The sequence below is a fragment of the Comamonas guangdongensis genome, assembly GCF_041079535.1.
GTDB lineage: Bacteria > Pseudomonadota > Gammaproteobacteria > Burkholderiales > Burkholderiaceae_C > Comamonas > Comamonas guangdongensis.
This window is the reverse complement of the sequence record NZ_JBFYGN010000029.1, coordinates 1-53,679: the sequence shown is the minus strand read 5'-3', so window position 1 is coordinate 53,679 and position 53,679 is coordinate 1. Positions and strand designations below refer to the sequence as shown.

At 63.7% G+C, this 53,679-nt stretch carries 51 protein-coding genes; 31 read left to right on the top strand and 20 right to left on the bottom strand.

Annotation, left to right across the window (positions count from 1 at the left end; genetic code table 11):
* Positions 1–309: 309 nt before the first annotated feature.
* Positions 310–2,058, bottom strand: coding sequence for a methyl-accepting chemotaxis protein (locus AB6724_RS19235; protein WP_369340146.1), 1,749 nt, complete (start codon positions 2,056–2,058; stop codon positions 310–312).
* 363 nt (positions 2,059–2,421) lie between these two features.
* Between AB6724_RS19235 and bfr the strand changes: the two genes are divergently transcribed.
* Positions 2,422–2,886 carry a bacterioferritin gene (gene bfr, locus AB6724_RS19230; protein ID WP_369340145.1) on the top strand — a complete coding sequence of 155 codons (465 nt, stop codon included), beginning with the start codon at positions 2,422–2,424 and terminating at the stop codon, positions 2,884–2,886.
* A gap of 77 nt (positions 2,887–2,963) precedes the next feature.
* On the opposite strand, the gene AB6724_RS19225 is transcribed toward bfr, so the two are convergent.
* On the bottom strand, positions 2,964–3,647 hold the full coding sequence (locus AB6724_RS19225; RefSeq protein ID WP_369340144.1) for a 7-cyano-7-deazaguanine/7-aminomethyl-7-deazaguanine transporter: 684 nt from the start codon (positions 3,645–3,647) through the stop codon (positions 2,964–2,966).
* Positions 3,648–3,894: 247 nt separating this feature from the next.
* A complete protein-coding gene (locus AB6724_RS19220; RefSeq protein ID WP_369340143.1) occupies positions 3,895–4,317 on the bottom strand; it encodes a hypothetical protein in 423 nt (140 codons plus the stop codon).
* Positions 4,318–4,456: 139 nt separating this feature from the next.
* Here AB6724_RS19220 and AB6724_RS19215 point away from each other — a divergent pair, with 139 nt between their 5' ends.
* Positions 4,457–5,308 carry a helix-turn-helix domain-containing protein gene (locus tag AB6724_RS19215; protein WP_369340142.1) on the top strand — a complete coding sequence of 284 codons (852 nt, stop codon included), beginning with the start codon at positions 4,457–4,459 and terminating at the stop codon, positions 5,306–5,308.
* Between the two features lie 74 nt (positions 5,309–5,382).
* Here the strand turns inward: AB6724_RS19215 and acnB are convergent, their stop codons facing one another.
* From acnB to AB6724_RS19190, 5 genes are all read right to left on the bottom strand, one after another.
* A complete protein-coding gene (gene acnB, locus AB6724_RS19210) occupies positions 5,383–7,968 on the bottom strand; it encodes a bifunctional aconitate hydratase 2/2-methylisocitrate dehydratase (RefSeq protein ID WP_369340141.1) in 2,586 nt (861 codons plus the stop codon).
* Positions 7,969–8,065: 97 nt separating this feature from the next.
* Positions 8,066–8,620 carry a hypothetical protein gene (locus tag AB6724_RS19205; protein ID WP_369340140.1) on the bottom strand — a complete coding sequence of 185 codons (555 nt, stop codon included), beginning with the start codon at positions 8,618–8,620 and terminating at the stop codon, positions 8,066–8,068.
* Positions 8,621–8,651: 31 nt separating this feature from the next.
* Positions 8,652–9,656 carry an HpcH/HpaI aldolase/citrate lyase family protein gene (locus tag AB6724_RS19200; protein ID WP_369340139.1) on the bottom strand — a complete coding sequence of 335 codons (1,005 nt, stop codon included), beginning with the start codon at positions 9,654–9,656 and terminating at the stop codon, positions 8,652–8,654.
* Positions 9,653–10,471, bottom strand: coding sequence for a trans-aconitate 2-methyltransferase (gene tam / locus AB6724_RS19195; protein ID WP_369340138.1), 819 nt, complete (start codon positions 10,469–10,471; stop codon positions 9,653–9,655). The genes AB6724_RS19200 and tam overlap by 4 nt, the downstream gene beginning before the upstream one ends.
* A 10-nt stretch (positions 10,472–10,481) precedes the next feature.
* The gene (locus AB6724_RS19190) at positions 10,482–11,468 is read right to left on the bottom strand and encodes a malate dehydrogenase (protein ID WP_369340137.1); all 987 of its coding nucleotides are present in this window, start codon (positions 11,466–11,468) and stop codon (positions 10,482–10,484) included.
* Between the two features lie 231 nt (positions 11,469–11,699).
* Here AB6724_RS19190 and AB6724_RS19185 point away from each other — a divergent pair, with 231 nt between their 5' ends.
* The 13 genes from AB6724_RS19185 to AB6724_RS19125 all read left to right on the top strand — a co-directional run bounded on the left by AB6724_RS19185 (position 11,700) and on the right by AB6724_RS19125 (position 28,893).
* The gene (locus AB6724_RS19185) at positions 11,700–12,491 is read left to right on the top strand and encodes a GntR family transcriptional regulator (RefSeq protein WP_369340136.1); all 792 of its coding nucleotides are present in this window, start codon (positions 11,700–11,702) and stop codon (positions 12,489–12,491) included.
* Between the two features lie 146 nt (positions 12,492–12,637).
* Positions 12,638–13,063 (top strand): succinate dehydrogenase, cytochrome b556 subunit, encoded by a 426-nt coding sequence (gene sdhC / locus AB6724_RS19180; protein WP_369340135.1) that lies wholly within the window; start codon positions 12,638–12,640, stop codon positions 13,061–13,063.
* A 41-nt stretch (positions 13,064–13,104) separates the two neighbouring features.
* Positions 13,105–13,467, top strand: a complete 363-nt coding sequence (sdhD, locus tag AB6724_RS19175) for a succinate dehydrogenase, hydrophobic membrane anchor protein (RefSeq protein WP_369340134.1) — start codon at positions 13,105–13,107, stop codon at positions 13,465–13,467.
* Between the two features lie 33 nt (positions 13,468–13,500).
* Positions 13,501–15,306, top strand: a complete 1,806-nt coding sequence (sdhA, locus tag AB6724_RS19170) for a succinate dehydrogenase flavoprotein subunit (RefSeq protein WP_369340133.1) — start codon at positions 13,501–13,503, stop codon at positions 15,304–15,306.
* A 27-nt stretch (positions 15,307–15,333) separates the two neighbouring features.
* Positions 15,334–16,038, top strand: a complete 705-nt coding sequence (locus AB6724_RS19165) for a succinate dehydrogenase iron-sulfur subunit (protein WP_369340132.1) — start codon at positions 15,334–15,336, stop codon at positions 16,036–16,038.
* Entirely contained in the window at positions 16,038–16,331 is a 294-nt protein-coding gene (locus AB6724_RS19160) for an FAD assembly factor SdhE (RefSeq protein WP_369340131.1), read from the top strand. The genes AB6724_RS19165 and AB6724_RS19160 overlap by 1 nt, the downstream gene beginning before the upstream one ends.
* A gap of 30 nt (positions 16,332–16,361) precedes the next feature.
* Positions 16,362–17,672 carry a citrate synthase gene (locus AB6724_RS19155; RefSeq protein ID WP_369340130.1) on the top strand — a complete coding sequence of 437 codons (1,311 nt, stop codon included), beginning with the start codon at positions 16,362–16,364 and terminating at the stop codon, positions 17,670–17,672.
* A 211-nt stretch (positions 17,673–17,883) separates the two neighbouring features.
* Positions 17,884–19,098: an efflux RND transporter periplasmic adaptor subunit gene (locus AB6724_RS19150; RefSeq protein WP_369340129.1), complete on the top strand. Its 1,215-nt coding sequence runs from the start codon at positions 17,884–17,886 to the stop codon at positions 19,096–19,098.
* Between the two features lie 38 nt (positions 19,099–19,136).
* Positions 19,137–22,259, top strand: a complete 3,123-nt coding sequence (locus tag AB6724_RS19145) for an efflux RND transporter permease subunit (protein WP_369340148.1) — start codon at positions 19,137–19,139, stop codon at positions 22,257–22,259.
* Positions 22,256–25,561: an efflux RND transporter permease subunit gene (locus AB6724_RS19140; protein WP_369340128.1), complete on the top strand. Its 3,306-nt coding sequence runs from the start codon at positions 22,256–22,258 to the stop codon at positions 25,559–25,561. The genes AB6724_RS19145 and AB6724_RS19140 overlap by 4 nt, the downstream gene beginning before the upstream one ends.
* Positions 25,558–26,973 (top strand): efflux transporter outer membrane subunit, encoded by a 1,416-nt coding sequence (locus AB6724_RS19135; protein WP_369340127.1) that lies wholly within the window; start codon positions 25,558–25,560, stop codon positions 26,971–26,973. The genes AB6724_RS19140 and AB6724_RS19135 overlap by 4 nt, the downstream gene beginning before the upstream one ends.
* Before the next feature lie 88 nt (positions 26,974–27,061).
* A complete protein-coding gene (locus AB6724_RS19130) occupies positions 27,062–28,363 on the top strand; it encodes a DEAD/DEAH box helicase (protein WP_369340126.1) in 1,302 nt (433 codons plus the stop codon).
* 77 nt (positions 28,364–28,440) lie between these two features.
* Positions 28,441–28,893 carry a helix-turn-helix domain-containing protein gene (locus AB6724_RS19125; protein WP_369340125.1) on the top strand — a complete coding sequence of 151 codons (453 nt, stop codon included), beginning with the start codon at positions 28,441–28,443 and terminating at the stop codon, positions 28,891–28,893.
* Between the two features lie 19 nt (positions 28,894–28,912).
* Here the strand turns inward: AB6724_RS19125 and AB6724_RS19120 are convergent, their stop codons facing one another.
* Complete coding sequence (locus AB6724_RS19120; RefSeq protein ID WP_369340124.1) at positions 28,913–29,944, bottom strand: GlxA family transcriptional regulator; 1,032 nt, start codon at positions 29,942–29,944, stop codon at positions 28,913–28,915.
* A gap of 65 nt (positions 29,945–30,009) precedes the next feature.
* Here AB6724_RS19120 and AB6724_RS19115 point away from each other — a divergent pair, with 65 nt between their 5' ends.
* Genes AB6724_RS19115 through AB6724_RS19105 form a run of 3 tightly spaced genes read left to right on the top strand, consistent with a single transcriptional unit; the run spans position 30,010 to position 33,084 of the window.
* Positions 30,010–31,104, top strand: coding sequence for a LysR family transcriptional regulator (locus AB6724_RS19115; RefSeq protein ID WP_369340123.1), 1,095 nt, complete (start codon positions 30,010–30,012; stop codon positions 31,102–31,104).
* Positions 30,995–31,981 (top strand): PDR/VanB family oxidoreductase, encoded by a 987-nt coding sequence (locus tag AB6724_RS19110; RefSeq protein ID WP_369340122.1) that lies wholly within the window; start codon positions 30,995–30,997, stop codon positions 31,979–31,981. The genes AB6724_RS19115 and AB6724_RS19110 overlap by 110 nt, the downstream gene beginning before the upstream one ends.
* A gap of 32 nt (positions 31,982–32,013) precedes the next feature.
* Positions 32,014–33,084 carry an aromatic ring-hydroxylating dioxygenase subunit alpha gene (locus AB6724_RS19105; protein WP_369340121.1) on the top strand — a complete coding sequence of 357 codons (1,071 nt, stop codon included), beginning with the start codon at positions 32,014–32,016 and terminating at the stop codon, positions 33,082–33,084.
* On the opposite strand, the gene AB6724_RS19100 is transcribed toward AB6724_RS19105, so the two are convergent.
* The gene (locus AB6724_RS19100) at positions 33,066–33,350 is read right to left on the bottom strand and encodes a hypothetical protein (protein ID WP_369340120.1); all 285 of its coding nucleotides are present in this window, start codon (positions 33,348–33,350) and stop codon (positions 33,066–33,068) included. The two genes, AB6724_RS19105 and AB6724_RS19100, sit on opposite strands and share 19 nt — an antisense overlap.
* Between AB6724_RS19100 and AB6724_RS19095 the strand changes: the two genes are divergently transcribed.
* The 3 genes from AB6724_RS19095 to fghA all read left to right on the top strand — a co-directional run bounded on the left by AB6724_RS19095 (position 33,349) and on the right by fghA (position 36,546).
* On the top strand, positions 33,349–34,116 hold the full coding sequence (locus AB6724_RS19095) for a xylose isomerase (protein ID WP_369340119.1): 768 nt from the start codon (positions 33,349–33,351) through the stop codon (positions 34,114–34,116). The two genes, AB6724_RS19100 and AB6724_RS19095, sit on opposite strands and share 2 nt — an antisense overlap.
* A 165-nt stretch (positions 34,117–34,281) precedes the next feature.
* Entirely contained in the window at positions 34,282–35,403 is a 1,122-nt protein-coding gene (locus tag AB6724_RS19090; protein WP_369340118.1) for an S-(hydroxymethyl)glutathione dehydrogenase/class III alcohol dehydrogenase, read from the top strand.
* A 291-nt stretch (positions 35,404–35,694) separates the two neighbouring features.
* Positions 35,695–36,546, top strand: a complete 852-nt coding sequence (gene fghA, locus AB6724_RS19085; RefSeq protein ID WP_369340117.1) for an S-formylglutathione hydrolase — start codon at positions 35,695–35,697, stop codon at positions 36,544–36,546.
* An 86-nt stretch (positions 36,547–36,632) separates the two neighbouring features.
* On the opposite strand, the gene AB6724_RS19080 is transcribed toward fghA, so the two are convergent.
* Both AB6724_RS19080 and AB6724_RS19075 read right to left on the bottom strand, forming a co-directional pair.
* Positions 36,633–37,154, bottom strand: a complete 522-nt coding sequence (locus AB6724_RS19080; protein ID WP_369340116.1) for a hypothetical protein — start codon at positions 37,152–37,154, stop codon at positions 36,633–36,635.
* 34 nt (positions 37,155–37,188) lie between these two features.
* The gene (locus AB6724_RS19075; RefSeq protein ID WP_369340115.1) at positions 37,189–37,662 is read right to left on the bottom strand and encodes a DUF6882 domain-containing protein; all 474 of its coding nucleotides are present in this window, start codon (positions 37,660–37,662) and stop codon (positions 37,189–37,191) included.
* A 247-nt stretch (positions 37,663–37,909) separates the two neighbouring features.
* Between AB6724_RS19075 and AB6724_RS19070 the strand changes: the two genes are divergently transcribed.
* Positions 37,910–38,395 carry a SixA phosphatase family protein gene (locus AB6724_RS19070; RefSeq protein ID WP_369340114.1) on the top strand — a complete coding sequence of 162 codons (486 nt, stop codon included), beginning with the start codon at positions 37,910–37,912 and terminating at the stop codon, positions 38,393–38,395.
* A gap of 97 nt (positions 38,396–38,492) precedes the next feature.
* A complete protein-coding gene (locus AB6724_RS19065) occupies positions 38,493–38,741 on the top strand; it encodes a DUF6868 family protein (RefSeq protein ID WP_369340113.1) in 249 nt (82 codons plus the stop codon).
* 60 nt (positions 38,742–38,801) lie between these two features.
* On the opposite strand, the gene AB6724_RS19060 is transcribed toward AB6724_RS19065, so the two are convergent.
* Both AB6724_RS19060 and AB6724_RS19055 read right to left on the bottom strand, forming a co-directional pair.
* Positions 38,802–39,101, bottom strand: a complete 300-nt coding sequence (locus tag AB6724_RS19060) for a putative quinol monooxygenase (RefSeq protein ID WP_369340112.1) — start codon at positions 39,099–39,101, stop codon at positions 38,802–38,804.
* Positions 39,092–40,768 (bottom strand): methyl-accepting chemotaxis protein, encoded by a 1,677-nt coding sequence (locus AB6724_RS19055; protein ID WP_369340111.1) that lies wholly within the window; start codon positions 40,766–40,768, stop codon positions 39,092–39,094. Before AB6724_RS19055 ends, AB6724_RS19060 begins: the two co-directional genes overlap by 10 nt.
* A 662-nt stretch (positions 40,769–41,430) precedes the next feature.
* On the opposite strand from AB6724_RS19055, the gene AB6724_RS19050 reads away from it, so the two are divergent.
* On the top strand, positions 41,431–42,798 hold the full coding sequence (locus AB6724_RS19050) for a chloride channel protein (RefSeq protein ID WP_369340110.1): 1,368 nt from the start codon (positions 41,431–41,433) through the stop codon (positions 42,796–42,798).
* A 22-nt stretch (positions 42,799–42,820) separates the two neighbouring features.
* Here the strand turns inward: AB6724_RS19050 and arsB are convergent, their stop codons facing one another.
* The 4 genes from arsB to AB6724_RS19030 are packed head-to-tail and all read right to left on the bottom strand — an operon-like array spanning position 42,821 to position 45,231.
* Positions 42,821–43,888: an ACR3 family arsenite efflux transporter gene (gene arsB, locus AB6724_RS19045; RefSeq protein WP_369340109.1), complete on the bottom strand. Its 1,068-nt coding sequence runs from the start codon at positions 43,886–43,888 to the stop codon at positions 42,821–42,823.
* A gap of 4 nt (positions 43,889–43,892) precedes the next feature.
* Positions 43,893–44,399, bottom strand: coding sequence for an arsenate reductase ArsC (locus AB6724_RS19040; protein WP_369340108.1), 507 nt, complete (start codon positions 44,397–44,399; stop codon positions 43,893–43,895).
* 6 nt (positions 44,400–44,405) lie between these two features.
* The gene (locus tag AB6724_RS19035; RefSeq protein WP_369340107.1) at positions 44,406–44,897 is read right to left on the bottom strand and encodes an ArsI/CadI family heavy metal resistance metalloenzyme; all 492 of its coding nucleotides are present in this window, start codon (positions 44,895–44,897) and stop codon (positions 44,406–44,408) included.
* 10 nt (positions 44,898–44,907) lie between these two features.
* Positions 44,908–45,231, bottom strand: coding sequence for an ArsR/SmtB family transcription factor (locus tag AB6724_RS19030; protein ID WP_369340106.1), 324 nt, complete (start codon positions 45,229–45,231; stop codon positions 44,908–44,910).
* Between the two features lie 486 nt (positions 45,232–45,717).
* On the opposite strand from AB6724_RS19030, the gene AB6724_RS19025 reads away from it, so the two are divergent.
* From AB6724_RS19025 to AB6724_RS19005, 5 genes are all read left to right on the top strand, one after another.
* Positions 45,718–46,476, top strand: a complete 759-nt coding sequence (locus AB6724_RS19025) for a COG4705 family protein (RefSeq protein ID WP_369340105.1) — start codon at positions 45,718–45,720, stop codon at positions 46,474–46,476.
* 224 nt (positions 46,477–46,700) lie between these two features.
* Positions 46,701–47,192, top strand: coding sequence for a peptide-methionine (R)-S-oxide reductase MsrB (gene msrB / locus AB6724_RS19020; protein WP_369340104.1), 492 nt, complete (start codon positions 46,701–46,703; stop codon positions 47,190–47,192).
* A 24-nt stretch (positions 47,193–47,216) separates the two neighbouring features.
* Positions 47,217–49,034: a cytochrome c biogenesis protein DipZ gene (locus AB6724_RS19015; RefSeq protein ID WP_369340103.1), complete on the top strand. Its 1,818-nt coding sequence runs from the start codon at positions 47,217–47,219 to the stop codon at positions 49,032–49,034.
* A gap of 5 nt (positions 49,035–49,039) precedes the next feature.
* Positions 49,040–49,780, top strand: a complete 741-nt coding sequence (gene msrA / locus AB6724_RS19010) for a peptide-methionine (S)-S-oxide reductase MsrA (RefSeq protein ID WP_369340102.1) — start codon at positions 49,040–49,042, stop codon at positions 49,778–49,780.
* Positions 49,781–50,206: 426 nt separating this feature from the next.
* Positions 50,207–50,542, top strand: coding sequence for a winged helix-turn-helix domain-containing protein (locus tag AB6724_RS19005; protein WP_369340147.1), 336 nt, complete (start codon positions 50,207–50,209; stop codon positions 50,540–50,542).
* A 64-nt stretch (positions 50,543–50,606) separates the two neighbouring features.
* Here the strand turns inward: AB6724_RS19005 and AB6724_RS19000 are convergent, their stop codons facing one another.
* Positions 50,607–51,923, bottom strand: coding sequence for a DUF2325 domain-containing protein (locus AB6724_RS19000; RefSeq protein ID WP_369340101.1), 1,317 nt, complete (start codon positions 51,921–51,923; stop codon positions 50,607–50,609).
* Positions 51,924–52,101: 178 nt separating this feature from the next.
* On the opposite strand from AB6724_RS19000, the gene AB6724_RS18995 reads away from it, so the two are divergent.
* Both AB6724_RS18995 and AB6724_RS18990 read left to right on the top strand, forming a co-directional pair.
* A complete protein-coding gene (locus AB6724_RS18995; protein WP_369340100.1) occupies positions 52,102–52,554 on the top strand; it encodes a TOBE domain-containing protein in 453 nt (150 codons plus the stop codon).
* A gap of 102 nt (positions 52,555–52,656) precedes the next feature.
* Positions 52,657–52,941: a hypothetical protein gene (locus AB6724_RS18990; RefSeq protein WP_369340099.1), complete on the top strand. Its 285-nt coding sequence runs from the start codon at positions 52,657–52,659 to the stop codon at positions 52,939–52,941.
* Between the two features lie 76 nt (positions 52,942–53,017).
* Here the strand turns inward: AB6724_RS18990 and AB6724_RS18985 are convergent.
* Positions 53,018–53,679: diguanylate cyclase (locus AB6724_RS18985; RefSeq protein ID WP_369340098.1), on the bottom strand; the 662-nt coding region annotated here is incomplete at its 5' end.

The following is a 53,679-nucleotide window of genomic DNA, read 5'->3' as shown; positions in this document are numbered from 1 at the left end:
CAAAACGGCAGCGGCATTCTTGGGAGGGATTCACCTTGCGGCCACTGTCGTCTGGCTCAATTGATGACGAGCCCTAGGTTAGATCAATTTGACCCCATTGTGCTCCCCAGGGCTTGTGCGGGGTGCTTGTCTCCAACGCTATACATGCTCAATGGATTAGCGGGCTTCGCCAAGGACCAGGGCTATCGAGTTCACACTGATAGTGCCTGAAGCACAAGCGAAAGACCGATCATTGCCCCCCCGCGTGTCAGAAAAGACTGTGCAAGCGCGGCTTTATGCGAGGAGGCAGGGGGACGCGATCACCAATCGTTAAAAAGCTTCCCAACCATCCTCGTGAGCCGTGGAGGCTACAGTCGTAGCTTTGGCAATGGGGGCGGGTGCGGCAGTCGCTGAAGACTTTTTCACCAATGCCGCTGTCTTTGCGATGGGGCGTGATGCAGCCGGTGCTTTCGACGTGCGGGGGTGAGCTATTACGGCAGTCGTAGAGGTGTTGAGCGCTTGTTGCTGAGCGGCGTGGGTACCCCCATCGCGTAGCTTAAATACGGCCACCACCTGCACCAAGTCCTGGGACTGAGATTTGAGGCTGCTGGCTGCAGCGGCCATCTGTTCCACGAGCGCCGCATTCTGCTGAGTGACCTGGTCCATCTGCATGACAGCTTCACCCACCTGCGAGACGCCTGCACTCTGCTCGCTGCTGGCGGCACTGATTTCGCGCATTATGTCTGTGACGCGGCGTATGGAGTTCACCACCTCAGTCATCGTCACTCCCGCCTTATCGACAAGGGCAGTGCCTTGATCTACCCACTCGATGCTGGCACCGATCAGTGTCTTGATCTCTTTGGCCGCTTCGGCCGATCGCCCAGCCAAAGAACGCACCTCGTTTGCCACCACGGCAAAACCGCGCCCCTGCTCGCCAGCCCGTGCGGCTTCCACGGCTGCATTAAGGGCCAAGATGTTAGTTTGAAATGCGATGCTGTCGATGATGCTGATGATGTCGCCGATCTTGCGGCTGGACTCGTTGATACCCCTCATGGTATCCACCACTTGCCCTACCACCTCACCAGCCTGAACCGCAACCTGGCTGGCGTTCATGGACAACTGGTTGGCCTGGTGGGCGGAATCGGCATTTTGCTTGACTGTGGAGTCAAGTTCTTCCATGGACGCCGCTGTTTCCTCCAGCGCACTTGCCTGGCTTTCGGTACGAGCCGAGAGATCCTGGTTGCCCTGGGCAATTTCTGAACTCGCCGTGGCAACGCCTTCTGCCCCCTGGCGTACGCTAGATACCACTTTGATGAGACTGTCACGCATGGCCACCAGGGTATGCAGCAAGCCCGCCACCTCATCCTTGCCAGTGACCGCCACTTGCACACTTAGGTCACCAGCTTCAATCGCACGGGAAAGGTCCCCGGCCTGTTTCAGAGAACGCGAAATCCCAGTAATGAGGAAATACCCGATGCTGGCGGCAAACAGCAATCCGAGGACGATCGATGCAGTGGAATACATGCGCACCGAACCGTAACGCTCCACCGCCCCATCGTATTCCGACTTGGCCACATCGAGCTGCAGTTGGATCAACGCCTCTATTTGCTCTTTAGCAGGAGCATATAACGCCGGCAGCACCTTGTTGGATATGCGCTGGCTCTCCTGCAGATTGGCCGAGCGCAACGCCGCTACTATGGGCTTCAGTCCTTCACTGACATACTTACCGCGGGCTTCTGCAAACTTCTTGGCAATCCTGGCCTCCTCCGCCGTGAGGTAGGTGGCCATGTACTCATCCCAATCCTTGGTGATCTTGCCAATATTGGCCTCGACCGAAGTGGTGAGCTGACCCACCACCTCTGGAGTCGCATCCAGCGTTGCCGCGCTGACCAAATAGGCATTGGTCATCATCAGGCTTTGGATCTGCCCCAGTTTCCCAAGGGCCACTGTGCGATCCTCGTACACAGTTTTTAGCCCGTCATTGCTGCCCCCCATTCCTCGCAGGCCGAGTAGACCGACACCCAAAAGCAGCATGGACATGACGCCCACCAACAAGATTAATCGCGTTGAAATTTTCATTCTTGAGCCCATCGCACAGAGAGTTATGTTTTCTAATTACGAGGCAAGGCCATGCCCCAGCACCTATATTTTTGCAAACTATGTTTACCAAACGAACAAACAGGTTGGACGGGACGTTGTGCAAGTTTGGCCAATACTTGAATGACTGCTCCAGGGCAGAGCACTGGAGGACCGCATCTGGCCGATCGCAGCCAGTCGCAACCAGCGGACTGGTCTGCCGGGACACGCATTTGAGCAATGCGAATGCATCTGCTTACGGCCCGCATCCAGAGCAGCAGCGCTCGGGAATTGATAGCTGTATTTGTTCCCTGAAGCCAGTCGCGGGATACTTCAGGCTTCGCAAACTCACCGAGAACAACAAATATGCAAGGCCATCCCGAAGTCGTCGACTACCTCAAGGACCTGCTGCGCGGCGAGCTCGCGGCGCGCGACCAGTATTCCGCGCACTCGCGCATCTATGAAGACCAGGGCTTTGCCAAGCTTTTCACGCGCCTGGACCACGAGATGCAGGAAGAGACCCAGCACGCCGACGCGCTGCTGCGCCGCATCCTGATGCTGGGCGGACGCCCCGACATGCGCCCCAAGGAGTTCACTCCCGGCGAGACCGTGCCCGAGATGCTGCGCAAGGACCTGGACACCGAGTACGAGGTGCGCGCCGGCCTGCAGCAGGGCGTGGCGCTGTGTGAGCAGCACCGCGACTATGTGAGCCGCGACATACTGCTGGCCCAGCTGCGCGACACCGAGGAAGACCATGCCTACTGGCTGGAAAAGCAGCTGGGGCTGATCGACAAGATCGGACTGCAGAACTATCTGCAAAGCCAGGCCTGAGCCCTGTGCCATGCAAAAGGCCGCCAGATTCTGGCGGCCTTTTTTATTGCCGGGGCGCGGCCGGCAGAGAACGGCGCTTAAGAAGCGGCCCCGGTCGCCGGCACGGCCGGCAGGCGCATGCCGCGCACGATGGTGGCCAGCACCACGCCGTAGGCGGGCACGAACAGCAGCAGGCTCACCGCCAGCTTGATGACATAGTCGACCATGGCAATTTCCATCCAGTTGGCGGCCATGAAGGCGTCGGTGCTGCGCCAGAAGGCGATAGAGAAGAAGGCCGCCGTGTCCAGCACCTGGCCGAACACCGAGGCGGCCGCCGGTGCCAGCCACCACACATGGCTTTGCTGGCGGATGCGGTCGAAGACCTGGATGTCCAGCAACTGGCCCAGCACATAGGCGGCAAAGCTGGCCAGAGCGATGCGGAACACAAAGCTGTTGAAGCTCAGCAGCGCCTCCCAGCCGTTGAAGCTGCCCTCATGGAACAGCACGCCCACCACATAGGACACCAACAGCGCGGGCAGCATGGCGCGTGTGATGACGCGCCGCGCCTCCACCTTGCCGATCAGGCGCACGGTCAGGTCGGTGGCCAGGAAGATGAACGGGAAGCTGAAGGCGCCCCAGGTGCTGTGAAAGCCCAGCAGGCTGATGGGCAGCTGCACCAGATAGTTGCTGGCGATGACGATGGCGATGTGGAACGCCACGAGAACGGAGAGGTAAAACGGCACGCGCGACGATGGCGTCTGCGCGGCATGAGCGGATGTCATGACAGTCCTTTTTGGTCGATGGGGGCGAGGGAACCCATGGTTGCGAAGAATGCGCCAGCGCGGCGCAGCCGTGAATTTTAAGCGGTACGAAATTATCTCCGTCGCCCCGGACCAAGTTATCCGTCGATGGACATGGCGGGTATAACGAAAAGCATAGCTTCCAGCGCCTGCCATTTCATGCTTTCGGAATAAAACTGTTCTCTTTCCGTTGAATGGCAGGCGTTGACAGCTCTTCTTTTTGAAGCGCTCAGGCAACTAACTGCGGCCCGGGGCGGGCCGCATGGCGCGTGGCACGCAACCCGGCCCATTGCAGATCGGCCAAGGCCAGCACCACGAGCGCCTGCGCCGCCACCCAGGCCACGCCCCAGGCACTCAGCGCCAGGCCGGAGCCGAAGATCAAGGCCGCGCAGCCCAGGGCCCAGCCCAGATTGCCCACGGCCACCAAGCCGATCAGCGTGCGCGGCTGGGGCTGACGGTGCGCCATCCAGCCGGCAGCCAGTGCATAGGCCAGCAAAAACATGCCCGTGCCCGTCAGCAAGAGGGCCGGCAGACCCGTCAGGTGCGCCAGCGGCTGCGTGGCGGCCAGCTGCAGCGCACCCGTGGCCGCACAGGAGGCCGCGTCGGCCCACATCACACGGGACAGAAACCGGGGAGAAGCAAAGATGGACATGGAAAACTCCTGTTGCATGAAGAAGGTCTGCGGCCGGCCCTGTGCCGGCTGCTGGGGTCCATGATTGCCATCCGCCTGCACAGCGTCGATAACCTCGCAGGTCATGGCCTGCCGTCCGGCCTGCCACTACGATGCAGGCATGAACCCCAGCACCGCGCCCTCCCCCCATGCCTCAGCTCATAGATCGCCCGGCGCACGCGCGCCGTTCGGCGAACACCTGCGCCACTGGCGCCAGCACCGGCGCCTGAGCCAGCAAGGCCTGGCGCTGGAGGCCGAGATCTCGACGCGTCACCTGAGCTATGTGGAAACCGGCCGCGCGCAGCCCAGCCGCGAGATGGTGCTGCGTCTGGCCGAGCGCCTGTCGGTGCCGCTGCGCGAGCGCAACGCGCTGCTGGTGGCCGCGGGTTTTGCGCCCATGTACCAGGCACGGCCGCTGGACCATCCCGATCTGGCGGCCGCACGCCAGGCCGTGGACTTGGTGCTCAAGGGCCACGAACCCAACCCCGCGCTGGCCGTGGACCGGCACTGGAACCTGGTGGCCGCCAACGCCGTCGTGCCGCTGCTGCTGGACGGCGTGGCGCCGCAGCTGCTGCAGCCACCCGTGAACGTGCTGCGCCTGAGCCTGCACCCCGAAGGCCTGGGCCCGCGTCTGGCCAATGCCGCGCAATGGCGCGCCCATTTGCTGCACCGCTTGCAGCAGCAGATCGCGGCCACCGCGGATGACGAGCTGCAGGCGCTGCACGACGAGATCGCCGCCTATCCGTTCAAGGGCGATGAAGACGCCGCCCATGGCGCCCCCCCCGCCAGCCACATCGCCGTGCCCTTCGAGCTGCACACCGGCCTAGGCAAGCTGAGCTTCATCAGCACCATCACCATCTTCGGCACGCCCGTGGACGTGACGCTGCAGGAGCTGGCCGTCGAGTCCTTTTTCCCGGCCAACGCCGAAACGCAGGCAGCGCTGCAGCGGCTGCGCGCAAGCCTGCCGGCCTGAGAAAGCAAAAGCCCGCAGGACTCGCATCCAGCGGGCTTCCGGCGCAAGGCCTGCAAAGGCCTTGGCTCGGGCGGTTACACCTTTTCGGCCACTTCGGCGTACTCGGCGATCTCGTTGAAGTTCATGTAGCGGTAGACGGAGGCCTTGTCGGCATCGATCACACCCATTTCCTTCAGGTACTCTTCCTTGGAAGGCAGATAGCCCAGACGCGAAGCGATGGCTGCCAGTTCGGCCGAGCCCAGATACACATTGGTGTTCTTGCCCAGACGGTTGGGGAAGTTGCGGGTCGAGGTGGAGATCACGGTCGCGCCTTCACGCACCTGGGCTTGGTTGCCCATGCACAGCGAGCAGCCGGGCATTTCGGTACGCGCACCGGCAGTGCCGAAAGCCGCGTAGTGACCTTCCTTGATCAGCTCGGTCTGGTCCATCTTGGTGGGAGGTGCCACCCACAGCTTGACGGGGATATCGCGCTGGCCGCCCAGCAGCTTGGCTGCGGCGCGGAAGTGACCGATGTTGGTCATGCAGGAGCCGATGAAGGCTTCGTCGATCTTGGCACCGGCCACGTCAGACAGGGTCTTGGCGTCATCGGGGTCGTTGGGGCAGCAGACGATGGGTTCCTTGATATCGGCCAGATCGATTTCGATGATGTGGGCGTACTCGGCGTTCTTGTCGGCTTCCAGCAGATCGGGCTTGGCCAGCCAGGCTTCGACCTTCTCGATACGGCGCTGCAGGGTCTTGGCGTCAGCATAACCGTCGGCGATCATGTTCTTCATCAGAACGATGTTCGAGGTCAGGTATTCCTTGATCGGCTCGGGGTTCAGCTTGATCGTGCAACCGGCGGCGGAGCGCTCAGCAGATGCATCGGAGAGTTCGAACGCTTGCTCGACCTTCAGGTTGGGCAGGCCTTCGATTTCCAGGATGCGACCCGAGAACTCGTTGATCTTGCCGGCCTTGGCCACGGTCAGCAGACCTTGCTTGATGGCGTACAGAGGAATCGCATGCACCAGATCGCGCAGGGTCACGCCGGGCTGCATTTCGCCCTTGAAGCGCACCAGCACCGATTCGGGCATGTCCAGAGGCATCACGCCGGTAGCGGCGCCGAAGGCCACCAGACCGGAGCCTGCGGGGAAGGAGATGCCGATGGGGAAGCGGGTGTGCGAGTCGCCGCCGGTACCGACGGTGTCGGGCAGCAGCAGGCGGTTCAGCCAGCTATGGATCACGCCGTCACCAGGACGCAGGGCCACGCCGCCGCGGTTGCTGATGAAGTTGGGCAGTTCGCGGTGGGTCTTCACGTCCACGGGCTTGGGGTAAGCGGCTGTGTGGCAGAAGGACTGCATCACCATATCGGCGGAGAAGCCCAGGCAAGCCAGGTCCTTGAGCTCGTCACGGGTCATGGGGCCGGTGGTATCTTGCGAACCCACGGTGGTCATGCGAGGCTCGCAGTAGGTACCGGGGCGCACGCCCTGACCTTCGGGCAGACCGCAGGCGCGGCCGACCATCTTCTGGGCCAGTGTGAAGCCAGCCGAGGAAGCGGCAGGCGCCTGGGGCAGACGGAACTCGGTGGATGCAGGCAGACCCAGGGCTTCGCGAGCCTTGGCCGTCAGCGAGCGGCCGATGATCAGGTTGATACGGCCACCGGCCTGCACTTCGTCCAGCAGCACGTCGGACTTGAGCTGGAAGTCAGCCACGGTTTCGCCGTTCTTGACGATCTTGCCAGCGTAGGGCAGCACGTCGATCACGTCGCCCATTTCCAGCTTGGAAACATCGACTTCGATGGGTAGAGCGCCGGAGTCTTCCTGCGTGTTGAAGAAGATGGGCGCAATCTTGCCGCCCAGGGTCACGCCACCGAAGCGCTTGTTGGGAACAAAGGGAATGTCCACGCCCGTGCCCCAGATGATGGAGTTGGTGGCGGACTTGCGCGAAGAACCGGTACCGACCACGTCGCCCACATAGGCCACCAGGTGGCCCTTCTTCTTCAGGTCTTCGATGAACTGCATGGGGCCGCGCTTGCCGTCTTCTTCGGGCTTGAACGCCGCGTCGGGACGCGTGTTCTTGAGCATGGCCAGGTAGTGCAGAGGAATGTCGGGACGGCTCCAGGCATCGGGAGCGGGCGACAGATCGTCGGTATTGGTTTCGCCAGGCACCTTGAAGACGGTGACGGTGATCTTTTCCGCGACCTTGGGACGCGAAGTGAACCACTCGGCGTCGGCCCAGCTTTGCATCACTTCCTTGGCCTTGGCATTGCCGGCCTTGGCCTTGGTGGCCACGTCGTTGAAGAAGTCGAACATCAGCAGCGTCTTCTTCAGGGCTTCGGCAGCCACACCCGCGACTTCGGCGTTGTCGAGCAGCTCGATCAGAGGATGAACGTTGTAGCCACCCACCATGGTGCCCAGCAGCTCGGTGGCCTTGGCCTTGGAGATGAGACCCACCTTCAGGTCGCCGTGAGCCACGGCAGCCAGGAAGGAAGCCTTGACCTTGGCTGCATCATCCACGCCGGGCGGCACGCGGTGGGTCAGCAGATCCATCAGGAATGCGTCTTCACCAGCGGGTGGGTTCTTGATCAGCTCGATCAGCTCGGCGACCTGCTTGGCATCCAGAGGCAGCGGGGGGATGCCCAGTGCGGCGCGTTCTGCCACATGGTCACGGTAGGCTTTCAACATGGGTTCTCTCCAATGGTTTTTTGAAAAAGGCTGCGCGTGGAGCGCGAATTACAGGGCTGGCACATGTGCGATATGCCAGCCCTCAGCCTTGCCGGACTTACTTGCTGTCCAGCAGGCTGGGAGGCGGGTTCTTGCGGATGGCTTCGGCCACCTGCTGCTGCTCGGGGCTCATGCATTCGTCGGCCAGGCGCTGGCCGGCCTTCTGGTTCATGAGCATGGACTTGTTGGCGATCTGCAGCCACACGGCACCCGCGGCCTTGTCTTCCAGGCGGACCGTGCCGGTGGAAGTCTTGACGGGCGACATGTGGTACTTGAAGCCGCGGCCGTCGACGAGGAAGTAGCCGGGGTTGGCCGTGTCGGCGGCCACGTTCACGTAAGCACCCAGCTCGCAGGGAATGCGGCCCTTGAACACGCGTTCGGAAATAGCCAGCTCTTCCGTGCCCAGGGCCTCGGAGGCGGGGCCGGCTGCCACGGCGGCAGCGCCGGCACCTGCAGCGGCGGCGGTGGCTGCGGCCTTGCTCTTGCTGGCGGGCTTCTTGGCAGCGGCCTTCTTGGTCGCCGTGGCCTTGGTGGAGCTTGTCTGGGCCAGGGCGGAGTGGCTGACTGCCAGCAGGGGCGCTGCAATCATCAAGGTAGCAATAAGGGTCTTCATAGGAATCAGCTCCTGCAGACTTGTTATGGGGTCAATGGGTTGATGCCGGAGCAAACCAGGGTTGAACTTCAACCGGCAAGGCCTGCCCCGTCTGATGAGCGCGCTCCAGCAACTGCCAGAAATAGCGGTAGCTCGCGCGGTCGTGTAGTACACCACCAAAACTGATGGGGCCCCAATTCTGCACCTGCGCAGAGGTAAGAATTTGTGCCGCCTGTCTAACTTCGTCTTCCGCGGGCGCAAATGCCCGCAGGATGGGCCGGATCTGGTCGGGATGGATGCTCCACATGCGTATGTAGCCCAGCTCGCGCGCGGCCTTTTGCACGCAGGCCTCCAGAACCTGGGGGTTCTTGAACTCCGTGACCACGCAGTGCGACGGCACTTTGCCATGCGCATGGCAGGCGGCGGCGATCTCCAGCTTGGCACGCAGCACCAGAGGGTGCTCGAACTGGCCCTGGGCCGTCATCGCAGCAGCCGGAATCGCGCCGCCATGGGCCGAGACAAAGTCCATGAGGCCGAACGAGATACTCTGCACCGCGGGATGGGCTGCAATCTCGAATGCCTGGTGCACGGCCGCCGGCGACTCTATCAAAACATGTAGCGGCACGCGCTTGTCCGTGGCGCGCTGCAGGGCTTTTTCAGCCTTTAAAACATCATCCACCGATTCCACCTTGGGAATCATGATGTGGCAGAGCTTGCCCGCTGCGCCGCCCGCGATGATGTCCATATCGGCCTGAAAGTGGGCATGGTCCACGGCGTGCACACGGGCAGCCACGCGCGCACCGGCCGCAGCGCCGTTGGCCAGCTCGGTCACCAGCCTGGCGTGGGCAGCTTCCTGCCCCACGGGCGCACCGTCTTCGCAGTCCAGCGTGACGTCGAACACGCAGGTGCCGAACTCGGCCATCATTTCAGCCTGCAGCTGCAGACTTTTGCGCATGCGCACTTCCACGCCGCTGTAATGGTCGCAGACCGGCAGGCGCAAAGAGCCGCCTTGCGCATCCAGCAGCACCTCGGCGGGATGAACCAATTCTTTCGTCATGACTTGCGCTGAGCCACCATGAAAAGTCGGGGGAAAGCCAGCAGGCGCTTGCCGTCGGCTCGCTCGGGATAGGCCGCAGCGATGCGGCGCTCGTATTCGGCCAGGAACTCGGCCTGCAACTCGGCGGGCAGGCCTTCGACGAAAGGCTTGAGGCCCGTGCCGCGCAGCCACTGCACAATGGCCGCTGCCGACTCCATGGGGTGCTGGTAGATGGTGTGCCACACATCCACGCTCGCCGCCTCGCGCTCGGGCGCGGCCGGCAGAGGCGCGGCCAGCAGATCGTAATAAGCTCCTATGGGCAGGATATCGGTACGCACCTTGTCCGCATCGCCGATATAGGGAGCGAACCGGGACAGACGCGCGACTTCGCGCATGTTTCGGTGCGAGGGTTCCTGACGGTTGTCAGGCATCTGCACCGCCAGCACACCACCGGGCGCCAGCAGCGAAAACAGACGGGGAATCAGGGCCTCATGCTCGCCCACCCACTGGATGGAGGCATTGGCGTAAATCAAATCAGGTGCCGGCTCACCTTCGGCAGGTGCCCAGGAGGCAATATCGCCGGCCTCGAACCTGGCCTGCGGCAACTGCTTGCGTGCAGTCTCCAGCATGGCTTCCGAATTATCGACACCGAGAACATCGGCGCCGGGAAAACGCTCCACCAGAAGCTCGGTGGAGTTACCCGGCCCGCAGCCCAGGTCCACGATCTGGAGGCGGCGAGCCGGTTGCAATCCTGGCACCCGCGCCAGCAGCTCTGCAGCCGGGCGCGTGCGCTCATTGGCAAAGCGCAGATACAGCGCGGGGTTCCAGTCTTGCATGGGCACCTAATTACAGCAGGTGCTTGACGCCGTCTTGCTCGCCTTGCAGCTCGGCCAGGGTCTTGTCGATGCACTCTTGCGAGAAGGCGTCGATTTCCAGGCCTTCGACGATCTTGTATTCGCCGTTGGCAGTGGTGACGGGGAAGCCGAACACGATACCGGCAGGAATGCCGTATTCGCCGTTCGAAGGCACGCCCATGGTGACCCATTCGCCGTTGGAGCCCAGGGCCCAGTCACGCATGTGGTCGATGGCGGCGTTGGCGGCCGAGGCAGCCGACGACAGGCCGCGAGCAGCGATGATGGCGGCGCCGCGCTTGCCCACGGTGGGCAGGAACACGTCCTTGTTCCACACTTGGTCGTTGATCATGTCCTTGACCGACTTGCCGTCCACGGTGGCGAAGCGGTAGTCGGCGTACATGGTGGGCGAGTGGTTGCCCCACACGGTCAGGTGCTTGATGTCGCCCACGGCGAAGTTGGCCTTGGCCGCCAGCTGGGAAGCGGCGCGGTTGTGGTCCAGGCGCAGCATGGCGGTGAAGTTCTTGGCCGGCAGATCGGGAGCCGACTTCATGGCGATGTAGGCGTTGGTGTTGGCGGGGTTGCCGACCACCAGCACCTTCACGTTGCGCGAAGCCACGGCGTTCAGGGCCTTGCCCTGGGCGGTGAAGATCTGGGCGTTGGCGGCCAGCAGGTCGGCGCGTTCCATGCCGGGGCCGCGGGGACGGGCACCCACCAGCAGAGCGTAGTCGGTGTCCTTGAAGGCGGTCATGGGGTCGCTGTGGGCTTCGATGCCGGCCAGCAGGGGGAAGGCACAGTCTTCCAGCTCCATGATCACGCCCTTCAGAGCGTTTTGAGCCTTCTCGTCGGGAATTTCCAGCAGTTGCAGAATAACGGGCTGATCTTTACCCAGCATTTCGCCGGAGGCGATGCGGAACAACAGGGCGTAACCGATTTGGCCAGCTGCGCCGGTAACGGCGACACGGACGGGCTTCTTGCTCATGGTGAAACTCCAGTATTGGAAAAAAGTGGGATGTTAGGGGTGCCAGGTAGCACCAGCGTAACCACTAGTTGCCCAAGCTCCGCAAACATGGCGGCAAGTGTACTGCTGATTTCAGAGCCTGGTCAATTTGTCTTATGTCTTATATAAGATATGATCCGAACCTACGCCATGAGTCAAAGCTGCTTGTTTTTCGCTCATCGCATCGCGGAGGCGAAACCTTCAAAACCAACTATGTCCACCCTTCACAACACAGCTCCAGACACCCCTGCCGGCAATCATGGCAGCACTGGCGTATCCACTCCGGCGTTCAGCCCTTTGTACCAGCAGATCAAGGGTCTGATCCTGCAGAGTCTGGAAGCCGGCGAATGGCGCCCCGGAGAACTGATCCCCAGTGAAATGGAGCTGGCAGCCCGCTTCAAGGTCAGCCAGGGCACGGTACGCAAGGCCATCGACGAGCTGGCCGCCGAAAACCTGGTCATGCGCCGCCAGGGCAAGGGCACTTTTGTCGCCACCCACGCCGCCCAGCAGGTGCAATACCGCTTCCTGAAACTGCACCCCGACGCCGGCGATCTGCAGGGCGAAGGCCGCGCCGAGCGCCACATCCTGGACTGCCGCCGCCTGCGCGCCCCCGCCGAAGTGGCGCGTGCGCTGGCACTGCGCACCGGAGACGCGGTGATGCATGTGCGCCGCATCCTGTCTTTTGCAGGAATTCCCACCATTCTGGAAGACATCTGGCTGCCCGGCAACGCCTTCAAGGGCCTGACCGTCGAGCAGATGTCCAACTACCAGGGCCCGACCTACGCCATGTTCGAACTCGACTATGGCGTGCGCATGGTGCGGGCCGACGAAAAAATTCGCGCCGTTCTCCCGGACGCGGAGCAGGCCCAGCTGCTGGGCATCCCCAGCACCACCCCCCTGCTCAGCGTGGAGCGCACCGCATTCACCTACAACGATGTTCCAATGGAGTTACGCCGCGGTCTTTACCGCACCGATACACACCATTACCGCAATGCATTGAACTGAATCACCCCGGAAAAGCGTTGATTGCTACGTATGTCAATCATCTGCTATGCAATTTCGGCTAACGCATTCTGCTGCATTGCAATAGAATTTTGTGTCGCTTCGCACTAGCGATTACAACGCAGTTACATCCACGAAAGTACCCTGCCATGACAGAGCAAAAAGCCAAACAGCGGCCAGAGTTCCGCAATATCAATTTTTTCAGCGATCTACCGACCTATCGCCTGCCCCTGGCAGGCATTGTGTCCATCCTGCACCGCGTCAGCGGCCTGCTGATGGCGATCCTGCTGCCGTTCATCATCTGGATGTTCGACAAGTCGGTGTCGTCGGAGATTTCGTTTGACGCCTTCACCTCGGTGTTCGCGGGCCCGTTCGGCTGGTTTGCCAAGCTGGTCTGCCTGGCTCTGATCTGGGCCTACCTGCACCACTTCTGCGCCGGCGTGCGCCATCTGGTGATGGACGTGAACCACCACGCCGTGAACAAGCAGACCGGCAAGTCCACTGCTGCCACCGTGCTGTTCATCAGCGTTGCCCTGACCGTGGTGCTTGGCGCCAAGCTGTTTGGTCTGTACTGATCAGCGCCCAGTCAATAACACCTCACGATAAGGAAACAACCATGTCCGTGAATTACGGCTCCAAGCGCACCGTTGTCGGCGCGCACTATGGCACCCGCGACTTTCTGGCCCAACGCTCCACTGCCGTCCTGATGGCTCTGTTCACCGTGGTGCTGCTGGTGCGCTTTCTGCTCGGCGGCCCCGTGGGCTACGAAATGTGGGCCGGCATTTTTGCTCCCCAGTGGATGAAGTTCCTGACCCTGGCCCTGTTCGTGGCTCTGGGCTGGCACGCCTGGATCGGCGTGCGTGACATCTGGATGGACTATGTCAAGCCCGTGGGCCTGCGCCTCACGCTGCAAGTGGTCACCATTGTCTGGCTGGTCGGCTGCATCGGCTGGGGCATCCAGGTTCTGTGGCGTCTCTGATCGAGACACGGTCTCCACGATTGAAGGTTAAGAATGAGCTATACCAAAGCAAATATCACCAAGCGCAAGTTTGACGTCGTGATCGTCGGTGCCGGCGGCTCCGGCCTGCGCGCTGCGCTGGAACTGTCGCGTGCCGGCCTGTCGGTCGCCTCGCTGTCCAAGGTTTTCCCCACCCGCTCGCACACCGTGGCGGCTCAGGGCGGCGTGTCCGCCTCGCTGGGCAATATGAGCGAGGACAACTGGCACTATCACTTCTACGACACCATCAAGGGCTCGGACTGGCTGGGCGACCAGGACGCCATCGAGTTCATGTGCCGTGAAGCGCCGAACGTCGTGATCGAACTCGAACACTTCGGCATGCCTTTCGACCGCAACCCCGACGGCACGATCTACCAGCGCCCCTTCGGCGGCCACACCGCCAACTACGGCGAAAAGCCCGTGCAGCGCGCCTGCGCCGCGGCCGACCGTACCGGCCACGCCATGCTGCACACGCTGTACCAGCAGAACGTCAAGTCCAAGACCAACTTCTTCGTGGAGTGGATGGCTCTGGACCTGATCCGCAACACCCAGGGCGACGTGGTCGGCGTGACCGCCATCGAACTCGAAACCGGCGACCTGTACGAGCTGCACGCCAAGGCCGTGCTGCTGGCCACCGGCGGTGCGGGCCGCATCTTCCAGGCTTCGACCAATGCCTTCATCAACACCGGTGACGGCCTGGGCATGGCCGCTCGCGCCGGCATCCCGCTGCAGGACATGGAGTTCTGGCAGTTCCACCCCACCGGCGTGGCCGGCGCGGGCGTGCTGCTGACCGAAGGCTGCCGCGGCGAAGGCGCCATTTTGCTGAACAGCGAAGGCGAGCGCTTCATGGAGCGCTACGCTCCCACGCTGAAGGACCTGGCTCCGCGCGACTTCGTGTCCCGCTCCATGGACCAGGAAATCAAGGAAGGTCGCGGCTGCGGTCCCAACAAGGACTACATCCTGATGAAGCTGGACCACCTGGGTGCCGACACCATCCGCAAGCGCCTGCCTTCCGTGGAAGAAATCGGCCACAACTTCGCCAACGTGGACATCACCAAGGAACCGATTCCCGTGGTGCCCACCATCCACTACCAGATGGGTGGCATCCCCACCAACATCAACGGCCAGGTTGTGACCTGGGACGGCGAGAAGAACAATGTGGTCAACGGCCTCTACGCCGTGGGCGAATGCTCGTGCGTGTCGGTGCACGGCGCCAACCGCCTGGGCACGAACTCGCTGCTGGACCTGCTGGTCTTCGGCAAGTCCGCCGGCAAGCACATCGTTGAATTCGTCAACGGCTTTGGCGCTCACCACGCCGTGCCCGCCGACGGCGCCGACCGCACCCTGGCCCGCCTCAACCAGCTGCAGGACTCCAAGGAAGGCACTTACGCCCAGGACATCGCTGGCGACATCCGCGCTTCGATGCAGACGCACGCCGGTGTGTTCCGTACGCAAAAGAGCATGGACGAAGGCGTCGAGAAGATCAACGCCATCCGCGAGCGCGTGGGTTCGGTGACTCTGAAGGACAAGTCCATGGTGTGGAATACCGCCCGCATGGAAGCCCTGGAAGTGGACAACCTGATCGAAGTGGCGCAAGCCACCATGACCTCGGCCGCAGCCCGCAAGGAATGCCGTGGCGCACACACCGTGTACGACTACGAGCACCCTGCCGACCACGCCGAATTCCCGCTGGGCCGCAACGACAAGGAATGGCTCAAGCACACCCTGTGGGACAGCGCCACCAACAGCCTGACCTACAAGCCTGTGAACCTCAAGCCCCTGACCGTTGACAGCGTGCCGCCCAAGGTCCGCACGTTCTAATCCAGCAGCCCACGAGAGAAGATCAAAATGAAGCGCACTTTCAAAATCTACCGCTACGATCCGGACAAAGATGCCAAGCCCTACATGCAGACCGTGCAGGTGGAGCTCGACGGCCATGAGCGCATGCTGCTGGACGCGCTGGTCAAGCTCAAGGCCATGGACCCCTCCATCGCCTTCCGCCGCTCCTGCCGCGAAGGCGTGTGCGGCTCGGACGCCATGAACATCAACGGCAAGAACGGCCTGGCCTGCCTGACGAACATGAACACCCTCCAGGGCGACATCGTTCTCAAGCCCCTGCCCGGCCTGCCGGTCATCCGCGACCTGATCGTGGACATGACCCAGTTCTTCAAGCAGTACCACTCAATCAAGCCCTACCTGCAAAGCGATATCTATGCATCGCCCAGCAAGGAGCGCCTGCAGTCGCCCGAAGAGCGCGAAGAGCTCAACGGCCTGTACGAGTGCATTCTGTGCGCCAGCTGCTCCACCAGCTGCCCCTCGTTCTGGTGGAACCCCGACAAGTTCGTGGGCCCGGCCGGTCTGCTGCAGGCTTACCGCTTCATCGCGGACAGCCGCGACACCTCCACGGGCGAGCGCCTTGACAACCTGGAAGATCCGTACCGCCTCTTCCGCTGCCACACCATCATGAACTGCGTGGACGTGTGCCCCAAGCACCTGAACCCCACTGCAGCCATTGGCAAGATCAAGGAGCTGATGGTTCGCCGAACCGTCTGATGCTGATGACGAATACCCTGCTTGAAGAACGTGAGCGCGACCTGCTGCGGTGGCGCTGCCGCCGTGGCCTGGTTGAGAACGATCTGTTCATCGAGCAGTTCTTCGCCACCTACGGAAGCCAGCTGACGCAACAGCATGCAGCTGGCCTGTCTGCCTTGATGGATCTGGCAGACAACGACCTGATGGATCTTTTCCTGCGTCGAAAGGAACCAGAAGGACAACTCGATACCCAAGAAATCAGGGAAGTGCTGGAAATGGTGCGCAAGCGCCAGCCCGGCTCACAGCCCCGGTAGGTTAGGCAAACTAGAGAAGGAAGTTTGGAAATGAAACTCGCTGACAACAAAGCAACGCTGTCTTTCAGCAACGGCGCTCCCAGTGTGGAGATGCCCGTTTACCAGGGCAGCATCGGCCCGGATGTGATCGACATCCGTAAGCTCTACGCCCAGACGGGCATGTTCACCTACGATCCGGGCTTCCTCTCTACCGCTGCCTGCCAATCCGCCATCACCTACATCGATGGCGACAAGGGCGAGCTGCTGTACCGCGGCTACCCCATCGAACAACTGGCCAAGAACTGCAACTTCCTGGAAACCTGTTACCTGCTGCTGTACGGCGAGCTGCCCAACGAAAAGCAGAAGGCCGACTTCGAGCACACCGTGACCCAGCACACGATGGTCAACGAGCAGATGCAGTTCTTCCTGCGCGGCTTCCGTCGTGACGCACACCCCATGGCCGTGCTGACCGGTCTGGTGGGCGGCATGTCGGCCTTCTACCACGACAGCACCGACATCAACAACCCCGAGCACCGCAACATCGCCGCGATCCGCCTGATCGCCAAGATGCCCACGCTGGTTGCCATGGCATACAAGTACGGCATGGGCCAGCCCTACATGTATCCCAAGAACGACCTGTCGTACGCCGGCAACTTCATGCGCATGATGTTCGGCAACCCCTGCGAAGAGTACAAGGTCAACCCCGTGGTTGAACGCGCTCTGGACCGCATCTTCATTCTGCACGCCGACCACGAGCAGAACGCCTCCACCTCCACCGTGCGTCTGTGCGGCTCGTCGGGCACCAACCCCTTCGCCGCCATCTCCGCCGGCGTGGCCTGCCTGTGGGGCCCTGCCCACGGCGGCGCCAACGAAGCCTGCCTGAACATGCTGGAAGGCATCCAGGCCAACGGCGGCATCGAGAAGGTCGGCGAGTTCATGGAACAGGTCAAGGACAAGACCAGCGGCGTGAAGCTGATGGGCTTTGGCCACCGCGTCTACAAGAACTACGACCCCCGCGCCAAGTTGATGCAGGAAACCTGCAACGAAATCCTGGCCGAACTGGGCCTGGAAAACGACCCCCTGTTCGCCCTGGCCAAGAAGCTGGAAAAGATCGCCCTGGAAGACGACTACTTCGTGCAGCGCAAGCTCTACCCGAACGTGGACTTCTACTCCGGCATCGTGCAGCGCGCCATCGGCATTCCCGTGAACCTGTTCACCGGTATCTTCGCCCTGGCCCGTACCGTGGGCTGGATCGCCCAGCTCAACGAGCAGATGGCCGACCCCGAGTACAAGATCGGCCGTCCCCGCCAGCTGTTCACGGGCTCCGTGTCCCGCGACGTCAAGCCCATCGCCCAGCGTTGATCCCCAGACCGGGTCTGCGGACCCGGCCTTGGCTCCCCCAAAAAGCCCGCAAGCCTCGCGCCTGCGGGCTTTTTTGCGTCCGGCGGGCCGACATCTCGGTCGCTCCTGCGGCGCAATCCTCCGGGGTCGAACGCCAAAAAATGGCCTTGACCTACAAGAATGCGGCGGCAGCTGCGCTTTTATGTTGGGGTAAGGCTTTGCGCGAGGCTCTATGCAAGACACCCTGCCCCCCGGGGGTCATCCGGAGAAGCGCCGTTCCCGGCTCTGGATCATCCCGTTGATCGTCCTGATCGCCATAGGCATTGCGATCTGGATGCACTTGCGGCACGCACAAGCCCCCAGCCATGGCCCAGCACCGCAGGTCGTCGGTGTGGCCACGGCAGCGCGTGGCGACATGCCCGAGATCCTCAACGCACTGGGCACCGTGACGCCCGAAGCCACGGTCACGGTGCTGCCCCAGCTCAGCGGCTACCTCACCGAAGTCGGCTACCGCGAGGGTGAGATGGTCAAAAAAGGCCAGTTTCTCGCGCAGATCGATGCCCGCCAGTATGAAATCACGCGCCAGCAGGCCGAGGCACAGCTGGCCAAGGACCAGGCCGCGCTCGCCCAGGCCCAGGCCGATCTGCAGCGCTATGCACAGCTCAACGAGCGCAAATCCATAGCCCCCCAGACCTATGCCGACCAGCAATTCCTCGTGAAGCAGCAGCAGGCCGCCATCAAGGCCGACCAGGCCGCGATCGCCCAGGCCCAGCTCAACATCAGCCTGTGCCGCATCACGGCGCCCGTGGCCGGGCGCGTGGGCCTGCGCCTCGTGGACCCTGGCAACTACGTGACGGCCTCCAGCCAGCCCGGCATCGTGGTGATCACCAGCGTCAAGCCCACGACCGTGGAGTTCAACGTGCCGCAGGCCGCGCTGGCGCGCGTGCTGCAGCGCTTCCACTCGGGCGAGCCGCTGACCGTGGCGGCCTTCAGCAGCGACAACGGCAAGCAGGTGGCCAGCGGCACGCTCTATGCCATAGGCAACCAGATGGCGACGAGCACCGGCACGGTGACGCTGCGGGCCCGCTTCGCGAACGACGACGAGGCGCTGTTCCCCAACGATTTCGTGAACGTGCAGCTGCATGTGGACACTCTCAGGGATAGGGTGCTTGTGCCCACGGCCGCGATCCAGAGCGGAGCGCCGGGCAACTTCGTGTTTCTGGTGAACGCCGACAGGAGCGCGGTCTCGGTGCGCAAAGTCGCCATCGGACCTGCCGACGGCAAAAACACCGTGATCAGCCAGGGACTGTCCGTCGGCGACACCGTGGTGGTCGACGGCGTGGACCGCCTGAGCGAGGGCGCACGCGTCAAGCTCCAAAACACCAGCCGCCCCGCGGGAAATGCGGCCGCGGCGACTCCGGGCATGGCTGCTGGCGCGGCCCGCTGAAGCGCGCAGCATAGCTTCAGGGCAACGAGTCTTCCATGCTGAACATCTCCCGCCCCTTCATACTGCGTCCGGTCGCGACCACGCTGCTCATGCTGGCGCTGGTGATCGTGGGCCTGGTCGCCGTGCGCTTTCTGCCGGTCTCGTCGCTGCCCAGCGTGGACTATCCGACCATCCAGGTACAGACCTTCTACCCCGGTGCCAGCCCGGACGTCATGTCCACCACCGTCACGGCGCCGCTGGAAGTGCAGCTCGGCCAGATCCCGGGCCTGCAGCAGATGACCTCGTACAGCTCGGCCGGCGCTTCCGTGATCACGCTGCAGTTCGACCTGGCACAAAGCCTGGACGTGGCGCAGCAGAACGTGCAGCAGGCCATCAACGCCGCCAACAGCTTTCTGCCCTCGGGCCTGCCCGCACCTCCGACCTATGCCAAGGTCAACCCCGCGGACCAACCCATACTCACGCTGGCGGTGACCTCCAAATCCATGTCGCTGACCCAACTGCAGGATGTGGCCAACAACCGGCTGGCCGCGAAGATCTCCGAAGTCGCCGGCGTGGGCCTGGTGGTCACAGCGGGCGGCAACGTGCCCGCGATCCGCGTCGAGGCCGACCCGCAGAAGCTCGCGGCCCATGGCCTGAACCTCGACGATCTGCGCACGCTGCTGGCCAATGTCAACGTGAGCCAGCCCAAGGGCAATTTCGATGGCGAGGCACTGGACTACACCATCAACTCCAACGACCAGATCAACGACCCGCAGCAGTATCTGAACACCGTGGTGGCCTACCAGAACGGGGCGCCCGTGCATCTGCGCGACGTGGCGCACGTGAGCCAGGCCGCGCAGGATGTGGAGCGCGGCGCCTGGTACAACGGCACGCCGGCCATCGTGCTGAACGTGCAGCGCCAGCCCGGCGCCAATGTGATCAAGACGGTGGACCAGATCACGCACCTGCTGCCCAGCCTGCGCACCACGCTGCCCGCGGGCATGGAGATGACGGTGGTGCAGGACTCCACGGGCATGATCCGCGCCTCCGTCAACGATGCGGCTTTCGAGCTGGTGCTGGCCGTGGCGCTGGTCGTGGCCGTGATCTTCGTGTTCCTGCGCAATCTGCCCGCGACCATCATCCCCAGCATCTCGGTGCCGGTCTCGCTGATAGGCACCATGGCGCTGATGTATGAGCTGGGCTACTCCATAGACAATCTCTCGCTGATGGCCTTGATCATCGCCACGGGCTTTGTGGTCGATGACTCCATCGTGATGATAGAGAACGTGGTGCGCTATCTCGAAGAGGGCCTGGCGCCGCTCGATGCCGCACTCAAGGGAGCGGGCCAGATCGGCTTCACCATCCTCTCGCTCACCATCTCGCTGATCGCGGTGCTGATTCCGCTGCTGTTCATGGGCGGGGTCATAGGCCGGCTGTTCAGCGAGTTCGCGGTGACGCTGGCCGTGACCATCGTGCTTTCGGCCGTGGTCTCCCTGACCGTGGTACCCATGCTCTGCGCGCGCGTGCTGCGGGCCAGGCGCCAACGCAAGGCCAGCCGCTTCGAGAAGGCCAGCGAAAGCCTGTTCAACCGGACGCTGGCGGCCTACGAACGCAGCCTGGCCTGGGTACTCAACCACCAGACGCTGACCCTGATCGTGGCAGCCATCACCGTGGTCACCACGGTCATGCTCTACGTCATCATCCCCAAGGGGCTGTTTCCGGTGCAGGACGTGGGCGTGATCCAGGGCATCAGCGTGGCGGACAACTCGGTCTCCTACCTGGCCATGGAGCAGCGCCAGGCCGCGCTGGCCGAGCTCATCCTCAAGGACCCGGAAGTCCGCGATCTCACCTCCTATGTGGGCGTGGACGGCACCAACACCACGCTGAGCCAGGGGCGCTTTCTCATTTATCTGAGCGACCGCGACCAACGCAGCAGCAGCGCCGCCGAAGTGGCGCGCCGGCTGCAGCAATCGGTGGCCGGCGTGGCCGGCATCCAGCTGTATCTGCAGCCCGAGCAGGATCTGACGCTGGACACCACGGTATCGCCCAACCAGTACAGCTTCGTGCTGCGCGGGCCGAACCGGCAGCTGCTGCAGCAGTACGCGCCGCAGCTGGTGCAGCGGCTCAAGCAGCTGGCATCGGTCAGCGACGTGAGCAGCGATCTCGACAACCTGGGCCTGGCCGTGAACGTGGAGGTCAACCGCGAACTCGCGGCACGCTACGGCATCACGGCCGCGACCATAGACAATGCGCTGTATGACGCACTGGGCCAGCGCATCGTCTCCACCATCTTCCAGCAGGCGGGCCAGTACCGCGTGATCCTCGTGGCCAAGCCCGAGACCCTGCCCACCATACAGTCGCTGGGCAACCTCTACCTGCCCAGCCAGACCGGCAGCGGCGGCCAGGTGCCTCTCAGCGCCATCGCCAAGCTGCAGATCACGCGCGTGCCGCTGGCCATCTCGCATCTGGCGCAATTCCCGGCGGCCACGATCTCCTTCAACCTCCGACCCGAGGCCTCGCTGAGCACGGCGGTGCGCGAGGTCCGCGCGACCATCGCGGCCGCGCAGTTGCCCGGCTCCATCACCACCTCCTTCCAGGGGGCGGCCGCGGCCTTCGAGGACTCGCTGTCCAGCGAGGTCTATCTGCTCATCGCGGCGCTGGCCGCCGTCTATGTGGTGCTGGGCGTGCTCTACGAGAGCTACATCCATCCGGTCACCATTCTCTCGACCCTGCCCTCGGCAGGCATAGGCGCGCTGCTGGCGCTGATGCTGGCGGGCAAGGATCTCGACGTGATAGGCATCATCGGCATCGTGCTGCTCATAGGCATCGTCAAGAAGAACGCGATCATGATCGTGGACTTCGCGCTGGACGCCGAGCGCGAGCACGGCAAATCCCCGCGCGACGCCATCTTCGAAGCCTCGCTGCTGCGCTTTCGGCCCATACTCATGACCACCTTCGCGGCCATGCTGGGCGCGCTGCCCATGCTGCTGGGCACGGGCACGGGCTCGGAGCTGCGTCGGCCGCTGGGCCTGGCCATCGTCGGCGGCCTGGCCTTCAGCCAGTTGCTCACGCTGTTCACGACCCCCGTGATCTATCTGTTCTTCGACCGCCTGGCGTGCCGCGCCGGGCGCGGCGGGCGCGATGCGCATGGCGACAGACCCGAGCCACCGGAGGCTCCATGAACATCAGTGCGCCCTTCATCCAGAGGCCCGTCGCGACCAGCCTGCTGGCGCTGGCGCTGCTGGTCTCGGGCTTGCTGGCCTACTTCCGGCTGCCGGTCGCGCCGCTGCCCAATGTGACCTTTCCGGTCATCGTGGTGCAGGCCAGCATGGCGGGTGCCAGCCCCGAGACCATGGCCGCCACGGTGGCCGCGCCGCTGGAGCGGCGGCTGGGCACCATCGCCGACGTCACCGAACTCACCTCGATCAGCAGCGTGGGCTCATCCATGATCGTGGTGCAACTGGGCTTGTCACGTGACATCAACGGCGCGGCACGCGACGTGCAGGCCGCGATCCAGGCCTCGCGCGGCGACCTGCCCAGCACGCTGCGCAGCAACCCCACCTACCGCGAGTTCAACCCCGCGGACACGCCGGTGATGGTACTGGCTCTGACCTCGGACACCATGACCAAGGCCCAGCTCTATGACTCGGCCAGCTCGGTGATCCAGCAGCAGCTCTCGCAGATCAGTGGCGTCGGCCAGATCACGCTGGGCGGCGGCGCCCTGCCCTCGGTGCGTGTGGAGCTTGAGCCCGGCAAGCTCAACAGCTACGGCATAGGTCTGGAGGATGTGCGAGCGGCCATCACCGCCGCCAATGCCAACAGCGCCAAGGGCCATCTGGACGAAGCGGGTCAGCGCTTCCAGGTGCTGTCCAATGACCAGATAGGCAAGGCCGCGCCCTACCGCAAGCTGGTGATCGCCTACCGCAACAACGCTGCCGTGCACCTGTCGGATGTGGCCAGCGTCCAGGACTCCAACGAGAATCTGCGCAACGCGGGCCTGTACAATGGCAAACCGGCGGTGCTGGTCATCGTCTACCCCATGCCGGGCAGCAATATCGTGAAGACGGCCGCCCAGATCCGCAAGGTGATGCCCGTGGTGCAGGCCAGCCTGCCCGGGGACATCCGCATCGGCATGGTGGTGGACCGCTCGGCCTCGGTCAATGCCTCGGTGTCGGATACCGAGCGCACCCTGTTCATTGCCGTGCTGCTGGTGGTGGGCGTGGTCTTCGTGTTCCTGCGCTCGCCGCGCGCGGTGCTGATCCCCGCCGTGGCGCTGCCGCTGTCCATCGTGGGCAGCTTCGGGCCCATGTATCTGCTGGGCTACAGCATAGACAACCTCTCGCTGATGGCCCTCACCATAGGCACGGGCTTCGTCGTGGACGACGCCGTGGTGGTGCTGGAGAACATCGTGCGGCATATGGAGGACGGCATGCCGCCCAGGCAGGCGGCGCTGCGCGGCAGCTCCGAGGTGGGCTTCACGGTGATGTCCATGAGCCTGTCGCTGATCGCCGTGTTCCTGCCCATTCTGCTCATGCCGGGCATAGTCGGGCTGCTGTTCCACGAGCTGGCGATGACGCTGTCCATCGCCATCCTGCTGTCCCTGCTGGTCTCGCTGACCGTCACGCCCACCATGTGCGCCTACCTGCTCACGCGCCAGACCCTGGACAGGCCCCCGTCCCGGCTGCGCAAGCTCATCGATGCCGGTTTCGAGCATTTCAAGCAGGGCTACAGCCGCTCGCTGGATGCGGTGCTGGACCATGCGCTGCTCACCGGCATCGTGCTGGTGCTGCTGGTCATGGGCAATGTGGCGCTGCTGCGCTATCTGCCCGGCACCTTCTTCCCCGAGCAGGACACCGGCATTCTGGTCGGCCAGATCATCGCGGACCAGAGCATCTCCTTTTCCGCCATGTCCAAGAAGCTCTCCCAGCTGCAGCAGATCGTGCAGGAGGACCCCGCGGTGCAGGCGGTGGCGGGTTTCACGGGCGGGCGAGCGCTGAACACGGCAAACGTCTTCATCCAGCTCAAACCCCTGTCCCAGAGGCATCTCTCGGCCGCGCAGGTGGTCAGTCGGCTCAGGCCCCGGCTGAATGCTGTCTCGGGTGCGCGGCTGTTTCTGCAGGCCCAGCAGGACCTGCGCATAGGCGGGCGGCAGTCGGCGGCCGAATACCAGTACACGCTGACCTGCGACGGCGCCGTGACGCTCAACATCTGGGTCCCCAGGCTGCTCGACCAGCTGGGCAAGCAGCCTGGCCGGCTGCTGGACCTGAACTCCGATCTGCAGCAGCGCGGCCTGCAGACCTTTGTGAGCATCGATCGCAGCGTGGCGGCACGCTACGGCTTCCAGCCCAATCAGATCGACAATGTGCTCTACGACGCTTTCGGCCAGCGCACGGTCTCCACCATCTACAACCCGCTGAACCAGTACTTCGTGGTCATGGAGTACGCACCGCGCTACTGGCAGTCGCCCGAGGCCCTGAACCAGGTCTACCTGAGCACGGCCGCAGCCAACCCCGCAGGCACTCAGCAGACGCAGGTGCCGGGCCGGCTGGTTTCGGGCATCGCGGTCTATAACGCCACGGGCACGACCGTGGCCGCGGCCGGCACGGCAGCCGGCAGCAGCGCCCAGGCCAATCTGCTCAACAACGCCATCTCCAACAGCCGCGGCGGCAGTTCCAGCGGCAGCGCCGTGACCACGACGGCCGAGACCATGGTGCCGCTGTCGGCCCTGGCCACCTGGAGCAGCAACCACACGGCCACCCAGGTGAACCACCAGGGCGGCACGGTGGCCGCCACCATCTCCTTCAACCTGCCGCCGGGCGGTTCGCTGAGCCGGGCCCGGGAGGCCATCGACGAGGCCGTGGCGCAGATCCAGATGCCGGCCACGGTGCATGGCTCGTTTGCGGGCGCGGCCCAGGCGTATTCGCAGTCCGTGAGCACGGTGCCGCTGCTCATCGTCGCGGCGCTGGCCACGGTGTACCTGGTGCTGGGCGTGCTCTACGAAAGCGCCATCCATCCGCTGACGATTCTCTCGACGCTGCCGTCGGCCGGCATAGGCGCGACGCTGGCGCTGCTGATCTTCGGCACGCCGTTCTCGGTGATCGCCATGATTGGCATGATCCTGCTGATAGGCATAGTCAAGAAGAACGGCATCATGATGGTGGACGTGGCCATACAGGAGCAGCGCCAGGGCGGCAGCAACGCGCGCGAGGCCATCCACAAGGCCGCGGTGCTGCGCCTGCGGCCCATCATGATGACCACGGCCGCGGCCGTGCTGGGCGCCGTACCCTTGACCATAGGCATAGGCCAGGGGGCCTCGCTGCGCCAGCCCCTGGGCATCACGGTGATGGGCGGGCTCATACTCAGCCAGGTCTTCACGCTCTACACCACGCCGGTGATCTACCTCTTCCTCGACCGGCTGCGCGCACGCCTGGCGCTCTCCGCGCGGCAACTGCCCTGGCACCGGACAGCGGAGTCTGCTTCATGACAAGCCATCGCCTTATCCGTACCGCCACCGCCGCGCTCTGCGCCGCAGTGCTGGCGGGCTGCGCCAGCGGCCCCGCCTATCAAAGGCCGGTCGTGGACATGCCCGCGGCCTTCAGCGAGCTGCCGGGCTGGACGCTGGCCCGTCCCGATCCCGCCGGGCCCAAGGGCGACTGGTGGCGGGACTTCCGCGACCCGCTGCTCGACGAGCTCGAGCCCCAGGTGGCCGTCTCCAACCAGAACGTGCGTGCGGCCTATGCCAACTACCAGAAGGCCACGGCGGCCATCCAGGCGGCGCGCGCGGCCCTGTTTCCCACGCTGGGCATCAATGCCTCGGCCTCCCGGCAAAATGCATCAACAGGCGGTGTGAGCACGGGACCGACCACCAGCAAGTCGGCGGCAGCGGCCGTGAGCTGGTCGCCCGATCTCTGGGGTCAGGTGCGCGACAGCGTGCAGCAAAGCCGGGCCCTGGCCCAGGTCAGCGCGGCGACCCTGGCCAATGCCACGCTATCCGCACAGATAGCGCTGGCCACGGCCGTGGTGGAGCTGCGCGTCGCGGACGAAAACGCCAGGCTGCTGCAGCGCGCCGTGGACAGCTACCGCGAGAGCCTGCGCGTGGTCACGGACCAGAACACCGCGGGCACCATCCCGCCTTCCAATCTCTACGCGGCGCGCGCGCTGCTGGAAACCACCCAGGCCAATCTCGTGGCCGTTGGCGTGGCGCGCGCCCAGTATGCGCATGCGATTGCGGTGCTGGTGGGCAAGACGCCCGAGGAGCTGCAGATCGCGCCCGCGGCGACCATGCCCGAGCTGCCCGGCGTGCCCCTGGGCCTGCCCTCCACGCTGCTGCAGCGCCGCCCCGACATCGCCGCTGCCGAACGCCAGATGGCCGCGGACAATGCGGCCATAGGCGTTGCGCATGCGGCCTTCTTCCCCTCGCTCACACTCTCGGCGACCAGCGGCTTCGCGGGCGCTCTCGGCGCCAGCAACCTGATCTGGTCGCTAGGCGCGTCGCTGGCGGGTACCATCTTCGATGGCGGCGCGCGCAGCGCCCAGCTCGCCGAGGCCCGCGCGCAATATGAAGCATCGGTGGCCGGCTACCGCGGCGTCGTGCTTGGGGCGCTGCAGGACGTGGAGAACGATCTGGCGGCGCTGCGCATCCTCGAGCAGCAGCACCAGGCGCTCGATGCGGCGGTGCAGGACGCCACGCAGAGCGCGTTGATCGCCTTCAACGAGTACCAGGCCGGCACGGTGGACTACACCACGCTGGCCACGACCCAGGCCACGCAGATCGGCAATCAGCAGTTGCAGCTCAATGTGCGGCTGCAACAGCTGCTGAACACGGTGACGCTGATCGGCGACCTGGGCGGCGGCTTCGAGGCCGGCCAGCTCGATGCGCCCCCGGCGCCGCGCTGAGGCTCGCCGCCGCATGCCCTGCCATACCCCCGGGCCATGCGCTTTCGCCGACAATGCGCGGTTGCCCCGCGCCCAACTGCTGCACCCTATGTCCTTCGATTCCCTGGGCCTGTCTCCGACGCTGGCCACCTCCGCCCTAGACCTGGGCCTTGCCGACCCCACGCCGATTCAGACCCAGGCCATTCCCGCCGTGCTGGCCGGGCGCGACCTCTGGGCCTGCGCCCCCACGGGCTCGGGCAAGACCCTGGCCTATCTGCTGCCGCTGCTGCAGCGCTGGCTGGCCCCATCCGCCAAGCGCGCCCACACGGGCTTTGTGCGCCCGCTGACCACCCTCATCCTCGTGCCCACGCGCGAGCTGGCCCTGCAGGTGCACGAGAGTCTGAGCGACCTCGGCCGCACCCTGCGCGATCAGCCGCGCAGCCGCGTGGTCTACGGCGGCGTGTCCATCAACCCGCAGATGATGCAGCTGCGCGGCAGCGCCGACTTTCTCGTGGCCACGCCGGGCCGGCTGCTCGATCTGGTGGAGCACAACGCCGTGCGGCTCAATACCGTGCAGCAGCTGGTGCTGGATGAGGCCGACCGCCTGCTGGACCAGGGCTTTGCCGAAGAGCTGAACCGCGTGCTGGCCCTGCTGCCCTCCAGGCGCCAGACCCTGCTGTTCTCGGCCACTTTTCCGCAGAATGTGGAAGCGCTGGCCGGTAGGCTGCTGCAGGATCCGGTGCGCGTGCAGGTGGATGCGGACCGGGACGCCGAACACTCGGCCAGCCCCGAAAACATCAGCCAGCGCGCGATTGCCGTGGACGGCACGCGCCGCACCCAGCTGCTGCGCCAGCTGGTCAAGGATGGCGAAGCCCAGCCCGGATGGGAGCGCGCCCTGGTCTTTGTGGCCAAGCGCCACACGGCCGAGATGCTGGCCGACAAGCTCTACAAGGCCGGCATCTATGCCACCACCTTCCATGGCGACATGAGCCAGGGCGCGCGCAAGGAGGTGCTGGATCAGTTCAAGGCCAAGCGCTGGCAGCTGCTGATCACCACCGACCTGGCCGCTCGCGGCATCGACATCGCCCAGCTGCCCGCGGTCATCAACTACGACCTGCCGCGCTCGCCCGCCGACTATATTCACCGTATCGGTCGCACCGGCCGTGCCGGTCATGCGGGTGTTGCCATCACCTTCGTCACGCCAGCCGACAGCGCGCACTGGCAGCTGATCTGCAAGCGCAACCAGCTCGATATCACGCTGGAGCAGATTGCCGGCTTCGAGCCCACCGAGGCCCCGCCGCCGCCGCCCGTCGCGCAAGACGGCAACGGTGGCATCAAGGGCCGCCGGCCCAGCAAAAAGGACAAGCTGCGCGCCGCCGGACTGTTGCCGTCCAAGCCCGCTCAGGGCTGAGGCCGCCGCACCTGCCTGGAGCAGCCTGGACGCCCCAGTTGCTCTGGCACGCCTCAAAACCTGCCTACCATTGGCATATGCCTCGCCAGAACACCAGTCCCGCAGATTTTCCGCCAGCCATCCTCGCGCAGATCGAGCAGCTTGCCTGCAGCATCGTGGCCCAGCGCAAACGCCTTGGTGAGACCCAGGCACAGTGGGCCGCCAAGCTCGGCATTTCGCAGCCCACCATGGCGCGCATAGAGCGCGGCGACCCGGCCGTGGCCATGGCAACCTATGTCTCCTGCCTGTGGCAGCTCAATCCTGCGCTGGATCTGACCCGGTTGCTGGCGCCGGCCCCGCAAGCTGCAGCCGCTTCCAGTTCGATAGCCGTCAACGCTGACGGAGAAAGGGCCAGAAGCCCGAAAAGCCCCAAGTCCCAACCCGACCTAGGCATCAAGACCTCGGCCACCGCAGAGCAGCAGGCGCAGATCGAGCGCAATTTCGCGGCCGCCAAGGCAGCGCTGGATTTCTTTAAAAGTCCGCTGTTCTAATCCGTCTGCCGGCCGCAACTCAGTCCCCGAACCGCTCGCGATAGGCCACCGGGGTAATGCCCAGCTTTCTGACGAACAGGTGGCGCAGCGCCTGTTCCGAGCCCAGGCCCACATGGGCGGCCACGGTCTTGAGCGGCCACCGGCTCTGGTTTTCCAGCAGCTGCTTGGCAGCCTCGAGGCGTGCGTTCTCCATGAAGGCCGAGGGGCTCTGCCCGGTTTCCTGCTGGAATATGCGCCGGAAGTGTCGCTCGCTCATGGCCGCCTGCTCGGCCATCTGCGCCAGCGTCACAGGTTCGGCCAGGCGGGCCAGCACCCATTGCTGCACCGCCTGCACGCCGCTGTGCCGCGTGGACTGGGCCGCCAACGGTACGCTGAATTGCGACTGGCCGCCGGGCCGCTTGAGGTACATGACCAGGTCGCGCGCCACCTCCAGCGCCAGCGCATGGCCGAAGTCCTGCTCCACCACGGCCAGCGCCAGATCGATGCCGGCCGTCACGCCGGCCGAGGTCCATAGCTGGCGGACTCCGGTACCGCCATCGCCGTCCTGTATCTCGTCGCGCACATAGATGGCATCGGCGTCCACCTGCACACGCGGATAGCGCTGGGCCAGCGCACCCGCCACGCTCCAGTGCGTGGCCGCACGGCGGCCGTCGAGCAGGCCGGCCTCGGCCAGGAAAAAGCTGCCCGAGCACAGCGCGATCAGCCTTGCCACCTGGGGCGCCACGGCCTGCAGCCACTGCACCAGCCCGGACGAGGCATCCAGCACCTGCTCGATATGGCGCGAGCCGACCACGATCACCGTGCAGCCCGTGCCCTGCTCGCGCAGCTCGGCCAGCGATTGCGTGGCCTCCAGCGCCATCAGCGTGTCCGACTTGACCAGCCCCTTCTGCGCGGCCGTGATGCGTACCTCATAGCCGTCCTGTTGCCCGCGTGCACGCAGGTGGACATTGGCATAGCCGAACACGGACATCGGGCCCACGGCCTCCAGCGACTTGAAGCCCGGGTAGACGATGAGATCGATCAGATGCGGCAGGGAGTGGCGGTGGTCCATCGGACAGACAAGAAAGCAGGCGAAGCGCCGACTATAAGTGCCGTCACGGCTCACAATAGGCCTCCATGCATATTCACGCCCGGGGCCTGCTCTATTTCGATGCCATCCGCCGCAACGGATCGATACGCGGCGCCGCGCGCCAGCTGTTCATCGATGCCTCGGCCGTCAACCGCCAATTGCTGCAGCTGGAGCAGGAGCTGGGCTTTGCCCTGTTCGAGCGCCTGAGCAGCGGTCTGCAGCTCACGCCGGCCGGAGAGCTGTTTGCCCGCCATGCCACCCGTGTGCTGCAGGATGCCGAATGGCTGGAGAACGAGCTGGACATGCTGCGCGGCCTGCAGCGCGGCAAGGTGCATGTGGTGGGTGTGGAAAGCCTGCACAGTGCGCTGCTGCCCGAGGTGATAGGCAGCATGCTGGAGCGCTACCCGGGCATCTCGCTGCAGGTCACTTCCGCCAGCTCCGGCCATATTGCCGAATATGTGGCCAACGGCCGCGCGGACGTGGGCATGGCTTTCGACATGCCCCAGCACGAGGATGTGGAGCACGCTGCCAGCGGGCGCTTTCGCCTGGGAGCGCTGGTCACCGCCAGCCATCCGCTGGCCCGCAAGCGCAGCGTGACGCTGGCGCAGTGCACGCCATGGCCCTTCATCCTCGGCACCGAAGACCTGCCCTCCTACGCCCTCATTCAGGACGAACTCAAGGCTCTGCCCGAGCCACCCAAGGCTGTGGTACGCGCCACCTCGGTCGAACTGATGAAGCGGCTCGCATCGGCCGGCCACGGCATCGCCCGCCGCGCAGTTCGTGCCGCTGGAGTCGGCACAGGGCGCGCCCATCCTGGGCACGCTGGGCATCCATGTGCGCAGCGGACGCAGCCTGCCGCCGGCCACGGCGGCCTTCGTCGAATGCGCAAGCCAGGTCATCCTGCGCCTGGCCGCGCAGGATGCGCGACCAAAGCGACGGTAAATTGGTCGCACAGAGTCGTTGCGTTTTCAGCCACAGACCCATGCAAATTCGGCCATTTTCAACAACGGCAACGGACCCTAGCATGGGCCCATGCCAACCTCTGCATCCCCCTCCTCCACGACCGGCACCCTGGTGCTGGAGCTGGCTTCGGCCGAAGCGCTGACGCCCGAAGTACGCCGCCTGCGCCTGTGCCGCCCTGACGGCCAGGCACTGCCGCCGTTCACCGCAGGCGCCCATATCCGCGTGCACCTGCCGGACGCTGGCGCGGAGCCCACGCGCTGCTATTCGCTGGTCAACAGCGACGGCGACGGTCTGGTCTATGAAATTGCCGTGAAGCTCGAAACCACGAGCCGTGGAGGCTCGCGCTTCATGCATCAGTTGGCGGTGGGCGAGCGCATCGAGGTCGAGCCGCCGAAAAACGACTTTGCACTGCACGACGTACCGCACGAGGCCCTGCTGATTGCCGGCGGCATAGGCATCACGCCCATTCTGTCCATGGCCCGGCAGCTGCAGGCGGCGGGCAGGCCCTATGCCCTGCACTACGGAGCCCGCAGCGAAGAGCTCATGCCCTACCGCATGGAGATTGAGGAACTGGCCGGCGCCAAGGCCCATCTGTATTTCGACGGCGGCGAGCTCTCGCGAGGCATGCAGCTGGCCAGCCTGCTGGGTGCACCTCAGGCCTCGCGCCATGTCTATGTCTGCGGTCCGCGCGCCTTGATCGACGCCACGCTGACCGAAGCCCAACAACTGGGATGGCCGCGCAGCCACATCCACTTCGAGCTGTTTTCGGCTCCCGCCGCCACGGCGGCAGACCGCAGCGTCACCGTCCATGTGGCGCGCAGCGGCCGCCAGCTCGATGTGCCAGCCGGAACCTCCATCCTCGACGCCCTGATCGCCGCGGGCTGCGATCCCCTGTTCGACTGCCGGCGCGGCGAATGCGGCATGTGCGCGGTACGCATGCTGGACGGCGAGGCCGAGCACCGCGACTACGCGCTATCCAACGAGGAGCACGCAGAAGGCATGGTCTACATCTGCGTCGCGCGCGCCTGCAGCCGGAGCATCACGCTCGACCTGTGAACCATCCCACCAAGAACCAGAAGGAGACCCCCATGAGTAGCTTTGTCAAAAACGCCTGGTATGTGGCCGCGTGGAGCCGCGAGATCGGCCGCCGGCTGACCGCGCGCACCATCCTCGGCGAGAACCTGGTGTTCTGGCGCCGCCAGGACGGCACGCCGGCCGTGCTCGTCGACCGCTGCCCGCACAAGCTGGCGCCGCTGTCCATAGGCACGCTGGTCGGCGACGACCTGCAGTGCGGCTACCACGGCATGACCTTCAGCGGCAGCGGCCAGTGCGTGCGCATTCCCGGCCAGGCCGCGATTCCGCCTTCGGCCTGCGCGCAGTCCTTCCCGCTGGTCGAGCGCTACGGCGCCGTCTGGATCTGGATGGGCGACCCGGCCCTGGCCGATGCGCAGCACATCGTGGTGGTACGCCACTACGGCGAACCCGGCTGGGCGCTGGTGGACGGGCAGTACCTGCACTTTGATTGCAACGACCTCAACATCACCAACAACCTGGTCGATCCCGCGCACACCACCTATGTGCACAGGAACACCATCGGCAACGCGGCGGCCGAGGACGTGAGCGTGAAGGTGGAACAAGGCGAGAACCACGTGCTGGCCTACCGCTGGGTGAACGACTCCGAGCCCGTGCCGCTGGTCAAGGCCATGGGCAATTTCGCAGGGCCGGTGGACCGCTGGCAGTACTACTACCTCCATCTGCCCTCGGTGTCCTGCGTCGATTTCGGCAGCATCGCCACGGGCCGCGAGCACAGCGAGCAGGAAATGGACGCGGGCCTGCGCTCGTTCTCGTACAACTTCCTCACGCCCGAGACCGAGACCACGACCCACTATTTCTGGCTGCACCTGCGCAACTACCACGCGGACAGCGCCGAGGCCAGCACCCAGGTCGCACGGCTGATGACGGACACCTTCCTCGCGGACGCCGCCATCCTGGCCCTGGTTCAGCGCGAGCAGGAGCGCACCGGCGTGCGCGAGTTCGTGCGCCTGGGCATAGACAACGCGCCCGCCCGCATCCGCAGGCTGATCGCACGCCTGCAGGAAGCCGAGCAAGCCGCCGCAACGGCTGCATCGCCCGCTGCCAGTCAGACCGCCGTCGCCTGATTTTTCACCCTCACTACAGCAAGCTTGATTTTTCCCTGGGCTGCAACGGCCGCGGCATACGCCATTGCGAAACATTGCCGCTCGAAGAGCAATTCAAGATGCTGCGCGACAGCCAGGTCTTCGACCATTTCGACCGCATGCCCCAGCCGGGCGAAGAGCGCGAATACATAAGGCTGGCCTACAAATACGGTATGCCGCTGCGCACCGGCCTGTGGTCGTACACGGCGGGGCGCGACGAGGCCGCACTCGAAAAAAAACCTGCGCATGTGCAAGGAAGCCGGCGCCGAGTTTCACAACCTCATGCTGTACACGCGCCATGCAGCGGGCCATGTGGTGAGCGATGACGACATCGTGGCCTTCTACCTGCACGCCTGGGAGCTGGGCCAGCGCATAGGCATAGAGATTGGCATGGAGAACCACATCTACATGTGGAGCGAAGACCCGCGCCGCATCACGCCGATTGCGCAGCGCGTGCGTGCGCAGGGCCTGCCCTTCCAGTACGTGCTGGACCACAGCCATGTGCTGCTCAAGCTGGACAACCCCGAGGAGCAGGATGTGGTCGGCATGCGTGCGCAGGTCGAGTCTGGCGAAGTCGTCATCGACCCTTACGAAAGCGGCAACCTTATCGACGACTGGATAGCCCAGAACATGGTGCACTGGCTGCAGATACGCCCGGTCTCGCCCAACGGGCCGCGCAACATCTGGCAGCTCACGGACAACGGCCACTACGGCCGCGCCTGCCAGTATCCGTTCACACGCCCGACCCCGGGCCAATGGCATGCCACCTGGACGGCCTGGCGCGTCGAGCCCTGCAAGGAGATCGTGCGGCGCGCGCTGCGCCACCACTACAGCACGCCAGCCAGCCCGCTGCGCTACATCACCACCGACATGATAGACATGCCCGACTACGGCGGCGGCACCAAATACTCGCTGTTCGAGCAGAACGTGGCCATTGCCCGGTGGTTCCGGGAAACCGCGGCGCAGATCCGTGCGCAGCATCAGCCCCTGAGCAGCGACATAGCCAGGAGCTGAAGCACAGGCAATGGCCGAAGCACTCAATTACATCGATATTCGGCCAAAGCCCTTAGGGCGGCGGCCATGCCTGCCCACTTCGCCGCCCGCCTGGCCTACATTCATGGTTTCGCAAAGCGAAGGCCAGGCCTCGCTCCCCTCTTCCAGAAATCCAGAAAGACCCACATGAAATCTCGCGCCGCCGTGGCCTTCAAGGCCGGAGAACCCCTGCAGATCGTCGAGATCGACGTGGCCCCGCCGCAAAAGGGCGAAGTGCTGATCAAGATCACCCATACCGGCGTCTGCCATACCGACGCCTTCACCCTGAGCGGCGACGACCCCGAAGGCATCTTCCCCGCCGTGCTCGGCCATGAGGGCGCGGGCATCGTCGTCGAGGTCGGCGAAGGCGTGACCAGCGTCAAACCCGGCGACCATGTGATCCCGCTGTACACGGCCGAATGCGGCGAGTGCCTGTTCTGCAAGAGCGGCAAGACCAATCTGTGCGTGGCCGTGCGCGCCACCCAGGGCAAGGGCGTGATGCCCGATGGCACGACGCGCTTCTCGTACAACGGCCAGCCCATCTACCACTACATGGGCTGCTCCACCTTCAGCGAGTACACCGTGGTGGCCGAAGTCTCGCTGGCCAAGATCAGCCCCGATGCCAACCCCGAGCAGGTCTGCCTCCTCGGCTGCGGCGTGACCACGGGCCTGGGTGCCGTCAAGAACACCGCCAAGGTGCAGGAAGGCGACACGGTCGCCGTGTTCGGCCTGGGCGGCATCGGCCTGGCCGTGATCCAGGGCGCCAAGCTGGCCAAGGCCGGCCGCATCATCGCCGTCGACACCAACCCCGGCAAGTTCGACCTGGCCAAGACCTTCGGCGCCACCGACTGCGTCAACCCCAAGGACTTCGACAAGCCCATCCAGCAGGTCATCGTGGAGATGACGGGCTGGGGCGTGGACCACAGCTTCGAGTGCATAGGCAATGTCAACGTCATGCGCGCCGCGCTGGAATGCGCACACCGCGGCTGGGGCCAGAGCGTGATCATCGGCGTGGCCGGCGCGGGCCAGGAAATCTCCACCCGCCCCTTCCAGCTCGTCACCGGCCGCAAGTGGCTGGGCACGGCCTTCGGCGGCGTCAAGGGCCGCAGCGAGCTACCCGGCATGGTGGAAGACGCGATGAGCGGCAAGATCCAGCTCGAGCCCTTCGTGACCCACACCATGGGCCTGGCCAAGATCAACGAAGCCTTTGACCTGATGCATGAAGGCAAGTCGATTCGCAGCGTTGTTAACTACGCTGACGCTTCGTAACACCCTGAGGCGCTTCGCCTAGGCGGCCCCGCGCCTTCCCCCTGGCCGGGCGCCCCTCTCTCTACGCGCTGCGCGCTACGGGAGGGGGACGACACCCTCGCTGCGGGGCGGCGGGGCCGCCTAGGCCCTTGCTCGGTGTCTCTTTGGTAGAGTTGCGCCAGTTTTAGCGCTCCGCCCTGCACTCTTAATTTCTGAGCTGCTTACGCATGCTTGGATTAGATTTCATAGATAAAAATGCTGCAAACGCTTGATGGACAAGCGCTAGCAGCTTTTCTTTTAGGAGTATCCACCATGGAACTCAAGAACGCCCACGCCTGCTTTGGCGGCGCACAGCGCTACTACGAGCATTTCTCCAGCGAAATCGGCCTGGCCATGAAGTTCTCGGTCTATCTGCCGCCCAAGGCCGTGGCCGGAGAGAAGGTGCCGGCCCTGCTCTATCTGGCGGGCCTGACCTGCACCGAAGAAACCTTCATGATCAAGGCCGGCGCCCAGCGCCTAGCGGCCGAGCTGGGCATTGCCCTGATCTGCCCCGACACCAGCCCGCGCGGCGCGGGCCTGGCCGGCGAGGCCGATGCCTGGGACTTCGGCGTGGGCGCGGGCTTCTACCTCGACGCCACGGCCAAGCCCTGGGCCCTGCACTGGCGCATGGAAAGCTACATCCTGAACGACCTGCTGCAGCTGATCGGCGCCAAGCTGCCCGTGGATCTGCAGCGCCTCGGCATCTTCGGCCACAGCATGGGCGGCCATGGCGCGCTCACGCTGGCGCTGCGCCACCCCGGCAAATTCAAGAGCGTCTCGGCCTTCGCGCCTATCGCCAATCCCGTCAACTGCCCCTGGGGCCAGAAGGCCTTTGCCGGTTATATGGGCGATGACCGCAGCACCTGGGCCGCCCATGATGCGAGCGAACTGATGGCCGCGCAAAAGCAGGCGCCCTATCCCGCCGGCATCCTCATCGACCAGGGCCTGGCCGACAAATTCCTGATCGAGAAGCAGCTGCTGCCCGAGGCCTTCGAGGCCGCCTGCGCCAAGGTCGGCCAGCCTCTGAGCCTGCGCCGCCATGCGGGCTACGACCACGGCTACTACTTCATCCAGAGCTTTATCGACGACCATCTGCGCCACCATGCGCAGCAGTTGCGGGACTGACGCTACAGCCTGCGCAAAGCCCGGCCATCCTCAAAAAATCCGCGAAAACGGATTGTTTGAGGGAAGCAACTGGCTTGAACAAGGTGTCAGGAGCCGGCCATCCAGCTGAACCAGCGCAGCGTCGGCATCTCGCTCGTGTCTTCGGGATCGTCCACTTCAAATCCCAGCTCGACGCCGCCGGATGTCGTGAGCACGCGCGCATAGGGCAGCAGGCCGGGGCGGCATTCCGGCTGCACCGACAGTCCGCGCGCCCGGGCATGCGCCAGGAAATCGCTCATGGCTCTTCCGCGGCGCAGCAGGGCCGCGTCCGAGAACCGTATCTGCAGCCCTCCGGACGGGGCGCCGGAGACAAACGCGTCGCAGAATATGCAGTACAGCGTCTTTCCCGAATCGAAGTGGAACTCCAAGGTTCCATAGCAGGCGATGACCGGGAAACACTCCGGGCTCTCCACCTCATAGGGAATGCCGTCGCGGGTTTCGACGCAGTCCGGCCGGCCAAAGATGGCCGTCAGCGCCGCCAGGGAAAGATTGCGGCAAGGCGCAAAACTTCCCAGATGGCCGGTCTTCAAGAACTCAAAAAGCGAAATCCGCTGTTTTTTTCTCTTCACGGGTTTGGGTATGGATTCGTAACAGCCCGGCTGCTCAGCCCTCTGCGCTTTTCCTCTGCAGCTGTATCGTGCCGAAGGTCATGAACACCAGGGTGCTGCCCGCCGGTCCGCGGTAGACGCCATTGGCCGTGGCCAGCCGGCTGGCCACGGCGGCGAAGCTCCAGGCCTGGTCTTCGGAGCAGAGCACCTTGCGCGCGGTGAACGCCTCCGCGCCCTGCTGCTCGCCCCATTCGCGGGCCATATGTGCATGGGCGCTCAAGGGCTCCGGTACCGAAGGATGGTCCCAGCCCCAGAGAAAGCTGCCGTCGGCCAGGTTGTAGGTTCCCACCACCTGGATCGGCGCCGTGGCCGTGATGCAGTCGGCAAAGTGGAAGGCAATCGTGCCAGCATCCAGGTCGGCAGACCAGTCGGCCTCTTCGCCCAGATGCCAGGAAGCGGCATGGGCTGCGGTTTGCTGAGCCAGCCCTTCGCGGGCGGCGTGGATGAAGGTCTCTATGGTGTTGCTCATGGCAACCGAGCATAAGCCACGCAGAACGCCGCCACTGGCTGCAGCTCACGCTGCCTGCACGCGTACTGCGGCATCCACAGCAGGCATAGCTACGGCAGCTATAGGCCGCGCCCTACATCGCTCCAGGGATTCCGAATCACCTGCTTTCCGGAGACAGAGCGACACCATATCCGCGCCGCAGCGCCACACAATGGAGGCAACCGGGTCGGCAGCGCCTTGCCGCACGGAGTCTGGACGGAGGTGGTTCATGAAAACCCTGTTTCTGGTGCGGCATGCCAAAGCCGGCCGCGACGATCCGGCTCTGCCCGACCGCGAGCGCCCCCTGGACGAACGCGGGTGCGAGGATGCGCCGCTGATGGGCCGACGGCTGGCCCGGCACCATGTGCAACCCGATCTCATCATCTCCAGCCCCGCGGTCCGCGCGCTGAGCACGGCCCAGGCCTTCGCGCATGCGCTCGGCTACGCACCTCAGCGCATCGCCATAGAAACGCGGCTTTATGCCAGCACGGCCGAGACGCTGCTGGCGGTGGTGCGATCGCTGGACAAGAAGCTAGGCTGCGTGATGCTGTTCAGCCACAACCCCCAGATTTCCGAACTCGCGCAGCATCTGGCGGGCGAGGTCGCGTATCTGAGCACCTGCGCCGTGGTCGAACTCCGCTACGACATGAAGTCATGGAGCGACATCGGCGTCATTGCGCCCTCCAAGGTCAAGCTGGACGGGCCCAAGCTGTAGCGCTCTGCCGGCTATTCCCCGGAGGGCAACAGTCTGATCGCCCGTGGACCGGTTTCCGCGGTATACATTGCATTAGCCGCCACCAAAGGAGGCTGCTATGACTCTCGACTTCTTGCGCCGCGCGCTGCTGGTATCGCTGCTGTTCAACTACGCCGTCCTGATCGCCTGGTTCCTGGCTTTCAGCTGCGCCAGAAGCTGGATGCGCAGCCTGCACGGCCGCTGGTTCAGACTCTCGGACTCCGACTTCGACGCCATGCACTATGGCGGCATGACGCTCTACAAGGTCGGCATTCTGCTGTTCAACCTGGCGCCGCTGGTCGCGCTTTGGCTTCTGCGCGGCAGCTAGGAATACGCTCGGACCTTTAAGGCAGGATCCCGCCGCCGGGCCAAGGCCGGTCCTGCTGCATCAGGTCTTGCGCGGCGCGCCCACCTCGTAGACGCGCAGATCGCGCTCGCCTATGCCCAGGCCCGGCCAGGCCGCACGCCAGTCGGCGATATGGCGGGAGGCGAAATGCGCGTCGAGCGCAGCCTGGTCCAGCCACAGCTCCTTCACGTGGATCAGGCCCGGCACCAGCACATCCTCGGCATAGCCGTATTCCAGGCAGCCCGGCTCGGCGCGCGAGGCTTCGACCATGGCCCGCATGGCAGGTCTGGCGCGCTCCAGGTTTTCGGCAGGCAGGCGAACGGTTCCGACGATCAGCAGCATAGGTTGGCCAGTTTGCCAGAACCCGCCACTTCGCGGGAAAGTTCTGCCTCTTTCGCCATGTTCTTCGCTCTCTTCATGTCGGCATGGGCGGCCGGTTCCGCCGCGGCCACTTGGCCCTGTTGCTCCTGATCGGACAACTTGAACACCGCCACGGCTCCCACCAGGGATTGCGCCTGATTGTTCAGGCTGGTAGCCGCGGCAGCCATTTCCTCCACCAGGGCGGCATTTTGCTGCGTAGCCTGGTCCATCTGCGTAACAGCCTCGCCAATCTGAGATACACCCGAGCTTTGCTCATGGCTGGCGGCGCTGATCTCGCCCATGATGTCGGTCACGCGGCGAATAGCCGTGACCACCCCGGTCATCGTACTGCCCGCCTGATCCGCAAGGCGAGAACCCTGGGCCACTCGCTCTACGCTGGTGCTGATGAGCTGCTTGATTTCCTTGGCTGCATCGGCGCTGCGCTGAGCCAGGGCTCGCACTTCGCTGGCCACCACGGCAAACCCACGGCCTTGCTCACCAGCACGAGCCGCTTCGACGGCGGCGTTCAAGGCCAAGATATTGGTCTGAAAGGCAATACCGTCGATCACACCGATGATGTCGGCAATCTTGTGGCTGCTTTCATCAATGCTCTTCATGGTCGCGACCACTTCGGCAACGACCTCACCACCCTGGGTTGCGACCGTGGAAGCATTCATTGCCATCTGATTGGCTTGCCGAGCGTTATCTGCGTTGTGGCTGACCGTTGAACTCAGCTCTTCCATGGAGGCCGCTGTCTGCTCCAGCGCGCTGGCCTGCTCTTCCGTGCGCCCCGACAAGTCGTGATTGCCGGCGGCAATCTGGGCGCTGGCCGAAGCAACCCCCTGCGCATTGCTTCGCACCACCGTCACCGTCCTCACCAGGCTTTGCTGCATGCGTTGAAGCGCATTGAGCAGCTGCCCCATCTCATCCTTGGATCCCGCAGCGATTTCTCCGCTCAGGTCTCCGTCCGCCACACGATCCGCCACCGCCACGGCTTGGGTGAGTGGACGCGTGATGGATCGGATGATGGCCCAAGCCAGAAAAACTGCCAGGACTGTGACAACAGCGCCGGTGATCAGTACTCCCCACAGCAGCTCACGGGCGGCAGCATCGGCCTTCTGCGCGGCTTTTTCAGAACTCTCGGTTTGATGATTCAGCAGTTCACGAATGACTCGCTGGTATTCGCGCTGTACCGGGCGCAACTGGGCTTCAAGCATTGCCCGCGCTTCCTCGCTCTGATCACGGTCAACCAGGACGAGAAACTCATCGCCGAGCTTCAGATAGCTGGCACGCTGCTGTTGCAAACGCTCAAGCAGTGCCTTGGCTCGCTCAGAGCGCGCCATGCTGTTCACGATATCAAGCTGGGCCGCAATATCCGTTCTTGTCTTCTGAATTTCTGCCCGTGCGAACTGCTGAATGTTCTGCGAGGGAAACAAGGCCAGGTTGCGAAACTGGATGGCCTGCTCGTTGATGCCATCTTTGGTGGCATTCAAAGCCTGAACCAGAGGAACCTGCCTCTGAGTGATCTCCTCGAGCGTTGAGCGCTGCACAGAAGATCCAACCAATGCCACGCCACCCAAGATGGCAAGAAGTACGACCATCACCGCAAATGAGATGACAAGCCGGGTCGAGATTTTGAAGCGATCCATTCTGTATGCCCTTACTGGTAACCAATTCACCATGCTTGCTTCGCATGGTTGTGTAACTATTTTTTACAAAGTTTACATTTCAGACATATTCACTCATCGAATAGGGACTTGCCTCGCATCACCAGACATTGGGTGATGGTGAAGATGTGGAGTGGCTTATCCCAAGAGATGGGCATCAGCGCAGACACCGAGCACAGCCACAGACAGCAAGCATCGCCGCTGACGCCGGACAGGCCCGCAGCCGCCGGGATGGCGGCCAGGAAAAGCACAGGGAAGGCACAAGTACCAGGATGTAGTCGCCGTTAGCGGGCATCGTTGATGCGCCCTGTGACCGGCATCACGCCCGGCGAAGCCCGGGACTGCAGCGCCCATCCGGATGGCATAGCTTCCAGAGCTGCGCCTGCAAACCTCTAGGGATGAATTTGCAACAGCAGGCAAAGAGGATTGCAGTCTTTCATCGAAGGCTCGGAATCACTGATTCACACCTTCATGCCTAGACGATCCGGCTGGGCCAACTTTGCTGGCGCAGCCCCCTGCCATCAGCCATTTACTTCCCGTACGATTGAACTTCTGGAAACCGCAGGACAACGGCTCTGACACATGCCTAGTCTGTCTTGGTGCGGCACGCGGCGTGAACTCAAACCTCACCGGGTGGAAACAGCATGATGGCTCTGCATTGGCGTAAGGCACTGCGCATATTGCGCGCCGGGTTTGCGAAGCTTGACCCGCCATGGCGTGACCTGGTGGTGGCAGCGGTTGTGGGCACAGCATCCGCCATTGCGGTGAGCGGATTCAAGCTAGTGCTGTTCACGCTCGAGACACTGTTCGTTGGAGCACATCAAGGCCATCTTGTGGTGGCTGCCCGTTCGCTGCCTCCGGAGCTGCGCGCAATCGCTCCGGCCGCGGGAGCGCTGACCGCCGGCATATTGCTCTGGATCGCGGCACGCGGCCACTCACCGGCACCGACTTCAAAGGCCAAAAGTGGCGACTACATCGAAGCCGTGGCCATAGGCAACGGCCATCTCGACCTGCGTGGCGGCTTGCTGAAAGTGGCTGCGTCGATGCTGGTCGTCAGCACCGGTGGAGCCGTGGGTCGAGAAGGCGCAATGGTGTTGTTGGCCGCCATGCTCGCATCGACGCTTGGACGCCTGTTGGGTCATACATCCGATCTGCGGCTGGTGGTGAGTTGTGGAGCAGCGGCAGGACTTGCCGCGGCCTACCACGCGCCTCTGGCCGGGGCGGTATTTGTCGCTGAAATCCTGCTGGGCTCACTGGCACTTGCGCAACTTGGCCCGGTCGTTGTGGCGGCGGTAGCAGCCTTCGGCATCTCGATAGCACTGGGCGAGAATGCGGTGCTGTTTTCCGTGCCGGCGATTGGAATGCCCGATGCCCCGCAGGTGATGCTGCTGCTGGCTCTGAGCCTGCTCGGCGGAGTGTGCGGCGCTGCATTGATGCGCTGGCTGCGCACTGCACGCAGCCTGTTTGAGCGCTCGAAACTGTCGCAGCCTCTGGCGTTCGCACTCGGCGGCCTGGTGGTTGGAGTGCTGTCGCTGTGGCGCCCCGAGGTCTGGGGCAACGGCTACAGCAGCATCCAGCAGCAACTCACGACTCCGGCGGAGGGCGCAATCATCGCTCTCGTCTTGCTGCTCAAGCTCATCGCGATAGGAGCCTCCACCGGATCTGGAGCGCCCGGAGGGGTGTTTACTCCCACGCTCTTCACGGGGGCCGCAGGCGGAGCCCTTGCTGCAAGCGCGATGGCGGGCCTGAGCCTGAGCACGGCGCCGGAGCCTGTGTATGCCGTCGTCGGCATGGCCGTCTTGCTGGCAGCCACAACGCACGCACCGGTCATGTCCGCCTTGATGATCTTCGAGATGACCGGCCAATACACGCTTCTCCCCCTGCTGCTGCCAGCTTGCGTGCTGGCGACACTGGTTTCGCGTCAGCTTGCGCCTTTATCGATATACGGCTTAAAGGGTCCGGGGGAGCTGGGCCAGCCGGCACCAAAGGCGGAAGGCCCGCCCTCGGCTTGAGGTCGGGTCAGAGATCTGGTCCTCATTTTTCGTACCAGGATCGCGTGTCGTTCACGACACGTACCACGAGCAGCATAACGGGCACCTCGACCAGCACGCCCACAACCGTTGCCAGGGCGGCACCGGACTGCAAGCCAAACAGGCTGATGGCAGCGGCCACGGCGAGCTCAAAGAAGTTGGAGGCCCCGATCAGCGCCGATGGGCAGGCAATGCTGTGCTTTTCTCCTACGGCACGATTGAGCCAGTAGGCCAGGGCCGAGTTAAAAAATACCTGGATCAGGATGGGCACGGCCAGCAGTGCAATCACCAGCGGTTGCTGCAGGATCGCGCCGCCCTGAAATGCGAACAGCAGCACCAAGGTTGCCAGCAGCGCCGCCATGGACCATGGGCCGATGGACGCAAGCGCCTGCTCGAAGACGGCTTGCCCCCTGGACATCAGTTTGCGGCGCAGCCATTGGGCCAGGACCACCGGCACGACGATGTAGAGCAGCACCGATACCAGCAGCGTCGCCCAAGGCACGGTGATGGCCGACAGGCCCAGCAACAGGCCGACCAGCGGCGCAAAGGCCAGGATCATGATGGCGTCGTTGAGCGCCACCTGCGACAGCGTGAACAGCGGGTCGCCACCTGTGAGGCGGCTCCACACAAACACCATGGCGGTGCAAGGCGCTGCCGCCAACAGGATCAGACCGGCGATGTAGCTGTCGATCTGTTCAGCAGGAAGCCAGGGGGCGAACACATGGCGAATGAAGATCCAGCCCAGCAAGGCCATGGAAAACGGCTTGACCAGCCAGTTCACGAACAGCGTGACCCCTATGCCCCTGATGTGCTGGCCCACCTCGCCAAGGGCAGAGAAGTCCACCTTGATCAGCATGGGGATGATCATCACCCAAATGAGCAGGCCCACCGGCAGATTGACCTGGGCGAGCTCCATCGCCCCCACGGCCTGAAACAGACCGGGAAACAGATGGCCCAGGACTATGCCAGCAACGATACACAGAAAGACCCAGAGCGTGAGGTAGCGCTCAAACACGCCCATGGCAGAACGGCGAGGGTCTGCCGAAGCCGCCACTTCGCAGGATTGATGCATGGCTTTAATGGGCGGACAGGTCGCGGGCAGTGCCTTGCAGCATGGCTTTCTGCAGCTTGTCCGCAGGCAGGCTCACCAACATTTCCAGGCGGCGACGCATCAGATGCATGGTTTGGCGGAAGGCTTCCAGCTTGGCTTCTTCCGGCCCATCGCCTTCCGATGGATCTGCGTATCCCCAATGTGCGGTGGCGGGATGGCCGGGCCAGATCGGACAAATCTCGCCTTTAGCGTTGTCGCATACGGTGATCACCAGATCCATCTGCGGTGCATCGGGCCCCGCGAACTCGTCCCAGCTCTTGCTGCGCAGCCCGCCCACCGGCACGCCCGCACGTTGCAGAACCCGCAGTCCCAAAGGATTGGGTTGCTGGTTTTCGCGCGGGCTGCTGCCGGCGGAATAGGCTTTGAAGCGACCTTGGCCCATATCGTTGAGCAGTGCTTCGGCCAGGATGCTGCGCGCTGAATTGTGGGTGCACAGAAACAGCACGTTCAAAGGCTTGGCGGCATGCGTCATGGTGATTCAGCAGCAGGGTTTGGCGGTACCGGTGGTGGGGCGCGGTCCGCAGCAGCCCGACGTGGCCTCGGGTGCCGCGATCGTCGGCGCACAGCAGGCTGATGCGTCCGAAGCTTCCGACTCCTTGAATACGGGAATGTTGCCCAGCGAGTGAAAATGCTCCCAGGCCACACCCTGAGGGTCGGTGATCCAGTGCTTGTTGCTGCGGGCATAGCAGCAGGAGGTCTCGCCCTCGTCCAACAGCGCCATATCGGCGGCTTGCGCCCTTGCCTTGAGGTCGGCCAGCTCGCTGGCCTCATCCACCTGAAATCCCAGATGATCCAGGCCGGCCTTGGCAGTGCCCCGGGTGGAGATAGCGAAATTGATGCGCGGGTCTTCAAGCATCCATTTGGCGTAGTCGCTTTCCACGCGCGTCGGCTCGGCACCGAAGAGCTTGGAATAGAAAGCGATGTTCTGGCTCAGGTCATCGACATGCATGTGGACGTGAAAGCGCTTCATGGGGAACTCCTTAGCAGTTGCAGGAAGTGGCCTCAGCGGGGCTGCAGGGCGCGCCTTGGCAGCAGTTTTCGGTGAGGTAACCGAGCAAATCATTCATAGCATCGAACGAAGCGCGATAAACCAGATTGCGCCCCTGGCGCTCCTGGCTGATCAGCTCCGCATTTGTCAGCTCCTTGAGGTGGAACGACAAGGTATTGGCCGCAATGCCGAGCTGCTCGGCCAAAGCCGTGGGCGTCAGCCCTTCCGGACCCGCCACGACCAAGGCCCGGAAGGCGCGTAGCCGGGCCTCTTGCGCCAAAGCACCAAGGGCTCGAATGACTTGGGTTTCTTTCATAATTCAATAATTCAACTTTTATTGAATTATTACCGGATTCTGTGCAAGCCACAAGTCGCTGCGTCTAAACGTCCGTTTCAGCGCGGGAGTGTGCAGGTATCTCGCCGGCTTGCTGGCGGCAATCGCCGCAGACTTCTCAACGAACCAATCACGCCGAGATGGACTTGAGCGAGCTTAAGTCTGGGCTAAGTCAGGCCAGTCAGACTGTGCGCTTGCCTTTCACCTTGACAGCAAGGCACGCCTTATCACCCCCTCAGCCTCGTCGGTGGCCGAACACGGTGATGTGCTGCGCTCGCCAGTTCCGTCCAAGCCGGACGAAACCCGGAGTTGCAGACGATCGGCATGTGCCCGACACAGCCATGACAGCTCATCGGCAGGCGCTGTGTGGCCCGTGCGCGGAATCAAACGCGTTGCCAGGCATTCATGGACCAGCTACCCCAAACTCTCGACCTGCTCCAAAGCGAGTCCAGAACCAGGAGATCCCTCGTGAAAACATCCTCTGAACTTGCTCTGGCCAAAGTGCCCGAAGTCACTCTGGGTTTCTGGCTCATCAAGATCGCGGCCACCACTCTCGGCGAAACAGGCGGTGATGCCGTCTCCATGTCCATGAACCTGGGCTATCTGATCAGCACGGCCATCTTTGCCTTGATATTCCTGGCCGCCGTTGTCGCACAGGTCAAAGCCAAAGCCTTCCACCCCTTTCTGTATTGGGCGACCATCATTGCCACCACCACGGTCGGAACCACGCTGGCCGATTTCGCGGACCGTTCGCTCGGCATCGGATACGCCGGAGGTACGGGATTGCTGCTGGCCTTGTTGCTTGGCTCGCTCTTCGTCTGGTATCGCGCCCTCGGTTCCGTGTCGGTGAGCAGCATCAATTCGCCCAGTGCAGAAGCCTTTTACTGGCTGACGATCATGTTTTCACAGACCTTGGGCACCGCTCTGGGCGACTGGATGGCCGACACCGCGGGTCTGGGCTACACGGGCGCGGCCCTCGTATTCGGCGGCTTGCTTGCCCTGGTCGTGGTGGCTTATTACTGGACGGGAGTGTCCCGGACATTGTTGTTCTGGGCCGCGTTCATCCTCACGCGTCCGCTGGGCGCCGTGGTCGGAGACTTCCTCGACAAACCGCTGAGCTCGGGTGGTTTGGCGCTGAGCCGCTATTCGGCATCGGCTGCGCTACTGACCTTCATGCTGATTGCAATCCTGCTGTTCAAGCAAAGAGCTGCCAAAACGGCACATTGAAGCAGACGCTGAGGGTATGCGGGTATTGTCGGTCGAGGATGACAACGATACGCGCAGTGATTCAGCACCCCTGAGTCTGAGCGACCACGGACGCGAGACCGGGATTCGTCCCATGCAGTAGGAGCGGTCCACGCCAGAGTTATCACAAATCTTTTAGCTTTACGTGAGGACTTAGAGATCACAGCTCCGTAATCTGGGCGCATGGAATCCAGAGAACCGATGCCATGACGACCCGACGCCAACTCATCCTGGGCGCAGCCGCTTCCGTCGCTGCGCTCTCTTCCGGAATACTCCACCGCCGCGCCAACGCAGCGGTCGAGTCCTTCGAGGTCAGCTATACCGATGCGCAGTGGAGAGCGCGGCTCAGTCCACAGCAATATGCGGTGCTGCGTCAGCAGGACACGGAGCCACCAGGCAGCAGCCCGCTCAACGCCGAGCATCGCGCGGGGACGTTTTCCTGCGCCGGCTGTGCGCTGCCGTTGTTCGCCTCTTCCACCAAGTTCGACAGCGGCACAGGCTGGCCCAGCTTCTGGAAGCCGTTGGACAACGCCGTCGCCACCCGCAAGGACCTAAGCTATGGCATGGTGCGAACCGAAGCCCACTGTCGGCGCTGTGGCGGCCACCTAGGTCATGTCTTTGACGACGGACCGCCACCGACAGGACTCCGCTACTGCATCAACGGCCTGTCGCTAAGCTTCACGCAGAAGCCAGCTTGAACTGCGAGTCACCGGGAAAAAGCCATGTTGCTGATCGTCCTTGCCTACCTGGGCGGCGTTCTGACCATTGTCAGTCCCTGCATCCTGCCGGTGCTGCCTTTCGTGTTTTCCCGCGCCGGCCAGCCGTTCATGCGCAATGGCCTGCCTCTGCTGGCAGGCATGGCGCTGACCTTCGCGGCAGTGGCGTCCCTCGCCGCAGTCGGGGGCGGCTGGGTGGTCGCAGCCAACCAGTATGGCCGCTGGCTGGCATTGGCACTCGTGGCGGTATTCGCACTGACCCTGCTCCTGCCGCATCTGTCCGAGCGGCTGACCCGCCCGCTGGTGGCGGCAGGCTCACGTTTGTCCGAGTCGGTAGCGACCGACGGCACCCCACGCATGGGCTCTTCCGTTGTGCAGGGGATCGCGACGGGGCTGCTGTGGGCGCCCTGCGCGGGCCCCATCCTCGGATTGATCCTGACCGGTGCGGCCCTTCAGGGAGCCAACGCCACCTCGACCTTGCTGCTGCTGGCGTACGCCCTGGGCGCAGCGACCTCCATGGCTGCAGCGCTGCTGCTGGGCGGCAAGGTATTCGCCGCACTCAAGCGCTCGCTGGGTGCGGGGGAATGGCTGCGGCGTGGCCTGGGGGCCGCGATGCTCGCTGGCGTGGCCGCTATCGCGCTGGGGCTGGGTACCGGCGTGCTCGCCCGGTTCTCGATCACCTCCACCGGAGGCATCGAGCAAAAGCTGATTGAGCGCTTGAACAAGCCGCTGGACGGCGAGGCCAACTTGGCCAGGTCGATACAGGAACCGGCCACGCCCCCCGCCGAAGGCCCTGCCATGTTGGCCGTCGGAGATGCGATACGCGTGGCCGGCCCGTCCGGTGAGGCCTCCGCGCTACCCGATGAAGGCATCGCACCGTCGCTGGATGGGGCAACGCAATGGCTCCAATCGCCACCGCTGACCAATCAAAGCCTGAGAGGCAAGGTGGTGCTGATCGATTTCTGGACCTACTCCTGCATCAATTGCCTGCGCACCCTTCCCTACATCAAGGCCTGGGCCGAGAAGTACCGCGACCAGGGCCTGGTCGTGGTCGGCGTGCATGCTCCGGAGTTCGCCTTCGAGCGCGACATCAACAACGTCACCAGGGCAATGAAGGACCTGGGCATCAGCTATCCCGTGGCAGTCGACAATCAGTACGCCATCTGGCGCGCCTTCAAGAACCAGTATTGGCCGGCACACTACTTCATTGATGCCACTGGACATATTCGCCACCACCACTTCGGCGAAGGGGACTACGCGGAATCGGAGCGGGTGATACAGCAGCTTCTGAAAGAAGCCGGCTCTTCCCAGACAGCCACGGGACTGACGGAAGTGGACGCCCAAGGGGTGCAACTGGCAGCCAGCATGAACGAAGTGCGCTCGCCGGAAACCTACCTGGGCTACGAACGCGCCGAGAATTTCGCCTCCACACCGAAAGCCGTGCATGACAGGTCGGCAGCCTACGTGGGACCGGAGCGCCCCGAGCTCAACACCTGGGGTCTCGTCGGTCAATGGGTGGTGGGGCCGGAAAGTGCGACCCTCTCCGCACCCAGCGGCCGCATCGTCTACCGTTTCCAGGCGCGTGACCTGCACCTGGTGCTGAGCCCTGGCCCCAAGGGAAAGCCCGTGCGATTCAAGGTCAGCATTGATGGCAAGCCTCCGGGAGATGCCCATGGCATGGACGCAGCGGCTGACGGCAGCGGAACCGTCACCGCCCAACGGCTCTACCAGCTGGTGCGCCAACCGGGCGACATCGCCGAGCACACATTCAGCATCGAATTCCTGGACGCGGGCGTCTCCGCCTATGCCTTCACCTTCGGATGAGCACCATGAACACACGCCTCACATCACTGCCCGTCGCAAGCCGACGCACCCTGCTCCAGACACTGGCCGGCGGCTCCGTGCTGCTGGGCGGCGGACTGCTTTGGCAGCGACTAGCCCTATCTGCCGAAGAAGCCGTGCGCATTCCTGCCCCCGCCCTGGACCTTCCAGCTGGCGGACAGGCGCCACAGCGCGCGATCTTCGCAGGCGGCTGCTTCTGGGGCGTCCAGGGCGTGTACCAGCATGTCAAGGGCGTACTGCGCGCAGTCTCCGGCTACAGCGGCGGCGCAGCGACCACTGCATCCTATGAGCAGGTCAGCCGCGGCAACACGGGCCATGCAGAGTCGGTCGAAGTCACTTTCGATCCGGCCCAGGTGAGCTACGGAGCGCTGCTGCAAATATTCTTCTCCGTCGTGCACGATCCCACGCAGCTCAACCGCCAGGGGCCAGACACAGGCACGCAGTACCGCTCGGCAATTTTTGCGACCAGTCCGGCCCAGCTCAAGATGGCACAGGCCTACGTCGCTCAGCTCGACGCGGCACACGTGTATCCAAAGCCCATCGTCACCCGCCTCGAAGACAGGGCAGGCTTCTACCCGGCCGAAACCTACCATCAGGATTTCATGACCGAGAACCCTGGGAACCCCTACATCGCCTTCAACGACTTGCCCAAGGTGGAAAACCTCAGACGCCTATTCCCGGACCGCTACCGCAGGGAACCGGTGCTGGTGAAGCAATCACACTCGTAGCTTCACAAGAAGCCGTGCTGCACCGCACATCGTCGATGGGCCGGAGAGGCTCGACGAATTCGCGCTTCAGCGGCTCGCGAGACGTATCGCCGCCCCGCTATCACGGTGATGCGGTTGCTCGTTTCGTGGCTGGAAACCGGCAAGCGACGGCCGATATTTCAAACTATGATCAAGCTCGCCGGCTGGCTCGGGTGCACCGCATCAGAGCGGGCCCCTGATGCCGAGTCGTTTCTGAGTCCAAACGAGCTTTAGAGAAATTGAACGGCGTCGACAATGGATGCCTTGACTGGGTGGGCCAAGGGGCCACGCTCGATGTGTTTCGAACCTCCATCAACGACTTCTGCCAGCATGCCTGACACCCCCTTGCAAGAGAACGCCCTTAGGCCAGAAACCGACACCGGCAGAGCGCCGATTCTGAAATTGCGCATGCGCGTGATGACCGGGGATGTCATCGCTATCGGCCCGGGAAAGATCGATCTTCTGGAGGCTATAGAGGCGACCAAGTCCATCTCTGGCGCTGCCAAATCCATGGGGATGTCTTACCGCCGCGCCTGGCTTCTGGTGGATGAGATCAATCGCACTCTGAGTGCACCAGCCGTGACCACGGCCACCGGAGGTGCGCGCGGCGGAGGAACGGATCTCACCGAGACTGGGCGTACGGTGGTCGCGCTGTATCGGCGCATCGAGCTGCGCGCGATGCAAGCATGTCAGGCCGATATCGACAAGCTCGTGGCTTTGGTTCAGGATGCCTGCGAGCCTTGAGCGGCCCTGCTGACGTTTCTGCCGATCTCCGCGGGTAGCTGAGTCCGCCTCATGGGCCCCGATGTCAGCTATGCCTAAGGCATAGTCGTGGGGCAGCCGTGGATCCCGTGGCTTTTTCCAAAAGCTCACGCTTGAGCGTCGCTGCAAAGCAGGCCAAGCTGGCACTGCGCAACGGCACAAAGGGAATCTGGTGCCGCTCGCTCAGGCGCTTGAGCTTCCCAACAGAATGATGGTCCACGCAGTCCACTGGAAATACCACCAGGCTCGCGCGCGGCAGCAAGCCATCCAGCAGCCCCTTGCGGTCTTCCAGGCCGCCATCATGATGGAGGAACTCCCCTCCCTGCCGGCAGACGTAGTCCCGGATCGCCGGGGTCGAACTGGGACGCCCACCGACATAGAGCACCCGACTGGCCCGCAGAAGGTCACCGCTGCGCGGCGGGGCGCCGGCGCTCCCGTCTGCCAAAGCACTGAGCTGATGTAGCTCCGCCTCTGCCGCGGCGAGTTCCTCCGACAGGAGTCGACCATGCTCCCTGAGGCGCTCCAACTGCTCTTCCATGAGGACGAGTTGTTCCCGTGCTTGCTGCGCCGCTTGCTCGGCGCACTCCCGTCGCTGGGTCTGCAAGGCCACCATTTGGGTTGCCTCGCTTGGCTCACTACGCTCGCTTCGTTCCGAGCGGTACTGTGCCGATCGACGCTCGAACTCGAGTGCCTGCTGCTGCAGTTGCTGCACCATCTGATCGCGCTCCCGGATGGCATCGCGCCGCCTCAGCTGTTCGCGATCCAGCCGCTCATGGAGCTCGGTGTTCTCCTTTTCCATAGCGACAAAGCGCTTGAGCTCGTGACGGTTGGCGGCCCCCATCAGGTGCGCAAGCATATGAACTTCGCCGAAAACCTTTTGGCATAGCTCCGCGGTAAGCGCCTTGTGCGTGAGAACAGCCCAGTAGGCGCTTGGAATATCCCCCTGTGCCCATGCCTGCTTCCAACATCCATGCAACTCGGCCTCATCCTTGGCCGAAGCGAAAGCCCGAATGGCACCTGCATGCCGCTGGTCCAGCGCTTTGTGCAGGGCCTTGGAGACATCGCCTTTCTGCCCGGCCATGCGCACGGCAGTATGGTGGACTTCCAGATCGCTCTGTCCCTTGACGTTGACATGTTTGGCCATGAGCCTGCGCAGTTCGCCGGGGCTTAGGCAATTGCCCACGATGGAGCAATGCAAAGGAGTGTCCAGCTCATGGAGTTTCAAGCGCATGCGCGGAAGATATGCCTCGTCTTCCGATGCCTCGTGCGCACAGCAGGGGGCAAGCCGCACCGGCCCCACGTTGACAGGCACTGCGGACGCGCCCATACCTTCCAAATGGCGCTTGAACGGTGGCTCCAGCATTCTCAGACCTCGCTTGATGGATACTGCATGGCATCGTAATATACGTCAAGATATAACGATGAGCGACATAACAAATCTTGTCTAACCTGAGGAATGCACAGACATATCTGCCGTCCGGCCGGTGAAATACACTGCCTTTGCTATTGAGACCTGTAGTCCGCAACGCGGCCAAAGCAAGATGTCGATTCCCCAGGAGTACAAGATGAGAACAAGTGCACGAAATCAACTGGCAGGTGTGATAACCAGCATTCGGGACGGCAGCGTCAATGATGAAATCGAGTTGCAAACGGCTTCAGGACTGCGTGTCGTGACTACCGTGACGCGAGCGAGCCGTGAGTCGATGGGCTTGAACGTCGGGACTGCGGCCACTGCACTCATCAAGGCTTCCGCCGTGATGCTGGTGACGGATGCGGAAGGCATGCGGTTTTCTGCCAGAAATCAGTTTGCGGGCGATGTAACATGCGTGCGAAAAGGAGCGGTCAACAGCGAGATCCTGCTGACCCTGCCTGGCGGCGAGCAATTGGTCGCCATCGTCACCAACGATAGTGCCGAAGGCCTGGAACTGGCCATGGGCAAGAGGGCCCTGGCCATGTTCAAAGCGGGCGCCGCCATCTTGGCAGTGTGCGCCTAGGCCTCACACGGACTCGGACTTTCGCTGCATCTTCCATATTGATGTTCAAGCCACTTGATTGCGTGTCGCACGGTTTTTTCGTAGTGCGGATGGAAGATCGATATGGGAAGTGAAAAGCTAAGCCTGGAAGAGCGTTTGCAGGTGCTGGAAGTACTGATGGAAGAGGCCCTGTGGGGGCCATACTTGGATCAGCCGGAACATCGCAAGGCCATAGCATCCGCGCTGTACACACGACTTGAAGTGGCGAAGCCTCATCGGACGTATCCGCCTGGTGTCATCGCCGCTCTGTATGACCATGCGGATGCACTCTCCGAGTTGGACAACACGCCCGATGCCCTCAGGCCCATGTTGCGCCCCTTGGTGCGACCGTCCGAGACCGCGGACTGAATCGACCCTGATTCCTAGACACCTATGAGCCGCTGTGGGCGGCCTCTAGCAAGGCGCCTCCCCCGACCGGCCTGGTTCAGCGCTCGGCACGATTGCGCCCGGCCGCCTTGGCCCGATACAAGGCGCGATCTGCGGCCTCAACCAGATCCACGGGGCTGTCCAGACCGTGCTTGCCCGGCATGCTTGCCGCTCCTATGCTTGCCGTCACGCGGCCGAAGTGGCTGGCCTCGTGGGCAATGGCAAGCCCTCGTATGCACTCCAGCAATTGCTCGGCAACGCGCATGGCCCCCTCCAGCGCGGTGCTGGGAAGAATGATGGCCAGCTCCTCTCCCCCATAGCGCACCGCGAGATCCCCTGGACGCTTGGCCGACAGCGCCAGTTGCCGCGACACGGCCTTCAGGCATTCGTCGCCGGCGATATGGCCGTATCGATCGTTGAAGCCCTTGAAATAATCCAGGTCGATGAGCAACAGCGAGAGCGGCGTCCCCTCTCGGGCGGCACGCCGGGCCTCGAGCTTCAGCGCCTCATCGAAGCGCCGCCGGTTGGCCAAGCCCGTCAACGGGTCCTGGGTGGCCAGCCGCTCCAGCTCGCGGTTGGCGGCAAGCAAACTCTCACGCGCGGCCACCAGGGAAGTCTCGGCCTGCGCACGCAGCCGGATGAGCAGGATCAGGCGCCAGCCTATGACCGTGATCGCCGCCAGCAGACTCAGCACCACGCCCACCGTCAACAGCGCCTGGC

Bases quoted from the DNA above. Each gene is read 5' to 3' on its own strand.
- AB6724_RS18995 (WP_369340100.1), top strand. From the start codon at position 52,102: ATGTCGATTCCCCAGGAGTACAAGATGAGAACAAGTGCACGAAATCAA.
- AB6724_RS19065 (WP_369340113.1), top strand. From the start codon at position 38,493: ATGACTCTCGACTTCTTGCGCCGCGCGCTGCTGGTATCGCTGCTGTTC.
- AB6724_RS19225 (WP_369340144.1), bottom strand. From the start codon at position 3,647: ATGACATCCGCTCATGCCGCGCAGACGCCATCGTCGCGCGTGCCGTTT.
- AB6724_RS19005 (WP_369340147.1), top strand. From the start codon at position 50,207: ATGCGCGTGATGACCGGGGATGTCATCGCTATCGGCCCGGGAAAGATC.
- AB6724_RS19125 (WP_369340125.1), top strand. From the start codon at position 28,441: ATGCCTCGCCAGAACACCAGTCCCGCAGATTTTCCGCCAGCCATCCTC.
- AB6724_RS19135 (WP_369340127.1), top strand. From the start codon at position 25,558: ATGACAAGCCATCGCCTTATCCGTACCGCCACCGCCGCGCTCTGCGCC.
- AB6724_RS19185 (WP_369340136.1), top strand. From the start codon at position 11,700: ATGTCCACCCTTCACAACACAGCTCCAGACACCCCTGCCGGCAATCAT.
- AB6724_RS19200 (WP_369340139.1), bottom strand. From the start codon at position 9,656: ATGACGAAAGAATTGGTTCATCCCGCCGAGGTGCTGCTGGATGCGCAA.
- AB6724_RS19130 (WP_369340126.1), top strand. From the start codon at position 27,062: ATGTCCTTCGATTCCCTGGGCCTGTCTCCGACGCTGGCCACCTCCGCC.
- AB6724_RS19140 (WP_369340128.1), top strand. From the start codon at position 22,256: ATGAACATCAGTGCGCCCTTCATCCAGAGGCCCGTCGCGACCAGCCTG.
- AB6724_RS19040 (WP_369340108.1), bottom strand. From the start codon at position 44,399: ATGACGCATGCCGCCAAGCCTTTGAACGTGCTGTTTCTGTGCACCCAC.
- AB6724_RS19055 (WP_369340111.1), bottom strand. From the start codon at position 40,768: ATGGATCGCTTCAAAATCTCGACCCGGCTTGTCATCTCATTTGCGGTG.
- AB6724_RS19155 (WP_369340130.1), top strand. From the start codon at position 16,362: ATGAAACTCGCTGACAACAAAGCAACGCTGTCTTTCAGCAACGGCGCT.
- AB6724_RS19205 (WP_369340140.1), bottom strand. From the start codon at position 8,620: ATGAAGACCCTTATTGCTACCTTGATGATTGCAGCGCCCCTGCTGGCA.
- AB6724_RS19190 (WP_369340137.1), bottom strand. From the start codon at position 11,468: ATGAGCAAGAAGCCCGTCCGTGTCGCCGTTACCGGCGCAGCTGGCCAA.
- AB6724_RS18990 (WP_369340099.1), top strand. From the start codon at position 52,657: ATGGGAAGTGAAAAGCTAAGCCTGGAAGAGCGTTTGCAGGTGCTGGAA.
- AB6724_RS19215 (WP_369340142.1), top strand. From the start codon at position 4,457: ATGAACCCCAGCACCGCGCCCTCCCCCCATGCCTCAGCTCATAGATCG.
- tam (WP_369340138.1), bottom strand. From the start codon at position 10,471: ATGCAAGACTGGAACCCCGCGCTGTATCTGCGCTTTGCCAATGAGCGC.
- AB6724_RS19165 (WP_369340132.1), top strand. From the start codon at position 15,334: ATGAAGCGCACTTTCAAAATCTACCGCTACGATCCGGACAAAGATGCC.
- AB6724_RS19095 (WP_369340119.1), top strand. From the start codon at position 33,349: ATGTGCAAGGAAGCCGGCGCCGAGTTTCACAACCTCATGCTGTACACG.
- AB6724_RS19015 (WP_369340103.1), top strand. From the start codon at position 47,217: ATGTTGCTGATCGTCCTTGCCTACCTGGGCGGCGTTCTGACCATTGTC.
- sdhC (WP_369340135.1), top strand. From the start codon at position 12,638: ATGACAGAGCAAAAAGCCAAACAGCGGCCAGAGTTCCGCAATATCAAT.
- AB6724_RS19160 (WP_369340131.1), top strand. From the start codon at position 16,038: ATGCTGATGACGAATACCCTGCTTGAAGAACGTGAGCGCGACCTGCTG.
- AB6724_RS19235 (WP_369340146.1), bottom strand. From the start codon at position 2,058: ATGAAAATTTCAACGCGATTAATCTTGTTGGTGGGCGTCATGTCCATG.
- AB6724_RS19090 (WP_369340118.1), top strand. From the start codon at position 34,282: ATGAAATCTCGCGCCGCCGTGGCCTTCAAGGCCGGAGAACCCCTGCAG.
- sdhD (WP_369340134.1), top strand. From the start codon at position 13,105: ATGTCCGTGAATTACGGCTCCAAGCGCACCGTTGTCGGCGCGCACTAT.
- AB6724_RS19105 (WP_369340121.1), top strand. From the start codon at position 32,014: ATGAGTAGCTTTGTCAAAAACGCCTGGTATGTGGCCGCGTGGAGCCGC.
- AB6724_RS19110 (WP_369340122.1), top strand. From the start codon at position 30,995: ATGCCAACCTCTGCATCCCCCTCCTCCACGACCGGCACCCTGGTGCTG.
- AB6724_RS19120 (WP_369340124.1), bottom strand. From the start codon at position 29,944: ATGGACCACCGCCACTCCCTGCCGCATCTGATCGATCTCATCGTCTAC.
- AB6724_RS19220 (WP_369340143.1), bottom strand. From the start codon at position 4,317: ATGTCCATCTTTGCTTCTCCCCGGTTTCTGTCCCGTGTGATGTGGGCC.
- sdhA (WP_369340133.1), top strand. From the start codon at position 13,501: ATGAGCTATACCAAAGCAAATATCACCAAGCGCAAGTTTGACGTCGTG.
- AB6724_RS19070 (WP_369340114.1), top strand. From the start codon at position 37,910: ATGAAAACCCTGTTTCTGGTGCGGCATGCCAAAGCCGGCCGCGACGAT.
- msrB (WP_369340104.1), top strand. From the start codon at position 46,701: ATGACGACCCGACGCCAACTCATCCTGGGCGCAGCCGCTTCCGTCGCT.
- AB6724_RS19150 (WP_369340129.1), top strand. From the start codon at position 17,884: ATGCAAGACACCCTGCCCCCCGGGGGTCATCCGGAGAAGCGCCGTTCC.
- acnB (WP_369340141.1), bottom strand. From the start codon at position 7,968: ATGTTGAAAGCCTACCGTGACCATGTGGCAGAACGCGCCGCACTGGGC.
- AB6724_RS19050 (WP_369340110.1), top strand. From the start codon at position 41,431: ATGATGGCTCTGCATTGGCGTAAGGCACTGCGCATATTGCGCGCCGGG.
- msrA (WP_369340102.1), top strand. From the start codon at position 49,040: ATGAACACACGCCTCACATCACTGCCCGTCGCAAGCCGACGCACCCTG.
- fghA (WP_369340117.1), top strand. From the start codon at position 35,695: ATGGAACTCAAGAACGCCCACGCCTGCTTTGGCGGCGCACAGCGCTAC.
- bfr (WP_369340145.1), top strand. From the start codon at position 2,422: ATGCAAGGCCATCCCGAAGTCGTCGACTACCTCAAGGACCTGCTGCGC.
- AB6724_RS19030 (WP_369340106.1), bottom strand. From the start codon at position 45,231: ATGAAAGAAACCCAAGTCATTCGAGCCCTTGGTGCTTTGGCGCAAGAG.
- AB6724_RS19000 (WP_369340101.1), bottom strand. From the start codon at position 51,923: ATGCTGGAGCCACCGTTCAAGCGCCATTTGGAAGGTATGGGCGCGTCC.
- AB6724_RS19100 (WP_369340120.1), bottom strand. From the start codon at position 33,350: ATGCGCAGGTTTTTTTTCGAGTGCGGCCTCGTCGCGCCCCGCCGTGTA.
- AB6724_RS19075 (WP_369340115.1), bottom strand. From the start codon at position 37,662: ATGAGCAACACCATAGAGACCTTCATCCACGCCGCCCGCGAAGGGCTG.
- arsB (WP_369340109.1), bottom strand. From the start codon at position 43,888: ATGCATCAATCCTGCGAAGTGGCGGCTTCGGCAGACCCTCGCCGTTCT.
- AB6724_RS19035 (WP_369340107.1), bottom strand. From the start codon at position 44,897: ATGAAGCGCTTTCACGTCCACATGCATGTCGATGACCTGAGCCAGAAC.
- AB6724_RS19060 (WP_369340112.1), bottom strand. From the start codon at position 39,101: ATGCTGCTGATCGTCGGAACCGTTCGCCTGCCTGCCGAAAACCTGGAG.
- AB6724_RS19115 (WP_369340123.1), top strand. From the start codon at position 30,010: ATGCATATTCACGCCCGGGGCCTGCTCTATTTCGATGCCATCCGCCGC.